Consider the following 42,582-nt stretch of genomic DNA (forward strand, 5'->3'; position numbering starts at 1 on the left):
CTTCTTCTGGTTTCCGATCTTTTAAAAGTTTTTCAAATTTACTAATTTTATGATTTGTTACGGTTGTAGAAGACTCCGCAAGAATTCTAAACAAGCTTTGCTGAAAACGTTGATTGTTGTTTCGGTCAGACATTGAGAGTACTTGTTCTTGGTAAAGTAAATTAATCAACCGATGAAATGATTCTGGATTCGTTTTACATTCATCTAAAAAATCAAAAAAAGAATCTCTGGCAGCATTTCTTACTTCATTAGAGATCTCTTTCTCTAATATCAAACTATTATAAGTATTAGCAAATATCATTGATGTGAATTTACCATCTCCAGCTTGCCAAAGGGAGGCTAAGATAACTATTGGGTAATTGACCCCCGGGGCATCTATCAATACCTCCGTTAATGTTTGGACACCAACTATTCCCTTACTTAACAATGCTCTACATGCCAAATGTGGGATAGTGTGCTTTTCATATGGATCACCTTCCCTAACTAAAAGGTAACCTTTTAGCTTTTCGATAGACTCTGTTGAGTCGTTATTTGCTAACTCCTCAAATTCCTTTATAAGCTCTTGCATAATATTTGTACTCAATGATGCCTAACATTTTAATATCGTGCGAGCACGAATCTATCCGCTTAACATATCAAGATTGTTGCTTATAACCAGCTGAATTTTATGTCTGTAACATAAAATTGTTCTATGGTTCAAATGAGCAACCTTGCAAGCACACATTACTGCCTAGGTGGGGCACGTATTCACTCTGAAATGGCTTTTGAATTAGCGATTAATCAACGCCTTAAAAGCGGTTGTTCGTGCTTACACATTGTTAAGACCCTGTCTTTTTCTCTTTACGCTGCGAGTGCAAAAAAGCCAAAGCGAATTGCTTTGGCCTGAGTGTTTTAATGTGCATAGCAACGTTTGCTGTGTTTTAGCGACGCTGGGTTTAACTCGGAAGTGGAACCGATGTTAGGTCTTGGCTTTTCGGGATTTGAGTCATTGCATGAGCGATCTCCTCTGCCTCTGTGCCAATAATAACCTGAAGGTTGTTAGCCCCAATCTTTACCACGCCCATTGCGCCAATCGCTTTCAGTGTCGCTTCATCAACAATGCTGATGTCTTTAAGTGTTAAACGCAGTCTTGTGATGCATGAATCAATACTGGTTAGGTTGGCATGCCCCCCTAGCGCTTTTAAGTATTGCGCCGCTTTCTCATTCGATGAAGCTTGGTTCACTTCTGCAACGTCCACATCTTCACGTCCCGGTGTTTTGAGATCGAATTTTAAGATAGCGAAGCGGAATATTGAGTAGTAAATCGAGGCAAAGAACAGGCCTTGAAGTATCAACATGTAAGGTTTTACTGCGAGCGGAAGATTGTAAGACAACACGAAGTCAATTAACCCACCACTGAAGGTAAATCCGGCGATCCACTGCATACTAGCAGCAATGTATAGCGACATAGCGGCAAGAAGCGCGTGGATAACATAAAGCACAGGTGCCACAAACATGAAGGCAAACTCAATCGGTTCTGTTACGCCGGTTAAGATAGCGGTTAATGCTGAAGCACCTAGAATACCGCCGACTTTCTTTTTGTTTTCTGGTTTAGCACAGTGGTACATCGCTAAACATGCCGCTGGTAAGCCATAACCCATAACAGGGAAGAAGCCACCTTGATAAATACCCGTTACACCGAGTTCACCGGTGCCCGACCAGAATTTAGAAATGTCATTGATGCCCACTAAATCGAATAGGAAAACTTGGTTAAGTGCGTGGTGCAAGCCAACAGGAATAAGTAAGCGATTAAAGAAACCATAGAGGCCAGCGCCTGTCGCGCCCATTTCAGAAATAGAAATGCCGAACTCAACCAGTGCTCCGTAGACGACAGGCCACACATAAACCATGACTAAGCTGATACTAATCGCGGCTAGAGAAGTGATGATTGGAACGAAGCGCTTGCCACCAAAGAATCCGAGAGCCGCAGGCAGTTTTATGGTGTGGAATCGGTTATAAAGAGTGGCGGCGACAATACCTATCATGATGCCAGTGAATGCACTCACTGCTGCATTAGAAGCGATAAGTTCAGATGCGCCCATTTGATCAACAGGGACACCGGTGATCTGTGAGATAACATTCACGTTACCCACGATCATTTCCACGATGAGCAGACCTAATAGGCCAGATAGAGCAGCAGCGCCGTTATTGTCTTTTGCTAAACCATAAGCGACACCAACCGCGAATAACCACGCTTGGTTATCCATAATGCCTTTACCACCGTATACGAGTATGGTGGCTAAGGCGCTGTTAGCTCCCCAACCTGATGGGTCAAGAGCATAGCCCAACCCTAGCATCAAACCACCGGCAGGCAGTACGGCGATCGGCACCATCAGTGCTTTGCCGATTTTTTGTAAGTAACCAAGTATGTTCACGTTTTTTCTCTCTCTATTTTTATTGATAGGGAGAGCTTACTTGCATAAGGATTAAGGATCGGTTGTGCTTAGATTAACGATTATTAATGTAGGGCGATGTCGTTGTAAAACTGAGAACTATTGAAGGTTTTATGGATAAGTTGATTGTTCTAAAAATGCTAAATTCAAAGCTTCCTTACGGACAACGTAAACCGTTCTCGTTAAGATAGCTTGACCACATGGACGTGATTGGAGAGATAAAAATGAAACAGGTCGGAGATACGGTTATCAAACCTTTTCACAAGGCAGCCTGCCATTGTGGTGCGGTTGAATTAGAGCTCAGCCTACCTAACGGAATAGAAAAGCCGCGCCGTTGTGATTGTTCTATCTGTCGTCGTAGAGGCGCGATTGTGGGCTCTGTTGCGTTGGATGGTATCAAGATCCTGAAAGGTGCGGAGCATCTTAAGCTTTATCAATTCAATACCAATACCGCGAAGCATTACTTCTGTTCAAACTGCGGTATCTATACCCATCATCAACGCCGTTCAAGCCCAAATGAATACGGTTTTAACATTGGTTGTTTGGAAGGGGTGAACCCTTTTGATATTGGTGATGTGGTGACCAACGACGGTGTCAATCACCCTGCTGATCGCTAAATAACTCGTCGTTTGAGAACCAATTATTTGATAACTAATGGATAGAGGAAGGGATTATGTCTGAATATAGTGCGGTGATTCGTTGGGCTCGTGGTGACGATGAAGCCTTTAATGACAACCAATACAGTCGCGGTCATACGTGGGAGTTCGATGGTGGTGTCACTGTGCCTGCCTCATCGTCACCTCATGTTGTGCCACTGCCGTTTTCAGTTGAGGCCAACGTTGATCCAGAAGAAGCCTTTATTGCGGCACTGTCTAGCTGCCATATGCTGACGTTTTTGGGCATTGCTGCAAAGCAGAAGTATGTAATCGACTCTTATGTGGATGATGCTGTTGGTGTGCTTGAGGAAGATGAATCAGGCCGCTCATCGGTCACTAGGGTGACTCTGCGACCTGACATTGTGTTCTCCGGGTCTAAGATACCAACCGCCAAACAACTCGACAAACTGCATCATTTGGCGCACAAAAACTGCTTTATCGCGAACTCGGTCAAGACTGAAATTGTGGTCGAGATGCGAGATTAATTTAAATTAGTCACAAGATTTCTCTGGAAGCTTCGTCTTTTGAGCCTTGTCATCGTCTTAAGGGTATTCAGGCAATCCAGTTGATTGCAAAAGAACCAAACACACTATTTGAGGAACCCTCCATGACAGCGTTTAACAGTGCATCGAATTACGGTGAACATGCGTTTATCAAAAGCAAACCAGAGATGCTAGAGAGCATTTACAACACCACCGATGTATTCCCATATTGGGTTGCCGATATGGACTTTAAGGTAGCGGAACCGATCACTCAAGAGCTTAATCGCTTGGTTGAGCGTGGTGTGTATTCGTATGAATTTCATGAACAGGCGGTGTTTGAGGCGCTATCTCTATGGTATTCAAAGCGTCATGGTTTAAATCTGTCTTCAGACAAATTCGTTCAGGTTCCGGGAGTATTACCAGGCATCGCGTTGTTACTGCGCCAGTTTAGCAACGAGGGTGATGGTGTACTTATTCATACGCCGGCTTATCATCAGTTCGCTAATTTGGTGAATAAAGCAGGTCGTCAGGTCGTGAATAGCCTGTTGATTAATGACGGACAGAGTTATCAGATTGATTTTGCTGGCATGGAGCAACAGATCATCGACCAAAAAGTGAAGTCGATGATTTTCTGCAATCCGCACAACCCAACGGGTCGAGTGTGGACACCTCAAGAAATTGAACAAGTCATCGAGATCGCTAAGCGCCACGATGTGCTGATCATCAGCGACGAAGTTCATTCCGACATTACCTTTGAAGGTCACGCTTTTACGAGCTTAACCAGCTTTGATTACGACAAGGTCATTGCTTTGATTGGCTCTCCGGCGAAAACCTTCGGCATGCACAGCATCTCAAATGGTTATGTGTACACCAACAATCATGAGTTATTTGAAGCGTTCAAAACCAATGTGGTAGCGATGTATCTCGACCATGGTAATGCGTTCAGCACATTTGCAACCGTGGCTGCCTTTGAGAAAGGTGAAGAGTGGTTAGACGGCATGCTGGTGTATCTGCAAGACACAGTTAAGTGGATTACCGAATTTTCTGAGCAGCGAATTCCTCAGCTAAAAGTCTTCCAACCGCAAGGGACTTACCAAGTGTGGTTTGATTTCTCAGGCTTGGATTTTTCGGAAGAAGAGCTAAAAAATGTGGTGTTTGAGCAGGCTAAAATGGGCTTAACCCCAGGAGGTTGGTTTGGTGCGCAAAGCCCTAACTTCATGCGAATGAACATCGCGACGTCACGCGATAATATCGAGCAATCATTTACGGCTTTAGCGGACGCGATTGATGGCTTTGAGAGAGGAAGCCAGACTTCTTCAACTTGTTGTGATAGCGGCGCTTCAAAAAGCTGCTGCTGATATCGAGCGTTAGGCTCTAAAGAACAAAAAAACCGCGAGGCTGCTTAGTGCATCACTGGCGGTTTTTTTATGTCTGTGTAATCCTACGTACGGTTTTATTGAGTGACAGTTAGAAAGTACTGAGAGATAGGTAGCGATCTCTTGAATGATTGGTAGAGATTGGTTGGCAGAGAGTTATGTTTAGCGTCCCACTGAATAGTTTTGTACATCGTGTGAGTGATAAAAGCCAAGTGATGGCGAATGCCACTGAGTGTGGATGCCAGTTGAAGCGAGTTCGACGTTCACGCAACTGGCTGTTGGTGGCTCAAGATCATCAACTCATTGAATTTAAAACCATGTTAACTCATGAAAAAGACGATTGGATAGCAACTGCAATAGACAAAGTACTGCCTAAGCCTGTGGTGTGTTTGGCATCGTTGTTAGCCGCTACGCCCTCGATGACGGTCGCGCAGTTAGTGATGGAATCAGGATGTTCAATGGTAGAAGCAAGGCGTGCGATTGATGAGCATGAAGGGTTGTAAGCGCAAACTATAAGTGAGTCGGTCGTGTTGTGAAAAGAGAATCGCGAGCAGCAAAAAGCCCGTAACGATATTACGTTTTTCAGCGCAATATCGTTACGGGCTTTATCATCTGTGCTTGTGCTGCTTAAGCTAAGCCATGTGGCTTATAAAGCGTTTACTCGATTAAGAGTTAGCGACTTTTACACGAATCGTGTTTTTGCCAAGCTTTGACAAGTTCAGCTTGTTTAGTGCTGCTTTAGCTTCTTCGTGCTCTGGCATTTCAACAAAAGCAAAGCCTTTAGATTCGCCAGTTTCTTGGTCTAAAACTAGGCTGCACTCTTTTACTGAGCCGAACTCAGAAAATAGAACACGGATGTCTTGCTCTGCAGTAGAGCGCGATAGGTTACGAACTAGAAGTTTCATAATAAACCTTGAATATGAATTTACGCCGAGCATTGTCGCACACTTTCGTGCTCACCCTCACAAATAATTACTCTAATCATTTCTTTGGTAACGCGTCGCTCTATTTACCGATTAAGCGAGCTGTTTACCTGCTAGCCGCGGTTTATCGTGATATCTGATACGAATCCATGCTCTGTGCTGGTCAATGCCTGTTGCAGCATTTGAGCGGCTTCTTGTGCGGTCATAAAGCTCGAGGTATCCATGTCTTTACCGCTTGTATTCCAAAACTCGGTCGCCATTCCTCCAGGATAAACCGCCACGATTTTCATCGGGTGACCTTTTAGCTCCAACCTTACCGATTCGATAAAGCCTTTCACTGCCCATTTTGCCGCGCAGTAGGTGGACTCTTCCGCTTTAGCACCTTGTGCCGCCGTCGACATCACCACAGCAATGGTGACCGATTGATCTTTGTAGCGCTGCACAAGCTCGCGAATCAAAAAGATCGAAGACTCGATATTGTTTTTCAGCATGTCACTGATCGCTGCTGGGGCTTGCTGTTCTATCTTACCGAAGTATCCACTGCCAGCGCTGTGAACTACCAGTTTTGGTGTTTCTGGCAAGGCATCAAGCAGTTCGCTTACGGAGTGCGGGTCACATAGATCACAGGTTTGGCTAACGGTATCTGCTGGCAGGTTTTTCGCTAATTCAGCTAAACGTTGTGAGCTGCGGCCAGTGATCATTAAGCGTTGACGGCTGTTTGATGCGTTCGCATATTGCTTAGCTAAAGCTGCGCCTAAACCGCTGCTTGATCCGGTGATTAAAATCATGGGGACTCGGGATTGTTGAATGGAATCGAGATAGTAAGGCTTTGAAACTTTGTTTTCTGAGATCTAAGACCAAGATGCTGAGGCTCATGACTAAGATTGCTCGATAGAATTGAGGTTTAAGAAAGTAATGTAAGCCAGGAAGGAAAAAAGAAAGAGAGTTAAAAAGTAAAAACGCCGGCATAGGGCCAGCGCTTTTGAAAATCAGATTATTCGTCGTCGAACTGTTTAGTCGTGAACGCGTCTTCGATTCGGTTAAGCTCTTCTTGTTCTTTTACTCGCTTCTCTTCTTGAAGAGTTGCTCTTGTTTCGTTGAAACGTTTTTTCTCTGACTTAGTCAGGAATTTTACAGCTTTTTTGTTGGTCAGTGCGTAAGCAACTACGTCTTCGCCTTTTTCTCTGCGGTCGTTTACACGTTGTGAGAAACGTTCATTGTCGCGAGCTTTACGCTCCGCTGAGGTCAACTTGCTCATGCTTTAAAGCCTTTTCAATTATTCATGGTAGGGAATCTACGCTTAGCGAAACCAATGGGGAAGTGCTCATAATTGGTGGAACTATGTACCATGTTCGCTCAACTGAGTTTAGCCCATTTGTATGCTGGTGGCGCATCTTAGCACAAAGGCTTGAGCATGCAGGTATGCTATTCGAGGGATTAAACAGGACAACCCACAATTTTCTGTTGTGGGTTGAGATTGCATTGTGGGCTGAGATTGCATTGTGGGCTGAGATTGTTTGCGGGCTGAGATTATAAGGTGGGCTGAGATTGTCTTTTGGGGGAAAGGTTATCGCTGATGGATCTGAGAATCAGAAACGACAGTTTTTTAAAGTTTCTCGATATACAAAATCACTTCACCGACTTTAAAGCCGAACTTAGACATCTCGGTTTTGTTGAACAGGCGTTTGTCGTCCATCAAGAACATCCAATCATCAAGCACCACTTCATAGGTGCTACCGTCTACTTCGATTTCTAAATCGTATTTCCAATAAAGCGCTGAACCTTGGGTCTCTCCATATGCCGTGCCAACGACATCGTTGGCGGAGCCTGTGTAGGTGTTGTCACCGGTTTTTATTAGGTTCCAAACGCGAGTTGAACGCTCACCATCAGCAAAGGAGAACCACTCTTTGATTTCTCCGTTGTCTCCGTCCCAAGTAGCGATGAGCTTGGCATCAAAGCGGCGCAATAAGTTACCAGAGCGGTCAAGCACGATGCCATAGGCCTTCAGTTCACCATTAAAAAAGGTTTCAAGCTTGAGCTCTGGAGTCGTGTCTGCGTGGTGCTCTAAACTTGCAGAGCCACAACCTGTTAGCCAAGCGATCGACAAAATTGTCAGGGCGAGTTTGATCATTTTTGTTTTTGGACTCATTTGTTTAAACCTAAAAGTTGTTTGCGTAGACCGGGCTCAGAGGTGTTTTCAGATAACCAAATCGCTAAGAAAGCGTCACCAAACTGCTTGTCCTGGATGATACCGATAGGCTGTTCATCAAAGTAAAAACGACTCACGTTGTCTTCGGTTACGCGGATAGTGAGTGTGCTTCCTGCTTCTACGTTGGGCCACATCTCGTACAAAGGCTTCAACCAACGTTGGATATTGTTGTTGGAGTAACCAAGTTTGCTCCATTGATCTTGGGTAGCATCAACGAGGTCTTTGCTGTCAATCGCACGGTAATATTCGAGCTTTAAAGCGCGTTCAGAATTGGTTGGGGTCGCGTAGAATTCAGCTGAGTAGAGTGTCCAAAACAGATAGCTCATCTCACCTTGGCCGCGTTTGCTTAGATTATCTACAGCGGAAGCTTTAGCGCTTTCGGTGAATAGGAGTGACGCACAAATGAGAGTTAAGGTGACTAAGCTAAATAGTCGATTTCTTGATTGCTCGCTTGTTTGAGTGCGAACGCGACTATTATCGCTCTCAGATTTGAGTGCTTGCGTAGGGTTGCGTGGAAAAGCCATAAGTCACCTCGTTGTTGCCATTTTTGGTTGTACTAAGTTGGAGTAAGCGGCCACCAGTAAGGGCAACAAAATCCCCCAACTTATTGCAAGGGCAGCGAGCACCGATGCATCTGGCCAAGTAGTAAGAAGGGCGCCTGCTTTGATGCCTCCCCAATAACTACTAGTACCTGCTACGAACCCTATGACAAACAAGATCACTTTTGAGCATTTTAAAAGCCAATTCAGGCTGTGATTGAAACTGATTAAGAACATGATCCACAGGCAAATGAGCCAAACTGGAAACCAAGATTGATTAGCAATTTCAGAGTCGACGGCAAAAATACCGAAGTGGAGCATGAGGCTATCAAGCAATAGCCCCAATGGTAATAAGACGAGTATTTTCAAGTCGCGACTGCGAGTTGGAGAGAGAAGGAAATGAACCACCACGATCAATGGCGTAACGAACGGGGCTTGCGCGGTAAAGAAGGCGCTGCAAACCCAGGTCGCTTGAAACAGAACGAGATTAATAATCCAAAACCGTTTCATCTTTTGCTCCAAAGTAACGAGGTTTTCTTGCGACAAGGTGATGAGTACTGATCACGCGCTCTAGGAATGCCCCTTCGCAGTAACAGAAGTAGAAGACCCAAAGGCGTTTAAACTCTTCTGAATAGCCTAGTGACTCGAGCTCTTCCCAGCTGTTTTCAAAGGCGACGTTCCAGTCGTTGAGTGTTCGAGCGTAGTGAAGGCCAATGTCATCGATTTCTTGGACGACAAGGTCGGTGCTGGTCGCAAGATGTTGAGTCATCACGGCAACCGAAGGTAAACAACCTCCGGGGAAGATGTACTTCTGAATAAAGTCGACGCCTTTACGGTATTTATCATAACGACTGTCGGCAATGGTGATCGCTTGAATCAGCATTTTCCCTGAAGGCTTCAACAGAGAAGAGCACTTTTCAAAGAAGGTTTGTAGATATTCATGTCCGACCGCTTCTATCATCTCGATAGAGACCAACTTGTCATACTCACCAGTGAGGTTGCGATAATCCTCTTTCAGTAGGGTGATTTTGTCGGTTAAGCCGAGTGCTTTGACGCGCTGTTCTGCCAGCTCGTGCTGAGCGTCTGAAATGGTAGTGGTCGTAACGTGGCAGCCGTAGTGCTGAGCCATAAATATCGCCAATCCGCCCCAGCCAGTGCCTATCTCAACCACGTTATCTGATTCAGACAGTTCTAAACGCTCACAGATGGTTTTCATTTTGTTCTGTTGTGCTTTCGACAGGGTTAACGCATCTTCGCTGTAGATAGCAGAAGAGTATTGCATTGAACTGTCTAGGAAGCGCTCATATAGCTCATTACCAATGTCGTAGTGGGCGAGAATATTACGTTTGGAGCCTTGCTCAGTGTTGGCGTTCTTACGGCGTAGCAGTAAATTCTTGATTCGTGAAATCCATTGCGTCTTGTCATCAAGCTCGTCTAACTGTGCTTGATTTCGAGCCATGATTTGAATCACTTTGGTAAGATCTGGGCTGGTCCATTTTCCGTCAATGTAGGCCTCAGATGCACCAATACTGCCGCTCATCACAACATCTCGATAAAAGCTCGCGTCATGGATAACGATTTGAGCGCTTAAGGTCGCTTCTCTGTCTCCAAACACCGAGTGTTGGTCTCGTTCTATCACTTCGAGTTTTGCGAATTGCAGACGTTCTAGAACCTTGAAAATCAGAGCTCGATATTTGCAGTTGCTTGAAACAGCAACGGCTTTAGCTTGTTGTTCTACGTTGTTGTTTTGTTTGGCAAGCTGTTCCATGGAAACCTCGCTGAGAAATTGTTTTAAATTTAGTTTTACTGACTTGGGGCTAGAACTGTTTGTTTCGTTAAGCCTACCCAAGCCTTCAATTTTGACATCTTTAAGGCGATTTAGACGCTGAATCTGGATGCGCCACAAACGGTACTTTTTTCAGAAATAATTTGAGAGCCTGAAAATAGATACCCATTACAACCTTGATTGTCATTGCTGGGATCCGCAGTACCGTTTTCCTAATGTTTGCTTTTGTTACCGACAGCTTTGAGAGTGCTAGTGTGGCATCAAAAATCTTGTCGCTACGATGACTCTCGATGTGTACTAACGTCCGTTTCGTTGGTGGCTTTATTTTCCACAAATAGTTCATGTCTAAATCCATGAACGGTGAAACGTGAAACTCTTTTTTTACTTTCAACTCTTTGTGCATGTCGATGAGATAATAGTGTCTTTCTCGCCAAGGCGTATTGCTCACTTCGGCCAACATGTAACGACAATCACCAGTCTCGTCGTAACAGAAAAAACAGTTTATTGGGCTGAAATAAATCCCTAAACAACGACACTGGGCCAACATTGTGACGCGATTTTCTACCGCCCAATCGCCACCAAGTTGTTGTACTTTGGAAGCTATACGTTGCTTCAGTGTTTTAGGTTCATCCGTTGTGACATTTTCTTTTTTTTCAGCGAGATAATCCGATTCGACAAAGCGAATCGGGTTATACCACTGAGTACCGAATAAGCGACTGCGAGTAGTTGTTTGAGGGATTTCATCGAGATCTAATCCCATCATGTACAACTGGTAGCTAAATTCATGAGTAATATCGCCAAAGCGGCGGTGACGTACGTTGCCCCAGTAAATGCCGCTGAGCTCTTCACTCTTTTCGGATGCTATCCCCATGTCGGATGTGATGGTGTGAGTGTTCATCGTACTGAACTCGTGCTCAAATCTAGGCCAAAGCGCTTAGTCACATCGAGTGCACTGTGAACACCGTCTTCATGGAATCCGTTGTACCAATAAGCGCCTGCAAAGTGGGTGTTGTTTTTACCGCAGATCTGCTCGCGCTTATGCTGGGCTTCGACCGTGTTCGAGTTAAGCACCGGATGATGGTAAACAAAGCTGCGAATGATTTTATCAGGCGCTATCGCATCACTTTGGTTTAGGGTTACACAGAAGGTGTCTTGGCTTTCAATGCCCTGCAGAATGTTCATGTTGTAAGTGACACAGGCAGGTCTTTGGCTGTTGCCATCGAGCATGTAGTTCCAGCTAGCCCAAGCCAGTTTACGGTCGGGTAATAGGTTGGTATCTGTGTGCAGAACCACTTCATTGCGGCTGTATGGGATCTCGCCTAGAACCTGTTTCTCTTGCTCGGTCGCATCGCCGAGCAAACGTAACGCTTGGTCTGAGTGGCAAGCAAATATCACTTCGTCGAAGTCTTGTGTAGCGCCATCTTCAAATTCAATCGTGACGCCCGCTTCATTGCGAGTGACTTGTTTGATCGATGTGTTCAAAGCGACGGATTTGTTCAAGCGTGAAAGGATGATTTCAACGTAAGAGCGCGACCCTTTAGGAATTACATACCATTGTGGACGGTTCGCGATGTCGAGTAGCCCGTGGTTGTAGAAGAATTGAATGAAGAATTTAAGCTCAAATTCTTCCATTTCCTCTAAGCTTGTCGACCAAATTGCTGCGCCCATCGGAAGGATATAGTGCTGGCTGAAAAAATCGGAAAATTGATTATCGCGTAGGAAACTGCCAAGGGTAACGTCTGGTGTGAATTCATTGCTTTCAAACTGAGCCTTACACAGTTTGTTGAACTTGAGAATGTCAGAGACTAATGACCAGAACTGAGGTTTGAAAATATTCCTCCTCTGAGCGAATAACGAATTGATGCTATGGCCGTTGTATTCGAATTTAGTTGTGGTGTTGTGCACGCTGAAGCTCATTTCGGTCGGTTGCCTTTCGACACCGAGTTGCTCAAGCAGTTGGTTGAAGTTTGGGTAGGTTCTGTCGTTGAATACGATGAAGCCAGTATCAATTGAAAACGCCTTGCCTCGGTGTTCAATATCAACCGTAGCAGTGTGCCCGCCGACGTAGTCATTTTTCTCGAATACCGTAACGTCGTGCTGCTTATCTAATACATGTGCGCAAGTCAGTCCAGAGATACCTGAACCTATAATGGCGATTTTTTTCATTGTTATACCATCCTTGAAGCGAGTTTTTTCCAAACTGGAGTCGGTAGCATTCTTAGTAATTTCATTATTAATATGAATCGTCTTGGGAAGTCGATCTCGCTCTTTCCTTGAGCAATACCATTTACGATTCGTTGAGTGGCTGCCTCGCTACTAATAATCATAGGCATAGCGAAGGAGTTTCGCTCGGTTAATGGTGTTTCAACAAAGCCTGGGTGCACAATTGAGACATGAATATTGTACTCGGCCAGATCAACTGAGAGCGTTCTACCTAAGTAGGTGAGAGCGGCCTTTGAGGCGCCATAAGCCTCGGCTCTTGGCAAAGGTAAAAAGCTGGCGCTGGAACTTACTAAAACCAAACGGCCGCCCGGCTTAATGTTTTTTAACCAGGCTTTAAGGGCGTAGCCAATTGAAATCAGGTTTATGTTGATGACGCGCTCGAAAAGCTCGGCATCAAAATTCACGGGGTCGTTGATGTATTCACAATCACCCGCATTTAAAATCAGCAGATCGAGCGGCTTGTCTTGGTCGAGCTCTGGGAAATTGTGGTAATCGGTCAAATCAAAACAGAGTGGGTCAATTGACGAGTGCGATAAGTCTGTCTCGTGAGAATCAACTAAAGCTTGCAGTTTGTCTTGATTACGGCCGCAAGCAATCACCTGATGCCCTTGTTGAGCATAATCTATAGCGAGTGATTGGCCGATACCTGAGGTCGCGCCTGTGATCATAATACGCATTATCGGCTCGCTCTTTTTTTGATGGATTTGATCGCGCAACCTAATACTGGGATGTGCTCGTACAGCATAGAACCCACATCCAGATAATCGCGATGATAAACCACTTGGTTGTCCAACATTTTAATATGGCTGTGCCCTTGAACTTCAATCGGCTTTTGCCCATTGAGTTGTTTGTGAGCGAATTGCATTGTCCAATAAACGGATGCTTCATCTTTCACTTCAAAGGTGTGTTCGATGTGGAAGTAACAGCTAGTGACTTGTGTGTAAAGGTTCTCGAAGTAATGCGTTAACGCGACAATCCCACTGACATGATGCAGTGGGTCTTGGAATTCGATATCAGGGTGATAAACCGTCTTTAGCACGTCGAAATTGTCTGTTCCGAGTTCTCGATACATGTTGAGAAAGTTATCAAGCCATAGAGAGTTATCCATAATATTCACTCTAATTATTTGAAAAAGGCTAAGGCTCTCAATCGTGCTTCTTTGTGTTCAACGATGGGTTGCCAGTATTCGCTGTTAATTCCATTTTTTGCAATGTAATCATGTGGAAAATGCACATGCTTGTCAGGAATATTTTGCAGCTCTGGAATGTACTTACGAATAAAAATTCCTTTCGGATCAAACTTTTCGCTCTGGGTGATCGGATTGAAAATTCGAAAGTAGGGTTGAGCATCACAGCCAGTACTTGAAGCCCATTGCCAACCGCCATTATTGGCGCTGAAATCACCATCGATAAGGTGCGACATAAAGAAGCGTTCGCCCCAGCGCCAGTCAATCAGCAGGTGTTTGGTTAGGAAGCTTGCCACCACCATTCTTAGCCTGTTGTGCATCCAGCCTGTCTCAACCAATTGACGCATCGCTGCATCAACTAATGGGTAGCCTGTCTTACCCTCACACCAAGCTTTAAAACTAGGGTTGTCGTGATACCAATCTAAGCCGTTGTATTTCTGCTGAAAGTTCGCACCTTTAACCAGTTTAGGATGGTGGAACATCAAATGCTTATAAAAATCTCGCCAAATCAATTCATTAAGCCAAGAAAAGGCTGGCAACTGAGTATCAAATAACAAGTCAGGCTGTTGTTGAATCAATTGAATCGCTAACCAACGAGGGCTGACTGCACCAATAGCCAAGTAAGGAGATAAGCCCGATGTCCCCTTTACTGATGGAATATCTCTAAGGCGAGAATAGTCATTAACTTTATTGGCTAAAAAATTGGGAATCACATTCTCAAGGACGTTTTGGCTTAGTGGCCAACGCTCCGAATCGGTACGCGGAAAGTCGAAATCGTACTCGCCAGAAAAACCACTTAACGATTGTTTCAGTTGTGATAGGTTCTGAAGCGAATCCGTTTCAGATGAATCTGCTTGCGCTGATCCTGTTGAATGCACTGGAGTTGGGCTGCAAATAATGCCTTTCGCTTGCACTTCTTTTAACCATGCGTTTTTGAAAGGTGTGAAAACCTTGAACATCTCACCTTGTTTATTCAGTACGCTACCTAATGGCAGAATCGTATCGCAGTCGGTTATTTTCAGTTTGATGCCGCTTGCGATTAAGTGTTTGTCTCTTAACTGCTCATCCACTTCCGGCTCTGAATTGGCATACACACATGTCGCATCGACCTGTTTGCACAAGTTGATGAGTTGAATAGCTTGATCGTTAAAGTCTGTGGCTTTGAGGTGCAGCAGAGTGATACCGAATTCAGCGAGTTGTGACTCGAACTGTTTCAGGTGGCGATAAATGAAGTCCGCTTTTATCGGTGCCAGGTGATGTTGTTGCCATTGCTGCGGGGTTGAAATAAAAACGGCGATAGAGACGCCGTTTTCAACTGCAGAGACGAGCGCTGGGTTATCGTGAATCCTCAGGTCTCGTCTTATCCATAGAATGTCGCTCAATATCCGTATCTCAGCTTAAGTTCTTGTGGGTGCGGGTTTAGATAAACTTGTGATTCTAGGTACTCGTTTGGGTATTCCATCAGATAGTGATTAATCAGCGTCAGTGGAACTAACAGAGGAACCAGCCCTTCTCTGAATGATGAAATCTGATTGGTGAGCTCTTGTTTGTGAGCGCTACTCAGTTGTTTCTTAAAGTAACCTTGCAAGTGATGCAGAGTATTAGCATGACTGCCGCGATTTGCATGATGCGTTAGCGCCGTCATCAGACCTTCGATGTACTTTTCAGCCAACTCATCGATCTCTAAATCGTTACTCGCTAAAAGTTTGCCTAGGCTCTTGTAGCCTTCAATGTGGTGGCACATCACTAGATATTTGTGAGCGCTGTGAAATTGAATCAGCTTATGTTTGGTTACGCCTTCATCGACAAGATCGAGCCACTTTTGATATGTGAAAACACGAGTCATAAAGTTTTCACGCAGAATTGGATCGTTGAGGCGACCATTCTCTTCTACTGGAAGGAGGGGATTGCCTTGCATAACCTGTTGAGTAAACAAGCCAACACCTGTCGACTCAGAACCACGCCCGTGGTGGTGGTAAACCTTTACTCGCTCCATGCCACAGGTTGGGCTTTTCTGACACACAATGAACCCTGCGATGTGTTGATTGTTCTTTGAATAGTTTTGCCCAAACTCGATCAGTTCATCGGTGACATCGCCAGAACCATCAGGTCGAGAAACATGAATAATGTCGTCTAACATTCTTGTTTGACGGATCGTAGGACGAGGCGTTGGAAGTCCAACCCCCATCTCTGGACAAACTGGCTCAAGCTCTACGTAGTCTGCAAGATCGTCTGTGCAAAAACGAGAACGCTTATGGCCAGTATCGAACCGAACTTTATGACCGGCGACACATGCACTAATGCCTATTTTTATTTTTTTATCCATTGGTCAATTCCTTACACTCATTGCTCGTTGTTATTCTTATATTGTGTGTTTTGTTGCTTATTAAACATTACTTTAGTTCGGTTTTTACTTTGCTTACTAGCCAACTCTATGAATCTTGTGAGGTACCCGGTAAATCTTTTCAATCTAATAAATGTATTTACCCAGTGGGTTGAATAACTGGCTCACACCTTTTGTGAAGTAAAGCGCATCACTTGAAACAGTTAAACACACACAACCTTCTTTGGTGGCTGGTTGGTGGGTGTGGTCACCATCTAACCAGATGAAGTCGCCTTTGTTGTAGACACCCATTTCGTCTTCGAAACTGCCTTCTAAAAGAAGCGTAATCTCAAAGCCTTTGTGGGTGTGGCAAGGAACTTGTCCATCTTTGTCGATGTGCAGCAAGCTGGTGTGATGAGCTTCGTCATCAAAATCGAGTCGCGCTCGCGAAATTTTGCCTAAGTTCATCCAGTCTTTTCTTGCGACTGAATTGAGTGAGCGAGGAATCGTGAATGTTGTGTTGGATACAGTCTCTTGTTGCGCTTCAACAACAACTTCGACAGCCTGAGACAAATCAGCTGTGATCTGGTCAATAGCATCAAAATCGAACTCCCCATCGTCAGTTAGAAACGCATCCATTTCACTGTCAGACAATTTTAGCCCTGCTGTGTCGTTTTCAAAGGCAGATGTATCGCTTTCAAAGACTGAGTCAGCAGCTTGCGCCGTCAACATGCTTACTTGTTTTTGACAGTGTTCGCAAAGCTCAACATGGCTAGAAACGATCAAAGAAACCGAATCCGCTAGATTGCCATCGACAAAATCTTTCAAGATTGCCGCATTTGGGTGATGTTTAATCATGGTCTTGTTCCCCCATGTGAACTTTTAGTTTGGCGAGTGCGAGTCTTAGACGTGATTTAACAGTTCCAAGCGGGACATCGAGTTGTTGGGCGAGCTGCTCTTGCGATAACTCTTGAAAGTAGACACCTTTCACAATGGTTTTTTGAGCGAGAGGCAGCTTTTCAATTTGAGTCATGACGTGGCGGCTCATTAGATGATCGCCAAACTGAAGCTGATCACTTTGTGATTCGGCTACCATAGCGTCAATCGGCCAAATATCGTCAGCGATCGTTTGTTCTGCTTTCGCCTTTACCTTTCTTAACATATCAAAGGCGGCGTTTCGCATAACGGTATAAACCCAAGTGGTCGCTGCGCCTTTCTCTTCATTGTAGAGATGCGCTTTCTTCCAAACGTTAGTCATTGTGTCTTGGACTAGCTCTTTGGCAGCGGCTTCACCGCCCAACTTACTGATGCCAAAACGCTTGATTTTGGGAGCAAAGAATTTAAACAAACACGTAAATGCTTGCTTATCTCTGTCTGAGCCAACCAAAATCAGCCAGCTTGAGAGCTCTGTAGGTACCTTACTTTCGGTAGGTAGTTTGTTGTCGGGGATAATGACATGCTCCTTGCCGTTCCCTGTTCTTCTGCTTTCCACTTGCATAGTAATTAACCATCATGCGAATTTGATAGACACTACGTGAAGAGTGAGAGTAGGGATCACTTTATTTTAAATTAATTTCTACTATACAAAATTATAGTGAATAAAAGTGCTTATTGCCCTGTAATGATTTGATTCAAAAAGGGAACTAAAGACGGAAAACTAGCGGGTTCTGTGAATTTGGTTTTCTTTTCCAATGGGATAGGCATCATTTCGAGGAGTCGAGCACAGATCCATTGAGGGCTTTCAAAGTCAGGAGTGGGGTAAAGTGCTCTGATTGAATCGTGTTCTCGAAACAACTCGATAAGAAACGCAGTCACCACATTCGGCACCTTATAGCTGAGTTGTGGCCAGTGAGGTAAAGGGCGGAAATCACTTTTTATTAAATCATCTGTGTCGCGAAAGGAGGAGTGAAGTTGCACCAACTGTTCGCCTTCAACATCGATTTCCAGAATTTGGTCATCGGACATATTGAAATCGACAATAGACACTTTTGTCCCCCAAGAACTCAGACGTTCGGAGTTGGTGTTGTCCTGAGTCGCAATGATGAAGCCGTCTCCCTGTGCAGCATGAGCGACCATTTTCAAATACTTGGGTTCGAAAATACGCAGTCTTTGTCTGCCCCTTGGCAAAATGAATAACGGGAGAGGAAACACCGCAAGCTCTTGAGAAGTCTCTACGGGTGTTTCTGATTCGGTTTCTATCCGTGTGATCTTCTCAGCTGAATTCGGCACATAGCACTCCTTAGTTCATACATGATTGAGTCTGTACGGATTTGATTCGTACGTAATTCAGAGATGTATACGCGTACTCGTTGAAGTTCGATCAATGTGGGGTGATGTATTGAACAGGAAGTTAGGGAGAGGGAGACATGGTTTTTTGTCGCGTTTATTCGCAATTTAATCGGTTTAACCTTTTTTAACTTACGGCATTAGGTAATATGGGTTAAGAATTAGTCAATGTGTAGATAGCAAGTGACACGCTTGTCTTACGTTGTTTATCTCTTAGTTCTTCTTTACCTGACATCACATCAAAGGAATGGTCATGATCGTTATTTATGGTATCAAAGAGTGCTTAAATCCGATTAAGTTACAGCTTTCTAATGTCTTACAACAATGTTTGAACAGTGAGATGGGGTTACCTGATGACAAACGAGCGCATCGGTTTGTACCTTTAGACAGAGATGATTTCTTTTATCCCGAAGGGCGAACAGAAGCTTACACCGTCATAGAAATTAATATGATGGAAGGACGAGCGGTGAACACCAAAAAGCGCCTAATTAAGAAGATATTTTCTGAAATAGAAAAGCAGCTGGCCATCTCTCCCATTGATATCGAGATCACCATCAAGGAGCAGCCATCGCATTGCTGGGGCTTTCGAGGCATGACTGGTGATGAAGCCCAAGATCTTAAGTATAAAGTAAAGGTCTAGGGTTTAAGCTCCTAACTCCTAACTCCTAACACGTAAGACAGAAGACTTAAGCTAACCTATCTAGTTGTAGCTTTGATGTTTGATGCCAAAGCCGTTAGATGGGCTTAGTTTGGACATATGAATTATAGGTAAATGATTCATGGACAAAGCCCTAAAGGGACTAGTTTCTTTGTTTTCCGCTGTATGTCACTACAGTTCGTTTGCGACAGTGGCAAGTTTGTTTTAGAGTGCAACTCTTCTCAGCATTTTTAGATTAGTTATGGTTAGAATCAACACGAATTTAATTCAAAAGATACTCATTACACTGCCTTTGTTTTGGATTGTTACCGTTCAGGTGTGGCTAGGTCAGGGGAGTAAGCCACTTGTGGGTATCACTTTATTGATAGCGGCCTGTTGTGCTCTTTTGTACCGAAAAAACAAGGAGAAACATGACTGGTTTGAAGATGGCTGGGTGTGGATACTGCTCTTGCTCTCTATTTTTTCTACTATATCTTACGAGTTGCATGGCTTCAGTAGTCAAGAACTAAGGGCAACTTTGATTGCTCTGGTATTTTTCCTTTTTTATCGAAATGGCTTTGTTAAGTTATCAGATATACAGAACTTATGCTTCACTTCTGTTGTCAGTACAACTGTCCTCGTTGCTTATTATATCTTTTTTCTCTCCGGGGATCGGGGGACCTTGCCGTCTAATGCTCTTGTTATAGCTTCAATTCAAGGTTTCTCTGTCATTTTATTGCTCGCACTTGGCTGTGTTTCGTATGAAGGAAAAAAAACCAAAGCAATAGCTATCTTAGCATTTATAGGCTTTCTATCAATGTTTTTGGTGGGGTCAAGAGGACCTCTACTAGCCGTTATTTTTATTGGTTTAGTTGTCCTATTCAAAATGATGATGCAGCATCGTCAGTACAAGGCGCTGCTTGGTATTAGTGCCATGGTCGTTTTTTCTGTGTTTTTGATGTCGAAATATGACGTGGTAAGTGAACGTATTGACTATAGCTTGCATGAGTACCATGAGATATCACAAGGCAACATGGATACTTCCATAGGCTTAAGATTACAAATGTATCAAGCAGGGTTCGACTTCTTTGTGGATAGCCCCTTGCTCGGCATTGGAGGCGATAAAGAAGCGCAATTAGATAAACTCTCATTTACTCCAACAAATTCGGGAAAGAGGTTTATCGTTAATGCACACCTGCATAACAATTATATTGATAAAGCAGCGTCATCTGGCTTGGTAGGCATTGCCCTTCTCATGCTTAGTTTGATGTACCCTTTGTTTAATTCTAGATACAAGCTATCGCCTATTGTATTGTTACCGGTTGTTTATTTTTCTTTCATGTGTCTATTCGATTCACCTTTCAGGAATGGTGATTTAGCTGTGATGTACTTTGTGTTTATTGGAGTACTACTAAAACTACAAGTGAGAACAGAAGCGTAATGAAACCGGTATATTACGCCAATTTCATTGTGGGTAGTTTTAGGCCGTTTATTGATTTAAGGTTATAACGAATAAATAATGAATAAAAATTTCAGGTATGACATCAATGCATTACGTGCATTAGCTGTCTCAATCGTCGTCATTTTCCATTTTTTCCCGGGTTTTATCACTGGCGGCTTTTTAGGTGTGGATGTGTTTTTTGTCATTTCAGGCTTCCTGATGACAAAGATTATCATGTCGAGTTTGGAAACTAATACCTTCTCATTAAAGGGCTTTTACTTAGCGAGGGCAAAACGCATTATTCCTGCTTTAGCGGTCATGTGCCTTGTTGTGTTACTCGTTGGCATTATTTACCTAGACCCTTGGGCGTTAAGAAAACTAGGTAAGCATATTCTCACCAGTGTCGGGTTTGTTTCTAACCATACCTATTTAAAAGAGTCGGGATACTTTGATGTGGCCGCGCAAAGCAAGTGGTTGCTTCACACTTGGTCTTTATCCGTAGAATGGCAATTCTATGTATTATATCCTCTCGTTTTAATGGCGACCTACAAGTTATTCGGAGCTAAAGGTGCAGCCGTTGCTATTGGAACGACTCTAATAGGAAGTCTAGCTTATAACTATGCGTATTTGGGGAGTTCGGCTTCTTATTACACATTACCGTCTCGTGCATGGGAACTGCTCGCAGGTTCGGTAGTTGCTTTGAAAAGAGAGCGCATTGAATTCAAAAAATCCAATGTTCAGTTATTGCTGTTAGTTGCTATTGCCTCGCTGTTTATATCTCCTTTCATGATCGACAGCGGCACACTTTGGCCTAGTCATGTGACGCTTATTCCGGTCATTGCTACCGCGATAATTCTGCTTTTGAATTTGGACCTCAATTTTACCTTTCATAAATCACGGCTGATACAAGGGGTTGGGTTATGTTCCTACTCAATTTATCTCTGGCATTGGCCTATTAATGTTTTCATTAAGAATCTCACGAGCAACACTATTACTCACAATATAGTTGGAGTAATGGTATCGGTATTGATGGGGATCCTTTCATTTAAGTTCATTGAAAGTTACCGACCTAAGGAGACACGCAAAGGCGGTAAGTTCTTTTTGAACTATTACCCTCTCATTCTTGCTTCCTTTATTGCCTTGATAGGGCAGGTTATTTATGAAAGTGAAGGATTACTTTGGCGCCTGGATAAAACACAGCTCGTCATTGCACAAAGTGTCTATGACCGGAACCCACGAAGCGGAGAGTGCCACGTCGAATTCGGACCCTCTCCTGAGTGTCACTATGGATCAGGACCCGTATCCGCGATTGTTTTAGGCGATAGTCATGGCGCATCGATAGTGAGAAGTGTTGAAGCGTCAGCACCTAACGATACATCGGTCATCGACTGGACGAGAAGCGCATGTCCGACGATTTCAGGTATCAAAAGAGTGCTTTCAAGTGGTGAGTTATCAGAAGAGTGTGGGGATTTTGTCTCAGCATCGTTAATTAAAGCTAAAACTAATTACCCTAACGTTCCTGTTGTTGTCATTAACAGAATGGGTGGCTATCTTTATGGTTCGAATGAAGATGGGTGGCAAAGTGAGAACGAAAAGATCAGTTTAATCGCAGGAGATAAAAGGTTTCAGACCAGATCGGAAGAGTACCTGAACTCAATCTTATCCAGTTTTGAAAAGACCATGTGCGAGCTTAGTCAATCTAACCCTGTTTATTTGGTCAAGCCAATCCCTGAGCTTAAGAAAGATGTACCTAAAACTATGTATAAGTATTCGATTTTAAATCAATCTGATATTTCGGTTTCTATTCCTCTTGAAGAGTACCGACAAAGAACCGCATTGATTACGAAATCTTATGAAAAAATCAGCCAAAACTGTCGAGTTACTCTTATAGACCCTGAACCGATATTTTGTGATGATCAGCAGTGCCTAGGGGATATCAACAATCACCCAACATACGTTGATGACGATCACCTGAATGAATTTGGTGCTGGCCAACTTATTCCTCAATTTCGCGAAAAAATATGGGGTCAATCAGCTCCGTAGGAAATGCTCATTCGCCCTTATTGTTTACACGAAAGAATAAGGGCGTTTCTGTGTTTGGAGCTATTGTGTTGGTCTTAAATGATTCGTTTAGGTAGCGATGTTTAAGATAAATTTCGGTTCAAGTGAACCCTTGTGCTATACTCCGCGCCCCAATCCGAATTGGCTTGTTAAATCTTAGGAAATTATTATGAGTGTTAAAAACGAACTTCAACAAATTAACAACCGTCTAGACAAGTGTCGCAACAAGTTAGCGGCTGCTAAAACTCGTAATGATCGTCCTGTTGTTCGTCAATTTGAAGATGAGATTAAGAAGCTAACCAAGAAAATCGCTCAGCTGAAACATAAAGAAAGCTACGATGTGAACCAAGAGCGTAAGTCTCTGGTTGATATGCCATTTAAGCGTGAGATTACTAAGGCTGAACAAGCGGATATGGGTAAACTTAAAAAGTCTGTTAAAGGATTAGTAATTGTTCACCCAATGACCAAGATCGGTAAAGAGCTTCGCATTGAGGTTATGACTGGTTACGCACCGAAAAAATTCTAATTGCCAGTGATGGTGATGAAAAAGGAGCTAGCAATAGCTCCTTTTTGCTTTTTTAGGTATTAAAAAAGCAGAGTCAGCGGTAATAATACTCACGCCGTTTTCAACTTTTTAGAGGTGATTGTTGTCACAAATCCTTTTATCTCCTATAAAAGTTAACGTGCTACTAACATGGCACCAAGTGAACGCAGTAATGTGTTCGCTTTTCGAATCTACAATTTCTCTCCAGTTTGTATAAATATAGGTAGAGCAGCACAGATAATTACAGATAAAATTAGACTCGTTAAGGAAGATGAGAACGTAAAAAAATAGAGGTTATATGAATCAATTAATTTCAATTGGACCACTAGAATCCTTCCTAATCGCGATTAGTGTTTTGTTTCTAGGTCATTTCGTCAATGCAAAGCTTCCTGTTCTCAAAAAGTACAATATCCCAGAGCCCATTGTCGGCGGCTTGATTGTCGCTTTTGCTATTACAGCCCTGCACTTTAACGGCCTTGATCTTGAGTTTTCTTTGCCCTTGCAGAACACATTTATGTTGATGTTCTTTGCAACGGTCGGCCTTGCGGCTAACTACACGCAGCTGATAAAAGGTGGTGCTAAGGTATTCCTATTCTTAGGGGTGGCTTCGGTTTACATCATTATCCAAAACGGTGTAGGCGTAACACTTGCGACGGCACTAGGCCTTGAACCCTTAATGGGTTTGATTGCTGGATCTATCACGCTTTCGGGTGGTCACGGCACGGGCGCAGCTTGGTCTCAAACTTTTTCAGACACGTTTGGCATTGCCAATACTCTAGAAATCGCGATGGCTTCAGCGACGTTTGGTTTGATTATCGGTGGTATTATCGGTAGCCCAGTAGCACAAAAGCTGATTGATAAAAACCAGCTTGAATCTGAGTATGGCACTGGCACACAAACCCACGAGCGTTTTCCTGAGCTTGTTACTTACAACGAGTATGAAGAAGACAAAGTAACAGCGAAGAAGGTGATTGAAGTATTGTTCATTCTTCTTATCTGTATCTCGGGGGCGAAATACCTAGAAGAGTGGGTGGCGACTTTTGAAATTTCTTGGTTGATGATTCCTGACTTCGTTTATGCGTTGTTTATCGGTGTGTTCATCACTAACGTTTTTGAAGTGACTAAACTGCATAAGACTGACAGCGAAACGGTCGATATTCTTGGTACGGTGTCATTGTCACTGTTCCTAGCCATGGCACTAATGAGCCTTAAGCTTTGGAACATCTTTGACCTTGCGATTCCGTTCTTGGTTATCCTTGCGGTTCAGGCGGTGGTGTTAGGTATCTTCTCTTACTTTGTGACGTTTAAAGTAATGGGTTCTAACTACGACGCAGCGGTTATGGCAGGTGGTCACTGTGGTTTCGGCCTAGGTGCAACACCAACAGCGGTAATGAACATGGGTTCTTTGGTGAACCGATTCGGTCCGTCGCCACAAGCCTTCATGGTTGTACCAATCGTGGGTGCCTTCTTCATTGATATTGTGAACTTGATTATCCTGCAAGGTTACATCTCGTTTATTGGCTAGTGCGAACGCGCCAATAACGAAGTATGCAGATACAAGAAAGCCAGTCGATTGACTGGCTTTTTTTGTTTTAGCGAACACCGCTTATTTTATTCAACGTATATTATTGAGCGTATGTCATTGAGCTTATGCGGGTGAGCTTGCTTGTAACTCTTTAAGCAGAGGGAACGCCGCTTTGGTGTGTTCTCCAGTGACAATGAATCCAACCAACTGATCATCTTCATTGAAGCCCTTAGCGACAATGCCTTTCGGAGCGAATCGAGTTTCCCAACTCTGAGCGGTTTGAATATCGCGCCCTGCGAGTTGAATCGGGTAACTCGGTGTTTTCACCTTAGTGATGATGTGAGGCAAGCTGAGCTTTCCTTCGCCCACCTTGATTTCTCCTTTACCCATAGCCAGCTGCTTAGCCAACACGTTTGCAGACAAAATTGCGGGCTGAAGATAAGCCATCACACGCCCCTCTATTTCGGCGCAGTCACCAATCGCATACACATTCTCGACACTGGTTCTCATGATGGTATCGACCACAATCCCTTTGTTTACTTCTATTCCCGCTTGTGTGGCTAACTGCGTGTTTGGTCTTAGCCCTGCTGCGGCAATCACGATATCGGTTCGTATCAATCGAGAAGACGTGGTTTGCAACCTCACTCCATCAGGGAGATAAGTTGCGCGACACACTGAAGAATCGGTTTCGACGGTAACCCCTGCTTTTGTCAGCTCCCTTTCCAACTCAAGCGAAACGAAAGGTGGCACTAGGCTATTCAATAGATAACTTGCAGGTTCGATAATCGTGACATCTTTGCCCGCAGTTTGAAGATCGAACGCGAGCTCGACCCCAATCAAGCCTCCACCCATCACGGTGATGCGTTGAGCGCCATCGATCTGAGCTTTGTGTTTATCGAACTCTTCCAAACTATTTAACGTAATGGTTGCGCCGCGTTTAAGCCCTTCAGCTGGTGGTATAAAAGGCGTCGCACCCGTCGCTAATACCAACTTTGAATAGTGGATAGATTGGCCATCAACATGAACACACTGCTGCTCAGTATCTATCTCGCTCACAAGTGCTTTGGTTTTGATGACCACGTTGTACTGCTCTGCCAATTGTTGAGCGTTATGTACTGCCAGTGTTTCCGGCGTTTGTTCTTGACTGAACGCGTGCGAAAGATTCGGCTTACTGTACTCAACCCCGGCATCGGCGGTGATCATAGTAATCGTGATATCTTGGTCAAGCTTGCGTACCATCTTGATGGTTTGTAGGGCAGCGAAACCGCCACCCACAATAACAATGTTCGACATGCTACTTCTCCACAAACACTTCTTTGCCTAAATGGCATTCAGGGCAAAGGAAACCATCAGGTACTTGCGCCCAAGGAGTTCCAGGTTCGACGCCTTGGTAGGGTTCGCCCAATTGTGGGTCGTACACCCATTCACACACTGTGCAACGCCAGCAAGTGCAGTCTGCATTGTGTATTGGCTTATCTTGAGCGACTTCTGGCTTCAGCTCTGTTGTGTCCTTGAGCTCGGCAGTGGTGTTTGCCGGTGCTGATGTGGCTTCAAGCGGTGTTACATTACGTGAGACTTGTTTCGGTGTGCTCACTTCATCTGCTTCTACACGCCAAACCTCGGCCAGTGTCATGCCGTAATCGATACACTGGCGAAGCGCGTCTGTGTCTGGTTTCCAGTGGATGTGTTGTGGCGCACTGACTTCAAAGTTGGCTTCACGTAAGCGAGCGTCGATACGTTTTACCGCGCCGCCTGTCCAACCTGAAGAGCCAAATGCTGCGGCTCTTTTACCAGCAAAGCGAAGTCCGTGGATCTCTTCTAGTAGTGCTGCGATTTGCGGCATCATCACATTGTTCATGGTCGATGAGCCGACTAGAACCCCTTTTGAACGGAAGATATTGGCAAGGATGTCATTCTTATCGTGCTTAGAGATATTGAAGACCTTGATTGCCGTTTCTGGGCTGCCTTTACGGATACCTTTTGCGATTGCGTCAGCCATCATGCGAGTGTTATTCGACATGGTGTCGTAAACAATGGTGATACGATCTTCTTTGTAGGCTTTAGACCACTCGTAGTATTGCTCAACAATTTGCGTCGCGTTGTCGCGCCAAATACAGCCATGAGAGGTTGCGATAACATCGATAGGCACACCTAAGCTCAATACTTCTTCTATCTTCGCTTTCACCAAAGGTGCGAAAGGTGTGAGGATGTTCGAGAAGTAACGCAGACATTGATCATGAAGCTCGACCTGGTCTAGTTGGTCATTGAATAGGTTCTCGTCGCAGTAGTGTTGGCCGAAAGCATCGTTACTAAACAGGATTTCATCACCGGTTAGGTAAGTCGCCATTGAGTCTGGCCAGTGCAGCATTTTCATCTCTACGAAAATCAGTTGTTTTCCGTTACCGACGTCAAGAGTGTCACCGGTTTTGACGGTTCTGAAGTTCCAATCAGGCTGATGGTGATGGCCAACAATAGAGTTAACGCCAGCTTCTGTGCAGTAGACGGGCGTGTTCGGAATTTTAGCCAGTAGCGCAGAGAGGGCGCCTGAGTGATCTTCTTCTGCATGCTGACAAATGATGTAGTCGATCTCGTTGATATCGATTTCCATCTCTAGGTTTGCAAGGAATTGTTCAGTAAAGCGATGATCGACAGTATCGACAAGCACTGTCTTCTCTTCACGGATCAGATACGAGTTATAGCTGGTACCTTTGTTCATGTGGTATTCCTTACCGTGGAAGTGCTCGGTTTCCCAATCGTGGACGCCGACCCAATGAACATTTGATTTAACGTGAATAGTCATAATGATAATACCTTATTGAAATATCTAAGGCTCTCATTGCACTAGTCGTGCCATGTTTTTAAGTATTTGTTTTTAATGTGTTTGCTTAGGTTTTTGTTGTTTTGTTGAGTTATTTTGACTCGTTGAGTTTTATGGTTAAAATGAATCTTAGATGTCTTTATGACTTTGTGAGATTATAGCGGTTTGGCAAGAAAATTAATGATGTTTGCTCAGAAAGAGCAGGGTGAGGAACATGTTTAAACAAAGGGGATTATAGTGTAACTCCTGTGCTTCGCGAATTAGAACACGTGGATTGATCAAGTATTGGTGGTCTAAAAAGCGGCTGGAATGGCTAAAGCTGAGATAGAAAGGATGGATGCGAAATACAGACATGAAAAAGGCCAGACGAGTGTCTGGCCAAAATAAGGCAGTGTAATTTTACAGTCTGAAGTGCTGTTGAAACTATATTTTGTAAAACGAAAAAGCGTTTTAAAAATTAAAGCGTTGTAGCAGTTAAGCGTTGTAACTGTTTAACGTGTTATAGCTGTTGATTCATTTGTCATCTTAATTCACGCGTTAAAGCGTCGTCACGATTTCATCAAGAGCCAGACGCGCTTTTGGTTTACCGTGGTTGTAGTCTTCGCCGTCTTTGTGGAAGCCGATAGCCAGTGCTACATCAACAACGTGACCTTCCAGTTCGTCAGCAAACTCTTCGCCGATCATAGCGGCATCTACGCCTTCCATCGGTGTTGATGCAATACCAAGACGAGCCAGTGTGTGCATTGTGTTACCTAGTGCGATGTACACTTGAGACTTAGTCCAGTTACCGTTGAAACCCGTTTCGTCTGTGTTCATTTCTGCGAATGCGTAAGCACCTAAGAATTGCTCGTACATTTCAGCAGGTAGGTGACCAGAACTTACTTCTGTATCAGCACGCTTCGCGAATTTCTCTTTAGTGTATTTAGGATCGTGAGCAAACAGGATCGTGTGTGACGCTTCTTTCGCATGTGGTTGGTTAAACTGGAACATGTTCTCGAAAGTATTGTGGAAACGTTGTTTTGCTGCGTCGCTCTCAATGATGATGAATTTCCAAGGCTGAGAGTTGATAGAAGAAGCTGATAAACGAAGTGCTTCTTTGATTACTTCCATGTCTTCCGCAGAGATGCGTTTGTCGGCATCGTATTTTTTAGCTGTGTAACGAGTGTTTAGATCAGTAATGATTGGATGAGTCATGTTGAATCCTAATATCTATCAATAATAAATGTTGTAGGGTTTTATGTTCGGTAACGTCAACAATAAACGGATAACGCATTTAGGCAGTATCTCTATCAAAATCGTTGCTAGAACCGTCAATTTCTAAAAGACCTAACGCTTAAATGGCTATCGAACATGCCCCCATAAATCGAGTATCTGCGGTAGCTCAAGTCGATGGGTGTAAGATAATAGAAGAATGGCTTGGGAAAAATAGCGAACACATCAAATCACTATGGTTTATAATGTCCATAATGATTTAATTAGTGTGATCTGGATGTGTGTTGGTTTTCGACAATCAGCCAGTTAGTACGCTTTGATTCCATATTGGCGTAATAAAGAGGGAAGTACGCTGTCGAGGTTTGGGATATCTTCAGGGTTAAGTTCAATCAAGCTAAAACCGTGCTCTTGGTAAATTTTCTTGGTCGCATTTCGTTTGTCTTCTTCTATAGGGCCTGAATCTGTTCCCCAGAACTGAATGTATACCTTGCCGCTTGGCAGGTAGAAATCGCTCATTACTTCTTTTGAGATCGGCAGCGGACGTTCGTACGCATGAACCACTCCTGCCATATAAAGCCAGTTATCGATGATCAGCTCTCCCTTTGAACGAACATAATGCCCATCTAAGCTTCGATGCTTGGCTTCGAATTTCTGACGAAAACTGGAAAATGACACATCAGTAGAGTGGCTTTCAGCATCATGCCCTAGGAATTCAACAACAGACTGCTTCAAACGTTTATTGCGAACCAGTGAGTCGTGCCATACCACGAATAAGTTTTGAGTGGCTTTGTCTTCCCTTTGTTCACCACCGGCTTTTAAGCCTGTAGAGGTGACATGCCAACCATCTTCTTCACGTGTTATCCAACCAAGCTCGCTGAGCAACAGGTTAATTTTTTTTGCGCTAAGTTGAAAGGCACTGCCTAGTTGAGTTGCCGTTAGCGTTTTTCCAGAGAAAGAATCTAGGTCGATGAGTAGTTTTTCTGGCCAGACAATAAAGACACCAAACTTCTTGTGTTCGACATACTCCCCACCAAAGCTTTCGCCTCGTTCTGTGAGTACCCAACGCTCCTGTGAACGCACGATATAGCCAGCTGTTTTCAAATCACTGAATAGAGCCTTTGCTTCTATCCCTTTTTGTTTGGCTAGTACTGATGTGGAAATCTTGTCTGGCATAGTCTGTTTCTCAATTAGCAGTAGAACTGCTGATTAATGTTGAGGAGCTGTTGTATAGAATAGGGAAATACAATAACACAACTGTTGATACTAACTGCAGTTCACTGGTCTATGTTTTTAGTGAGTATTCGCTCTCATTTTGAATGTTAAGCAAAATGCGGTCTAACTTGTAATTAAATTACAGCTTTAGGTTTTTTTCTCATCTTGGTGCATATTTATCATTCGTAATACGATGTTCTTTTATACGGTCTATATAGATCTTAGATGCTATATTTTGTTAAGTGTGATTCGTGTCACTATTTATTTTTAAGTATTACAAAATAAAGCGTGATCTAGATCTTGTGTTAATGATATTTATTCTCATCAATTTGGCTTTGTAATTTAAATTCATGGTGTTTTTGTGATCTAAAGTGCTCTTGTTAACCCTAATGTGTTTTTTGTATGTGATTGCTGTCACGAAAGTTGGGCTAAGGTGCATTTTGGAAATGTTGTGATACATTTTAATCGACTTTTGAGTACACACTTTCGGTCATTTGACCAACCAATACATTACGGGGTTCTACCTATGTTATCACCAGAAGCAAAGATTAAGGTTCAAAACTTTGGTCGTTTCTTATCCAATATGGTAATGCCAAACATCGGCGCATTTATTGCGTGGGGTTTCATTACTGCACTATTCATCCCAACCGGTTGGTGGCCTAACGAAACGTTAGCATCAATGGTTGGCCCTATGATTACATACCTATTGCCACTATTGATTGGTTACACCGGTGGTAAAATGGTTGGTGGTGACCGCGGTGCGGTAGTGGGTGCCATCACGACAATGGGTGTTATCGTTGGTACTGATATCCCAATGTTCATGGGTGCAATGATTGTGGGTCCACTAGGTGGTATCGCAATTAAGAAATTCGATGAAGCTGTTCACGGTAAAGTGAAGAGTGGTTTCGAAATGCTAGTGAACAACTTCTCTGCGGGTATCATCGGCATGATCTGTGCGATCATCGCGTTCATCGTGATCGGTCCTGCGGTTAAGATTCTATCTGGCGGACTTGCTGCTGGCGTAAACGCAATGGTAGAAGCAGGTGCATTACCTCTAGCATCTATCTTTGTTGAACCTGCGAAAATTCTATTCCTAAATAACGCAATCAACCACGGTATCTTCTCTCCACTAGGTATCCAGCAATCTGAAGAGGTTGGTCGTTCAATCTTCTTCTTAATCGAAGCAAACCCAGGTCCGGGTCTTGGTCTTCTACTTGCTTACATGGTATTTGGTAAAGGTAGCGCGAAACAGTCTGCTGCTGGTGCATCTATCATTCACTTCCTAGGTGGTATCCACGAAATTTACTTCCCTTACGTTCTAATGAACCCACGTCTAATCCTTGCGGTAATCGCAGGTGGTATGGCGGGTGTATTCACTAACGTAGTGTTCGATTCTGGCCTTATCTCTCCAGCATCTCCAGGTTCTATCTTCGCAGTCTTACTGATGACGCCAAAAGGCTCTTACATCGGCGTGATTCTATCGGTTATCGCAGCAACGGCAGTATCGTTTGTTGTAGCGTCAATCCTTCTTAAAACATCAGCGCAAGAGGATGAGGAAGATTCACTAGAGAAAGCTTCAGCACAAATGAAAGACATGAAAGCGTCTTCTAAAGGTGCAGCAACGGGGGCAGATATCAACCTAGCTGACGTGAAAGCAGTATACGTAGCGTGTGATGCGGGTATGGGTTCAAGTGCAATGGGTGCAGGTCTACTTCGTAAGAAAGTTGAGGCAGCGGGCCTAAATATCACGGTAACTAACTACGCAATCAACAACTTACCGGCTGATTCACAAATTGTTATTACGCATAAAGATTTAACAGACCGTGCACGTAAAACCATTCCTGGTGCAATGCACATGTCTCTGAACAACTTTTTAGATGGCGCAGTATACGACAACCTAGTAGCAGAACTTGTTGAAGCACAAAGTGGTGAAGCGAAAGTAGAAGCTCCGGCTCCTGCAGCAGCACCAGCTCAAGAAGGCAACAAGCTTGCACTGACTAATGACAGCATCTTCCTTGGCCTTAAAGCGACTCAGAAAGAAGACGCAATTAAGTTTGCTGGCGAACAATTAGTAAAACTTGGCAACGTATCACCAGAATATGTAGATGGCATGTTTGCTCGTGAAGAGCTTGTGTCTACTTACCTAGGTGAGTCTATCGCTGTACCACACGGCACAATCGAAGCGAAACAGTACGTACAAAAAACCGGCATTGTTTTCTGTCAGTACCCCGAAGGTATTCAATGGGGCGAAGATGAAGATGATATCGCGAAGATGGTTATCGGTATTGCCGCACAAGGCGATGAGCACAACATGGTGCTGATGGCTATTACCAATTCACTCGACGATGAAGAAGCTGTGGAATGCCTACAGAACACAACAAACCCTGCTGATGTTCTACGTATTCTCAACGGAAACTAACAAGCTCTAGTCAAGCTCCTGAGTGAAGGAGGCCAGTATCCCCCTACTGGCCTCATTTCCGGTCTCAATCTTTATCTGTAGATAAAGGTTCGGTCTGAATAGGTCACTGCTTAATGCCTAGGACGTGATTGAAAGCGGCATGTGTTTGAGTGGTTAGCTATTTAGATTCAAATATTTATAAGGTCAAAATTATGAAAGCGTTACATTTTGGTGCAGGTAATATCGGTCGTGGTTTCATTGGTAAGCTTCTTTCTGATGCTGGTATGAAGGTTACGTTTGCTGACGTAAATGAAACGGTTGTAAATGCGTTAATTGAACGCCAAGAATACCCAGTTAAGATTGTTGGCGAAGAGTGTGTTGTCGAAGTTGTTAAGAACGTGTCAGCAGTAAACTCAGCGACAAGCGCAGTAGTAGATTGCATTTCTGAGTCTGATCTTGTGACGACAGCAGTGGGCCCTACGGTTCTTAAAATCATCTCTAAGTCTATCGCTCAAGGCATTGAAAAGCGTGCAGCTGCAAACAACACTGCACCAATGAACATCATCGCGGCAGAGAACATGGTTCGCGGTACTAGCCAATTAAAAGCAGCCGTGTTAGAGCACCTTTCTGATGAAATGAAAGCGTTCACTGAAGAGCACATTGGCTTTGTTGATTCAGCGGTTGACCGTATTGTTCCACCGGCAGAAGCGGGCGAAACAGACCCTCTAGCGGTAACGGTTGAAACGTTCAGCGAGTGGATCGTAGACCAAACACAATTCAAAGGTGAGATTCCAAATATCCCAGGTATGGAATGCACTGACAACCTAATGGCTTTCGTTGAGCGTAAACTGTTTACGCTAAACACAGGTCACTTAGTAACGGCATACCTTGGTGTGCTTGCCGGTCATGAGACTATTAAAGATTCTATCGAAGATGACGTAATCCGTGCTGAAGTAACAGCGACGATGGAAGAGAGTGGTGCGGTTCTGATTAAGCGTTACGGCTTTGATCCAGAAGCTCACGCTGCCTACATCCAAAAGATTCTCGGTCGTTTTGCTAACCCGTTCCTACGTGATGAAGTGGATCGCGTTGGTCGTCAACCTATTCGTAAGCTGAGCCCACAAGATCGCCTAGTTAAGCCTCTAAACGGTACATTAGAGTACGGCCTACCGAATGCTCACCTAGTAAAAGCAATCGCTGCTGCGTTCCATTACAAGAACGAAGACGACCCTCAAGCGGTTGAACTTCAAGCAATGTTCGCAGAAAAAGGCTTTGCTGAGACATTAGCGCATTATTCTGAGCTGAATAGTGACTCAGAAGTTGTTAAACTAGCGGAAGAAGCTTATCTAGCATTGAAATGATAAACCATCAAAGTGCCACACCAGTGGCACTTTATTCTTTTAGAGCAACCATGCCCATACATACAACACACGAATCAGAGTTACTTGAAGAACTAGCCGAATCAGCTGATGCTGCGGAGTGCCTGTTGTGCGCCTACGATGTCTTAGAAGACATGCTGGACGCTTTGTTGAAAAGTATCTTCTATAAAGATGACTACGCAGTAAAATTTGTTGTTGACCCTCTCCTCACCACCGATGGCCCTTTAGGGGAAATTCTGGTTCGAACAAAATTATTGTTAGGGTTAGGCGTGATCAGTAAAGAGGTGTATGACGATATTGAAGTTTTCGTTACTCTAAAAGAGTGGGTAAATATTCAAGAAGGTCAGGTGAATTTCTGGGACCAAGATGTCGTTTTTGAACTTAATCGTATCAATGCTATTCAAAAAATGATGCCAATCGACTACGCCCCGGAGTTGGTCGAAGGCATGTCTGATGATATGAAGCGGATGTTTTTAGAGCGCCATTTTCAAAAAGTGCGCTCTACGATAGTGCTAGCGGTTAATGATATACATCAGCAGTTAGCGAAAGAGAATGTGCTGACCTCTTAAGCTATCTCTAGGTAGTGAAAGTAAGCTCGGTGCTATTTATGATCTACTTTTGTCAACCACAGATCACACTGATCGATGAGCTCTTGCAAAAATTGTGTTGGGTTCGCAAGTTTCTCATTTCCTTTTACACTTGTTGTCGTTACCTGCCAAAAACTCAGTGAGACTAGGTTTCTTTTGTATAGGAACTCATTTAACTCTGCTGATGAAAGCGCAAGGGTCTCCCCAAACACATCATATAACTGTTGTATAACTAGCTTTAGCTCTGTGATAGTGCCTTTCAGAAACTGCTCTGAAGTCAGGTTTTCAATGGCTTGGGTATCACTAGAACTGTTTTGTTTACAAAGTGCTCTAATCGACTGGTAGAGTGAGTTTTCCAATCTTTGTACTGAAAGCAGAGCTTTTCCAAGTAGAGATAGTTGTTCATTGCTTAGGTTAGTTGTGTCTGTCATTTAAGTCAGTTCCTAATAAATTGAAGTCTGTTTTACCTGAATTTTGAGCTAGCTTGTTCGGGCGTATAGGTGTCTGCATTGAAAATAATATAGTCACCGCTTATCAATTTTTCACATTGAATTTGTCCTTTAAAGCCAATGCTGCACAGTTTTTTTAGCAAGTGTGGCTTGGCGTTATCGTAGACAATATTCAAAAAAGGAAGGTGGTTAGAGTGAACTACGTTATGTAGATTAAACTCTTCTAATGCCTCTGAGAGGTAATCACTGTCAGTCAGTTCGATGACCTCGACAATTTCATTCAACAACATGTCTATTTCCATATTTTTTAGTTGATAGCGATTGTGACATAAAAAAAAAACCACTTCCGATAGAAGAAGTGGTTTTAATTCTACAATCAAGATCTACATCAAATTATAGGTCTTGAATGTTCTCAGCTTCTAGCTCTTGGAAGTAGCGAAGAGTCTTAACTTTTAGCTCTTGTTGAGCTGGCTCATCAGCAACGATGATAGCTTTACGGTGCATCTGTAGAGCGGTAACAGTCCACATGTGGTTTACAGAACCTTCGATAGCCATTTGAAGCGCTTGCGCTTTGTTGTGGCCTAGAGAAAGGATCATTACTTCTTCAGAATCTAGAAGAGTAGCAACACCGATAGTTAGTGCGTATTTAGGAACTTGGTTGATGTCGCCATCGAAGAAACGAGAGTTCGCGATACGAGTGTCTTCAGTCAACGTTTTGATACGAGTGCGTGAAGATAGAGAAGAACCTGGCTCATTGAATGCGATGTGACCGTCGATGCCTACGCCGCCCATGAACAGGTTGATTTTGCCGTATGAACGGATTTTCTCTTCGTATGCTGCACAGTGAGCATCGATGTCTTCAGCTTTGCCGTCTAGCAGGTTGATGTTTTCTGCTTGGATATCAACGTGGTTGAAAAAGTTCTCGTGCATGAATGTGCGGTAAGACTCTGGGTGGTTAGGGTCGATACCAACGTACTCATCCATGTTGAATGTTACAACGTGCTTGAAGCTTACTTCGCCAGCTTTGTAAAGTTCAATTAGCTCAGCGTAAGTAGTTAGAGGTGTGCTACCAGTAGGAAGACCTAGTACAAATGGACGCTCAGCAGTTGGAGCGAATTTGTTGATCGAATCTGCGATATGACGAGCAGCCCATTTACCTACTTTTGCTTTGTTGCTTAATGGAATAAGTCTCATTGATTTTGCCCCTAGAAATTAAATATTATAGTGTTCTGAAACATTAATTCGCATTATAAAATAAGTTATCAGATTCCGCTATTGTTTTAGGTCAAGTTTTTGCCTTTTTGATCATATCTGTGATTGGAATTCTCAAAATTGCACAATTATTGTATGGATATTTGGTGGCGTTAAACAAGATTAATACGTTTGTCATATATCGTCGGATGGATTTGATTCAGGGGCTGAAGGATCAACAAACTTTATTGGATGAAGAGTAAGGGGGCAATGAAAATGCGATCAAAGTATGGTGGCTATGTGGCACTGCCGTACAAAAAATAAGGAAGTTTCGCCGACAGGCGTGAATTATCATTGGGTATATTTAAGAATAGTGATTATTCAAAGGTATCGCTATGAATTTTATATAAATATTGGTAAAACTGGACAGGTTGGCTAAACTTATTAATTACGAAGAAGATGCGAGTTTATTTTAAGTTCCCGCTAATCCGAGATGAACCCAAAAAAAGCTCAAAGTGATGAGGTATCACTTTGAGCTGTTTTACTAATCTTCTAACACTAACTCTCTTTCGTATTCTTCCCGAGAAACTTCGCTGCGTTTGCAGCCGTTTAGGGTATGAAAGCGACGGCGTCCACGAGCCAGTTGAATGTACTTCAACCAAACACGCTCTAACTTGGACTTCGCCTTATGAGGGTGAGACAACACTTTGATGAAATGTTTTTCTTCTGAGTTGCTTGGCGAAAGTTCGCCAGTCTCAAGTGCAAGCATAGTGTCACCAAACAAGGTTAGGATTTCCTCTTCTGAAAGAGTAAAATCACCCGACTTAGCAAACCCTCGTGGGAATTTAATGGTGTCATAAAAACGTTTTTTTCCGTGTCGGAATTCGGTCTCAGACATATCAGCCTCAGTAATGTGGTTAGATAGAAATTAGTGTTTATTGCTCACGCGAAAATATTGTTAAAAGGCTAAAATAGGAAACAAAACGTTTTTGCCTTTACGATAAACAATCCTAGATCGGCTAGTTAGCAGATTTATTACAGAGATGTATTTTTGATGGATGTGAAAGTATTTAGAACCTTTCTTGAGGTTGCAAGGGTGCGCCACTTTGGGCGTGCAGCTGAAAACTTGTATTTAACACAAGCAGCGGTGAGTGCGCGGATTAAACAGCTTGAAGGCTATTTTGATACTCAGCTCTTCATTCGTGACCGCAATAACATCAAGCTGACCTCTTCTGGTGAGCGTTTGATTGGTTATGCTGAAGTGATGGTATCCACCTTACAACAAGCCAAATTTGAGCTGTCGTTAGAGAGTGGAAAAGCGTTGCAGTTAACACTGGGTGGCACACCGAATATCTGGGATGCGTATCTACAAAACTGCTTAAGTGTGGTGACCGACTCTTTCGGTGGCTACGGCTTTATGGCCGAGGTGATGGGTCGCGAACAGCTGAACCGTAATTTGCTAGAACGAACCTTAGACATGGCTTTTGCTTTCGATCAGATCAAAGCGGAAGAGCTGAACTGTAAAAAAGTCGCTGACTTGGTTTTGGTGTTGGTATCAACGGAGCAAGATGATCTGGAATCTGTATTCCAACATAAATACGTTTATGTCGACTGGGGAACGCGTTTTGGTTCTGAACACGCCGAGCGTCACCCCAAAGTGCCTGCGCCGTATCTACGTACCTCAACAGCTCGTATCGCTTTAGATTTTATCTTAGAGAAAGGTGGCAGTGCGTATTTACCTGTTTCTATGGTTGAACCTTTTATCGAGTCGGGTCAATTGCACAAGGTCAAAGGGGTTGAAGACTGGTATCGTCCAATTTACCTGAGCTACCGTAAAAGCAGTACTTCGGTTGATGCGATCATTCAGGTTGAGAAGTTGGTTAATGAAATTGACCCATCGACTGCCTACACGTTGCAACAAGCCGCTGAACAAACACCAGAGTAACAGCTGTTTCTGTAACCAATATGCTTTGTTGACTAAATAAAAATTGCTCCTAACTAGTTATATAGTTGGGAGCCATTTTTGTTTTTAAACCAGAGATGATTTTCTTTTCCAAATCAGAGATAACCCTAACTCGGATAAAACCGTTTAAGCCTGGTATGCGTAACCTTTTTTAAAAGCCCTATCACTTCAAAGCACTATTCTTCGAAAATTCTAGAGATTCATTAGATTCTCGATAGACTCTTCAAGAGAGTGTGACATGTAAGAATGGATTTGATTGCCATCCGTTGCGTCAATCTCAATCTTAGAAATCCCCTTATCCGCTTCGTCTTCAAGAAAGCTTAGAGACTGTTCGACTGATTGACTGGTGAGAACCTGTTGGTTTGATAAAACAATACGACATGTGTGAAGAACCATAGCCTTTTCCTTATTATTCGATAGGTCTCTGCATCTTAATGTGCTGAGTACCGTTCGTTGACGTTGTGAGAATAATCCTTTCTCAAGGTTAAATTTAGTCGAATTGAGCGAAAAGAAAACCCTTTTTTGTGATTTATCTAACCTTCAGTTCCGAAAATGGCTAGCGACAATAACAGTTCACGGTAAACTTTTAGTTATTGGAGCACAGTATGGCTAATGAGAAGGACAGAGTATGTCTAAGAATATTCATCACAACAGCGCGTTAACGAGTGAGCAGTGCCATTTGGCTCGATATGCGCGAGATGTTCGCTTTGATGGGATGTTTTTCACAGCGGTGAAAACCACCGGGATTTTTTGTCGCCCTATTTGCCCTGCAAGCCCACCCAAAGAAGAAAATGTCGAATACTTTTCTCATCAAGCTCAGGCTTTGAAAGCGGGTTATCGCCCATGCTTACGTTGCCGACCAGACAGCGCGCCTTTTTCTCCGGCTTGGAAAGGTGTTGAAACTACCTTTCTGCGAGCTATGCAATTAATCGACAACGGTGCGCTGAATTCGGGGTCGATTGTCGACCTTGCCACTCGACTAGGCATCTCAGATCGTTATTTACGAACCTTGTTCGACAATTACATCGGGGTGTCACCGAAGCAATATAGCCTTTATAGCCAGTTGATGTTTGCCAAGCAGTTACTGCATACCAGCAGCATGAGCATTACCGATGTCGGCTTTGCGAGTGGTTTTAACAGCACGCGCCGCTTCAATGATGCCTTTCAAAAAGAGCTTCAGCTTTCGCCAAGTCAAATACGAAGAGCTAAGCCAAGTAACAATCTAAGTAATCATATCCAACTCAGTTTCCATGGCCCGTTGGACTGGGATCATTTGCTGGGCTTTTATCGACGACGAATGATCGAAGGCTTAGAAGAGGTGGGCGACGGTTATTACCAACGCACAGTGAACGTGAACGGCTCGAAGGGCTGGTTCAAGGCCACTTTAGCCAAAGAGAGCAGTTTGGATATTGAGTTTGAGTTGGATGATATGAGCCAATTAAGAAGTTTGATCGCCAATATTCGACGTATGTTCGACCTTGATGTTGATATCAGCAAAGTTGAAGATTTCTTTAGCACCATTGATCCCAACTTGGTGGCTAAGAGTGGTATTCGTATCCCTGGTGTGTGGAGTGCTTGGGAAGCCGGAGTAAGAGCGATTCTCGGGCAGCAAGTCTCGGTAACAGCGGCCATTGGTCAGCTCAACTTGTTGGTGCGAAAGCTCTCAGGTTCATATCAGGTGTTTGATTCACAAGAGCAAGCTAATTCACAAGAGTGCTCTGACTTACAACAAATTGCTGATTCATCAGAGAAAGCGTATTTCCCTACACCTAAACAAATAGCTGATGCTGATGTGAGCTTTCTAAGGATGCCGGGAAGTCGTAAGGAAACCTTAAAGCGTTTTGCCCAATACATGGTCGATAACGAAGCTGAGCATCCTTCTAAGTGGATTGATCTCAAAGGTATTGGTCCTTGGACGATTCAATATGCGCTGCTGCGCGGGCTCAGTGAACCTAACCACTTGCTAGTAGGCGATTTGGTGGTGAAGAAATTCATCGAGCATCGCCCTACCATTAATACAGAGAGTGTTTCGCCTTGGGGAAGTTACGCCACGTTCCATTGTTGGAATCAGTCTTAAACGATGTTTCAAGTGGAATAGAGATACCTCTCTGATATAGAAGCAATGAATAAACATCGGAATTACCAAGCTAGGAGAGATTATGACTAACCGTTTTACTTATTATCAAAGTCCACTAGGAACCGTGACGTTACAGGCGAACGATGAAGGGCTGCTCGGCCTTTGGTTTGAAACTCACACTACCAAGCCTGAACAGTTAGGTGTTCAAGATGATAGCTTTCCGATCTTTGCGTTGGCTATCAAACAGCTCGATCGTTATTTTGCTGGTGAAGCTATCCAGTTTTCTGTGCCTATCGCAGCCAAGGGCACTCCGTTTCAGCAGTCGGTTTGGCAAGCGCTGATGACCATTCCTTATGGAGAAACATGGAGCTATGCACAATTGGCCGATGCGATTGGTAACCCAAAAGCGGTGCGTGCAGTGGGTTTGGCGAATGGCAAAAATCCGGTGTCTGTGATTGTGCCGTGTCATCGTGTGATAGGTAAAAATGGAAAGCTGACGGGTTATGCGGGTGGCGTAGAACGTAAACAACGCTTGTTAGTGATTGAGGGAAGAAAACAAACTTAGAAAGCTACTTAGCTAGCGACTTGAAACTCTGTTCTGTCGGTTAAGGTTGAAGGTTTGTACGACTGAGGAGGAATATTAAGAGGCCTCAAGCGTGACTCTGCAATAAAAACGTGACTTTGCAATAAATTCGCCACTTTCTGGAAAATAATGATTTGGTTGCATATTATTTAGCCATGTTTTTTAGGCAAGGATGCCCAAATGAATAACCATCATTTTCTGATAATAGCTTTCACTAGTGTGTTATTGCTGACCGGTTGTTTAACTGATACTAGTCGCCCCTTTGAAGTACCGCAGCTTGTTTTGTTCAAAGGGATGTATGAGAACGCGGACGATAACAGCTATCTACTTTTTGAGTCAGGACAAATGACCTATCAAACAATCGGTAACACGGTCACTAGAACTTATCGTATTGAAAATGATTTGATTAACATCGAGTTGAATTCAGGAAATAGCCGAGTGGATTCTGGGCTGATGATGCGTATTCAACAAGAAGGAGCAGTGTTAACCTGCAACCAGTGTCCAGCAGTGCAGTTAAGCAACGTCTGGACACGTGTTGAAAAGCCTTTAGTTGATTCCCCTTTAGACTAGAACATATCACCGTTCAGCCATAGGTGAGCGGCGATACTGACCCCATAACCAATCATGATTACTGGCATCCATTTTAAGTGGCCAAAAAAGGTGTACTTACCATGTGCAGCCCCCATTAATGCCACACCAGCGGCACTACCAATAGACAATAAGCTGCCGCCAACGCCCGCGGTTAGGGTGATCAGTAGCCAGTTGCCCATCGACATTTGGGGTTCCATGGATAACACGGCAAACATCACCGGAATGTTATCGACAATAGCCGATAAGATCCCCACCATGACGTTGGCCCAAATTGGATCCCACTGGCTATACATCACGCCCGAAGCTAATTCCAAGTAACCAAGTAGACTCAAGCCACCGACACACATTACCACGCCGTAGAAGAACAAAAGCGTGTCCCATTCGGCATGAGAAACTCTTCGAAATACATCGAATGGCACAACAGAACCGAGTCGTTTCAGGGCGCCTTCATCGTTATTGGCGATCGCTACCGCCTTTTTCTTGGCGAGTGAGTTGGGCAAAGTCTTGCGTAAGTAATAGCCAAAGAACTGCAGATAGGCGAGCCCCATCATCATGCCCATTACTGGAGGGAAGTGGAGTACGGCATGGAAAGCAACAGCGGTCGCTATTGTCATGATGAACAAGAATACGATGCGCCTCGCACCACGTTTTAATTCAACGTGTTGATGGACTGTGTCGGGCTGAGTGGTGGGTACAAAGTAAGACATGATCAACGCAGGGACGAGGTAATTCATCACCGAAGGAATAAACAAAGGAATAAACTCACTAAAACTCACATAGCCAGCCTGCCACACCATGAGCGTTGTGATGTCTCCGAATGGACTGAATGCACCGCCAGCATTGGCGGCTATCACGATATTCACGCAGGCTAGGTTGACGAATTTAGGGTTAGAACCTGCCACTTTAAGAACCACAGCGCACATCAGTAGAGCTGTCGTGAGGTTGTCGGCGATAGGTGAGATAAAGAAGGCCAGAATACCGGTTATCCAGAACAAAGAGCGAAAGTTAAAGCCTTTGCCTACCATCCACGCTTGCAACGCATCAAACAGTCTTCTCTCTTCCATGGCGCTAATGTATGTCATGGCGACGAGTAGAAAGAGTAATAGTTCGGCGTATTCGAGTAAGTTGTGTTCGAGCGCTTGTTTGGCGACTTCAACAAGGTTGTGTTCTTGGTAGGTAAAACCAATGATTATCCAGATCAGGCCCGCTGCAAGTAGAACTGGCTTGGATTTTCGGAGTTTTAGGTATTCTTCCATCATCACCACGATGTAGGCGACAACGAAAATGGTCAGCGATAGGTAGCCAGCAAATGAACTGGTTAGTTTGAGCGGCTCTCCCAACTGAGAAGTGGCAGCGCCTGCTACCGTAGAAAAAAATAATAAAGAGAGAACAGCAGAAAGCTGGATACCTAACATGGATTACGCTCCGAAGTTAATCAGTTATTAACACGGGTAAAAGCGTAGACCTAAATAACCCTGTTCAGTGTGATAGAT

44 protein-coding genes are annotated in these 42,582 nt (G+C 43.7%); 16 read left to right on the forward strand and 28 right to left on the reverse strand.

Annotation, left to right across the window (positions count from 1 at the left end; translation table 11 throughout):
* The coding region (locus AB4232_RS05390) for a hypothetical protein (RefSeq protein WP_372086498.1) at nucleotides 1-568 on the reverse strand (568 nt) is incomplete at its 3' end.
* A 367-nt stretch (nucleotides 569-935) separates the two neighbouring features.
* Nucleotides 936-2,414, reverse strand: coding sequence for an N-acetylglucosamine-specific PTS transporter subunit IIBC (gene nagE / locus AB4232_RS05395; protein WP_122046521.1), 1,479 nt, complete (start codon nucleotides 2,412-2,414; stop codon nucleotides 936-938).
* 242 nt (nucleotides 2,415-2,656) lie between these two features.
* Between nagE and AB4232_RS05400 the strand changes: the two genes are divergently transcribed.
* From AB4232_RS05400 to AB4232_RS05415, 4 genes are all read left to right on the forward strand, one after another.
* Nucleotides 2,657-3,049: a GFA family protein gene (locus AB4232_RS05400; RefSeq protein ID WP_135381908.1), complete on the forward strand. Its 393-nt coding sequence runs from the start codon at nucleotides 2,657-2,659 to the stop codon at nucleotides 3,047-3,049.
* 56 nt (nucleotides 3,050-3,105) lie between these two features.
* Nucleotides 3,106-3,573, forward strand: a complete 468-nt coding sequence (locus AB4232_RS05405) for an OsmC family protein (protein WP_372086500.1) — start codon at nucleotides 3,106-3,108, stop codon at nucleotides 3,571-3,573.
* Between the two features lie 122 nt (nucleotides 3,574-3,695).
* Nucleotides 3,696-4,928: a MalY/PatB family protein gene (locus AB4232_RS05410; protein ID WP_372086502.1), complete on the forward strand. Its 1,233-nt coding sequence runs from the start codon at nucleotides 3,696-3,698 to the stop codon at nucleotides 4,926-4,928.
* Nucleotides 4,929-5,104: 176 nt separating this feature from the next.
* On the forward strand, nucleotides 5,105-5,449 hold the full coding sequence (locus tag AB4232_RS05415) for a ribosome recycling factor family protein (protein WP_372086504.1): 345 nt from the start codon (nucleotides 5,105-5,107) through the stop codon (nucleotides 5,447-5,449).
* A 162-nt stretch (nucleotides 5,450-5,611) separates the two neighbouring features.
* Here AB4232_RS05415 and AB4232_RS05420 read toward each other — a convergent pair whose 3' ends face one another.
* The 16 genes from AB4232_RS05420 to AB4232_RS05495 form a co-directional block, all read right to left on the reverse strand.
* On the reverse strand, nucleotides 5,612-5,851 hold the full coding sequence (locus AB4232_RS05420; protein WP_004732698.1) for an RNA-binding protein: 240 nt from the start codon (nucleotides 5,849-5,851) through the stop codon (nucleotides 5,612-5,614).
* Nucleotides 5,852-5,982: 131 nt separating this feature from the next.
* Complete coding sequence (locus tag AB4232_RS05425; RefSeq protein ID WP_372086506.1) at nucleotides 5,983-6,657, reverse strand: SDR family NAD(P)-dependent oxidoreductase; 675 nt, start codon at nucleotides 6,655-6,657, stop codon at nucleotides 5,983-5,985.
* A gap of 206 nt (nucleotides 6,658-6,863) precedes the next feature.
* On the reverse strand, nucleotides 6,864-7,127 hold the full coding sequence (locus AB4232_RS05430) for a DNA polymerase III subunit epsilon (protein ID WP_086051435.1): 264 nt from the start codon (nucleotides 7,125-7,127) through the stop codon (nucleotides 6,864-6,866).
* 348 nt (nucleotides 7,128-7,475) lie between these two features.
* Nucleotides 7,476-8,018 carry a DUF3833 domain-containing protein gene (locus tag AB4232_RS05435; RefSeq protein ID WP_372086508.1) on the reverse strand — a complete coding sequence of 181 codons (543 nt, stop codon included), beginning with the start codon at nucleotides 8,016-8,018 and terminating at the stop codon, nucleotides 7,476-7,478.
* Complete coding sequence (locus tag AB4232_RS05440) at nucleotides 8,015-8,602, reverse strand: chalcone isomerase family protein (RefSeq protein ID WP_372086510.1); 588 nt, start codon at nucleotides 8,600-8,602, stop codon at nucleotides 8,015-8,017. The genes AB4232_RS05435 and AB4232_RS05440 overlap by 4 nt, the downstream gene beginning before the upstream one ends.
* 3 nt (nucleotides 8,603-8,605) lie before the next feature.
* Nucleotides 8,606-9,127, reverse strand: a complete 522-nt coding sequence (locus AB4232_RS05445) for a DUF2878 domain-containing protein (protein ID WP_372086512.1) — start codon at nucleotides 9,125-9,127, stop codon at nucleotides 8,606-8,608.
* Nucleotides 9,105-10,385: a cyclopropane-fatty-acyl-phospholipid synthase family protein gene (locus tag AB4232_RS05450; RefSeq protein WP_076667373.1), complete on the reverse strand. Its 1,281-nt coding sequence runs from the start codon at nucleotides 10,383-10,385 to the stop codon at nucleotides 9,105-9,107. Before AB4232_RS05450 ends, AB4232_RS05445 begins: the two co-directional genes overlap by 23 nt.
* A 100-nt stretch (nucleotides 10,386-10,485) precedes the next feature.
* Nucleotides 10,486-11,301 (reverse strand): DUF1365 domain-containing protein, encoded by an 816-nt coding sequence (locus AB4232_RS05455; RefSeq protein WP_372086514.1) that lies wholly within the window; start codon nucleotides 11,299-11,301, stop codon nucleotides 10,486-10,488.
* A complete protein-coding gene (locus tag AB4232_RS05460) occupies nucleotides 11,298-12,569 on the reverse strand; it encodes an NAD(P)/FAD-dependent oxidoreductase (protein WP_372086516.1) in 1,272 nt (423 codons plus the stop codon). The genes AB4232_RS05455 and AB4232_RS05460 overlap by 4 nt, the downstream gene beginning before the upstream one ends.
* A gap of 2 nt (nucleotides 12,570-12,571) precedes the next feature.
* Nucleotides 12,572-13,303, reverse strand: a complete 732-nt coding sequence (locus AB4232_RS05465) for an SDR family NAD(P)-dependent oxidoreductase (RefSeq protein WP_372086518.1) — start codon at nucleotides 13,301-13,303, stop codon at nucleotides 12,572-12,574.
* Nucleotides 13,303-13,734: a nuclear transport factor 2 family protein gene (locus AB4232_RS05470; protein WP_017085002.1), complete on the reverse strand. Its 432-nt coding sequence runs from the start codon at nucleotides 13,732-13,734 to the stop codon at nucleotides 13,303-13,305. Before AB4232_RS05470 ends, AB4232_RS05465 begins: the two co-directional genes overlap by 1 nt.
* A gap of 14 nt (nucleotides 13,735-13,748) precedes the next feature.
* Nucleotides 13,749-15,194, reverse strand: a complete 1,446-nt coding sequence (gene phrB / locus AB4232_RS05475) for a deoxyribodipyrimidine photo-lyase (RefSeq protein ID WP_017100711.1) — start codon at nucleotides 15,192-15,194, stop codon at nucleotides 13,749-13,751.
* Complete coding sequence (locus tag AB4232_RS05480) at nucleotides 15,191-16,138, reverse strand: DUF523 and DUF1722 domain-containing protein (RefSeq protein ID WP_017100712.1); 948 nt, start codon at nucleotides 16,136-16,138, stop codon at nucleotides 15,191-15,193. The genes phrB and AB4232_RS05480 overlap by 4 nt, the downstream gene beginning before the upstream one ends.
* Nucleotides 16,139-16,282: 144 nt before the next feature.
* Nucleotides 16,283-16,993 (reverse strand): ChrR family anti-sigma-E factor, encoded by a 711-nt coding sequence (locus AB4232_RS05485; protein WP_372086521.1) that lies wholly within the window; start codon nucleotides 16,991-16,993, stop codon nucleotides 16,283-16,285.
* Nucleotides 16,986-17,633: a sigma-70 family RNA polymerase sigma factor gene (locus AB4232_RS05490; RefSeq protein WP_372086523.1), complete on the reverse strand. Its 648-nt coding sequence runs from the start codon at nucleotides 17,631-17,633 to the stop codon at nucleotides 16,986-16,988. Before AB4232_RS05490 ends, AB4232_RS05485 begins: the two co-directional genes overlap by 8 nt.
* Before the next feature lie 110 nt (nucleotides 17,634-17,743).
* Nucleotides 17,744-18,364, reverse strand: a complete 621-nt coding sequence (locus AB4232_RS05495) for an LON peptidase substrate-binding domain-containing protein (RefSeq protein WP_372086525.1) — start codon at nucleotides 18,362-18,364, stop codon at nucleotides 17,744-17,746.
* 310 nt (nucleotides 18,365-18,674) lie between these two features.
* Here AB4232_RS05495 and AB4232_RS05500 point away from each other — a divergent pair, with 310 nt between their 5' ends.
* The 5 genes from AB4232_RS05500 (at nucleotide 18,675) to gltS (ending at nucleotide 24,629) form a co-directional block, all read left to right on the forward strand.
* Entirely contained in the window at nucleotides 18,675-19,061 is a 387-nt protein-coding gene (locus AB4232_RS05500; protein ID WP_269335384.1) for a tautomerase family protein, read from the forward strand.
* A gap of 259 nt (nucleotides 19,062-19,320) precedes the next feature.
* Nucleotides 19,321-20,499 (forward strand): O-antigen ligase, encoded by a 1,179-nt coding sequence (locus AB4232_RS05505; protein ID WP_009846093.1) that lies wholly within the window; start codon nucleotides 19,321-19,323, stop codon nucleotides 20,497-20,499.
* Nucleotides 20,500-20,577: 78 nt separating this feature from the next.
* Nucleotides 20,578-22,542 (forward strand): acyltransferase family protein, encoded by a 1,965-nt coding sequence (locus tag AB4232_RS05510; RefSeq protein WP_372086527.1) that lies wholly within the window; start codon nucleotides 20,578-20,580, stop codon nucleotides 22,540-22,542.
* A gap of 187 nt (nucleotides 22,543-22,729) precedes the next feature.
* Nucleotides 22,730-23,086, forward strand: coding sequence for a YibL family ribosome-associated protein (locus AB4232_RS05515; RefSeq protein ID WP_009846095.1), 357 nt, complete (start codon nucleotides 22,730-22,732; stop codon nucleotides 23,084-23,086).
* Nucleotides 23,087-23,402: 316 nt separating this feature from the next.
* Nucleotides 23,403-24,629, forward strand: a complete 1,227-nt coding sequence (gene gltS / locus AB4232_RS05520) for a sodium/glutamate symporter (protein ID WP_004732723.1) — start codon at nucleotides 23,403-23,405, stop codon at nucleotides 24,627-24,629.
* Nucleotides 24,630-24,752: 123 nt separating this feature from the next.
* On the opposite strand, the gene norW is transcribed toward gltS, so the two are convergent.
* From norW to AB4232_RS05540, 4 genes are all read right to left on the reverse strand, one after another.
* Nucleotides 24,753-25,922 (reverse strand): NADH:flavorubredoxin reductase NorW, encoded by a 1,170-nt coding sequence (gene norW, locus AB4232_RS05525; RefSeq protein ID WP_372086529.1) that lies wholly within the window; start codon nucleotides 25,920-25,922, stop codon nucleotides 24,753-24,755.
* A gap of 1 nt (nucleotide 25,923) precedes the next feature.
* Nucleotides 25,924-27,429, reverse strand: coding sequence for an anaerobic nitric oxide reductase flavorubredoxin (gene norV / locus AB4232_RS05530; protein WP_372086531.1), 1,506 nt, complete (start codon nucleotides 27,427-27,429; stop codon nucleotides 25,924-25,926).
* 555 nt (nucleotides 27,430-27,984) lie between these two features.
* On the reverse strand, nucleotides 27,985-28,641 hold the full coding sequence (locus tag AB4232_RS05535; RefSeq protein WP_372086533.1) for an NAD(P)H-dependent oxidoreductase: 657 nt from the start codon (nucleotides 28,639-28,641) through the stop codon (nucleotides 27,985-27,987).
* Nucleotides 28,642-28,965: 324 nt separating this feature from the next.
* Nucleotides 28,966-29,832: a glycerol kinase gene (locus tag AB4232_RS05540; RefSeq protein ID WP_372086535.1), complete on the reverse strand. Its 867-nt coding sequence runs from the start codon at nucleotides 29,830-29,832 to the stop codon at nucleotides 28,966-28,968.
* Nucleotides 29,833-30,397: 565 nt separating this feature from the next.
* Here AB4232_RS05540 and AB4232_RS05545 point away from each other — a divergent pair.
* From AB4232_RS05545 to AB4232_RS05555, 3 genes are all read left to right on the forward strand, one after another.
* A complete protein-coding gene (locus AB4232_RS05545) occupies nucleotides 30,398-32,290 on the forward strand; it encodes a PTS mannitol transporter subunit IICBA (RefSeq protein WP_372086537.1) in 1,893 nt (630 codons plus the stop codon).
* Between the two features lie 191 nt (nucleotides 32,291-32,481).
* Entirely contained in the window at nucleotides 32,482-33,630 is a 1,149-nt protein-coding gene (locus tag AB4232_RS05550) for a mannitol-1-phosphate 5-dehydrogenase (protein WP_372086539.1), read from the forward strand.
* A gap of 50 nt (nucleotides 33,631-33,680) precedes the next feature.
* The gene (locus AB4232_RS05555; RefSeq protein WP_083784018.1) at nucleotides 33,681-34,217 is read left to right on the forward strand and encodes an MltR family transcriptional regulator; all 537 of its coding nucleotides are present in this window, start codon (nucleotides 33,681-33,683) and stop codon (nucleotides 34,215-34,217) included.
* A gap of 32 nt (nucleotides 34,218-34,249) precedes the next feature.
* Here the strand turns inward: AB4232_RS05555 and AB4232_RS05560 are convergent, their stop codons facing one another.
* The 4 genes from AB4232_RS05560 to AB4232_RS05575 form a co-directional block, all read right to left on the reverse strand.
* Nucleotides 34,250-34,666, reverse strand: a complete 417-nt coding sequence (locus tag AB4232_RS05560) for a glucosamine-6-phosphate deaminase (RefSeq protein ID WP_372086541.1) — start codon at nucleotides 34,664-34,666, stop codon at nucleotides 34,250-34,252.
* A 32-nt stretch (nucleotides 34,667-34,698) separates the two neighbouring features.
* Nucleotides 34,699-34,974, reverse strand: coding sequence for a hypothetical protein (locus AB4232_RS05565; protein WP_017097796.1), 276 nt, complete (start codon nucleotides 34,972-34,974; stop codon nucleotides 34,699-34,701).
* A 103-nt stretch (nucleotides 34,975-35,077) separates the two neighbouring features.
* Entirely contained in the window at nucleotides 35,078-35,878 is an 801-nt protein-coding gene (nagB, locus tag AB4232_RS05570) for a glucosamine-6-phosphate deaminase (protein ID WP_009846106.1), read from the reverse strand.
* A 541-nt stretch (nucleotides 35,879-36,419) separates the two neighbouring features.
* Nucleotides 36,420-36,773, reverse strand: coding sequence for a DUF413 domain-containing protein (locus tag AB4232_RS05575; protein WP_017097795.1), 354 nt, complete (start codon nucleotides 36,771-36,773; stop codon nucleotides 36,420-36,422).
* A 156-nt stretch (nucleotides 36,774-36,929) separates the two neighbouring features.
* On the opposite strand from AB4232_RS05575, the gene AB4232_RS05580 reads away from it, so the two are divergent.
* Complete coding sequence (locus tag AB4232_RS05580; RefSeq protein WP_029222811.1) at nucleotides 36,930-37,820, forward strand: LysR family transcriptional regulator; 891 nt, start codon at nucleotides 36,930-36,932, stop codon at nucleotides 37,818-37,820.
* Between the two features lie 210 nt (nucleotides 37,821-38,030).
* Here AB4232_RS05580 and AB4232_RS05585 read toward each other — a convergent pair whose 3' ends face one another.
* Nucleotides 38,031-38,234 (reverse strand): hypothetical protein, encoded by a 204-nt coding sequence (locus tag AB4232_RS05585; RefSeq protein WP_012601212.1) that lies wholly within the window; start codon nucleotides 38,232-38,234, stop codon nucleotides 38,031-38,033.
* A 232-nt stretch (nucleotides 38,235-38,466) separates the two neighbouring features.
* On the opposite strand from AB4232_RS05585, the gene AB4232_RS05590 reads away from it, so the two are divergent.
* The 3 genes from AB4232_RS05590 (at nucleotide 38,467) to AB4232_RS05600 (ending at nucleotide 41,068) form a co-directional block, all read left to right on the forward strand.
* Entirely contained in the window at nucleotides 38,467-39,915 is a 1,449-nt protein-coding gene (locus tag AB4232_RS05590; protein WP_017097793.1) for an AlkA N-terminal domain-containing protein, read from the forward strand.
* 82 nt (nucleotides 39,916-39,997) lie between these two features.
* Entirely contained in the window at nucleotides 39,998-40,480 is a 483-nt protein-coding gene (locus AB4232_RS05595; protein ID WP_017097792.1) for a methylated-DNA--[protein]-cysteine S-methyltransferase, read from the forward strand.
* Nucleotides 40,481-40,678: 198 nt separating this feature from the next.
* A complete protein-coding gene (locus tag AB4232_RS05600) occupies nucleotides 40,679-41,068 on the forward strand; it encodes a hypothetical protein (protein ID WP_102248811.1) in 390 nt (129 codons plus the stop codon).
* On the opposite strand, the gene nhaD is transcribed toward AB4232_RS05600, so the two are convergent.
* Nucleotides 41,065-42,504: a sodium:proton antiporter NhaD gene (gene nhaD / locus AB4232_RS05605; protein ID WP_012601208.1), complete on the reverse strand. Its 1,440-nt coding sequence runs from the start codon at nucleotides 42,502-42,504 to the stop codon at nucleotides 41,065-41,067. The two genes, AB4232_RS05600 and nhaD, sit on opposite strands and share 4 nt — an antisense overlap.
* Nucleotides 42,505-42,582: the final 78 nt, after the last annotated feature.

Source organism: Vibrio sp. 10N.286.46.A8 (assembly GCF_041470165.1).
In the GTDB taxonomy this organism is placed as follows: domain Bacteria; phylum Pseudomonadota; class Gammaproteobacteria; order Enterobacterales; family Vibrionaceae; genus Vibrio; species Vibrio tasmaniensis_A.

Excerpts from the sequence above, each read along its gene's own strand:
- AB4232_RS05580 (WP_029222811.1), top strand. The coding sequence starts at position 36,930 with ATGGATGTGAAAGTATTTAGAACCTTTCTTGAGGTTGCAAGGGTGCGC.
- AB4232_RS05550 (WP_372086539.1), top strand. The coding sequence starts at position 32,482 with ATGAAAGCGTTACATTTTGGTGCAGGTAATATCGGTCGTGGTTTCATT.
- AB4232_RS05440 (WP_372086510.1), bottom strand. The coding sequence starts at position 8,602 with ATGGCTTTTCCACGCAACCCTACGCAAGCACTCAAATCTGAGAGCGAT.
- norW (WP_372086529.1), bottom strand. The coding sequence starts at position 25,922 with ATGTCGAACATTGTTATTGTGGGTGGCGGTTTCGCTGCCCTACAAACC.
- AB4232_RS05535 (WP_372086533.1), bottom strand. The coding sequence starts at position 28,641 with ATGACTCATCCAATCATTACTGATCTAAACACTCGTTACACAGCTAAA.
- AB4232_RS05420 (WP_004732698.1), bottom strand. The coding sequence starts at position 5,851 with ATGAAACTTCTAGTTCGTAACCTATCGCGCTCTACTGCAGAGCAAGAC.
- AB4232_RS05445 (WP_372086512.1), bottom strand. The coding sequence starts at position 9,127 with ATGAAACGGTTTTGGATTATTAATCTCGTTCTGTTTCAAGCGACCTGG.
- AB4232_RS05465 (WP_372086518.1), bottom strand. The coding sequence starts at position 13,303 with ATGCGTATTATGATCACAGGCGCGACCTCAGGTATCGGCCAATCACTC.
- AB4232_RS05540 (WP_372086535.1), bottom strand. The coding sequence starts at position 29,832 with ATGCCAGACAAGATTTCCACATCAGTACTAGCCAAACAAAAAGGGATA.
- AB4232_RS05405 (WP_372086500.1), top strand. The coding sequence starts at position 3,106 with ATGTCTGAATATAGTGCGGTGATTCGTTGGGCTCGTGGTGACGATGAA.
- AB4232_RS05425 (WP_372086506.1), bottom strand. The coding sequence starts at position 6,657 with ATGATTTTAATCACCGGATCAAGCAGCGGTTTAGGCGCAGCTTTAGCT.
- AB4232_RS05400 (WP_135381908.1), top strand. The coding sequence starts at position 2,657 with ATGAAACAGGTCGGAGATACGGTTATCAAACCTTTTCACAAGGCAGCC.
- AB4232_RS05560 (WP_372086541.1), bottom strand. The coding sequence starts at position 34,666 with ATGACAGACACAACTAACCTAAGCAATGAACAACTATCTCTACTTGGA.
- AB4232_RS05480 (WP_017100712.1), bottom strand. The coding sequence starts at position 16,138 with ATGGATAAAAAAATAAAAATAGGCATTAGTGCATGTGTCGCCGGTCAT.
- AB4232_RS05500 (WP_269335384.1), top strand. The coding sequence starts at position 18,675 with ATGATCGTTATTTATGGTATCAAAGAGTGCTTAAATCCGATTAAGTTA.
- AB4232_RS05415 (WP_372086504.1), top strand. The coding sequence starts at position 5,105 with ATGTTTAGCGTCCCACTGAATAGTTTTGTACATCGTGTGAGTGATAAA.
- AB4232_RS05505 (WP_009846093.1), top strand. The coding sequence starts at position 19,321 with ATGGTTAGAATCAACACGAATTTAATTCAAAAGATACTCATTACACTG.
- AB4232_RS05565 (WP_017097796.1), bottom strand. The coding sequence starts at position 34,974 with ATGTTGTTGAATGAAATTGTCGAGGTCATCGAACTGACTGACAGTGAT.
- AB4232_RS05585 (WP_012601212.1), bottom strand. The coding sequence starts at position 38,234 with ATGGTTCTTCACACATGTCGTATTGTTTTATCAAACCAACAGGTTCTC.
- nagB (WP_009846106.1), bottom strand. The coding sequence starts at position 35,878 with ATGAGACTTATTCCATTAAGCAACAAAGCAAAAGTAGGTAAATGGGCT.
- AB4232_RS05435 (WP_372086508.1), bottom strand. The coding sequence starts at position 8,018 with ATGAGTCCAAAAACAAAAATGATCAAACTCGCCCTGACAATTTTGTCG.
- AB4232_RS05450 (WP_076667373.1), bottom strand. The coding sequence starts at position 10,385 with ATGGAACAGCTTGCCAAACAAAACAACAACGTAGAACAACAAGCTAAA.
- gltS (WP_004732723.1), top strand. The coding sequence starts at position 23,403 with ATGAATCAATTAATTTCAATTGGACCACTAGAATCCTTCCTAATCGCG.
- norV (WP_372086531.1), bottom strand. The coding sequence starts at position 27,429 with ATGACTATTCACGTTAAATCAAATGTTCATTGGGTCGGCGTCCACGAT.
- AB4232_RS05515 (WP_009846095.1), top strand. The coding sequence starts at position 22,730 with ATGAGTGTTAAAAACGAACTTCAACAAATTAACAACCGTCTAGACAAG.
- AB4232_RS05430 (WP_086051435.1), bottom strand. The coding sequence starts at position 7,127 with ATGAGCAAGTTGACCTCAGCGGAGCGTAAAGCTCGCGACAATGAACGT.
- AB4232_RS05490 (WP_372086523.1), bottom strand. The coding sequence starts at position 17,633 with ATGCAAGTGGAAAGCAGAAGAACAGGGAACGGCAAGGAGCATGTCATT.
- AB4232_RS05600 (WP_102248811.1), top strand. The coding sequence starts at position 40,679 with ATGAATAACCATCATTTTCTGATAATAGCTTTCACTAGTGTGTTATTG.
- AB4232_RS05510 (WP_372086527.1), top strand. The coding sequence starts at position 20,578 with ATGAATAAAAATTTCAGGTATGACATCAATGCATTACGTGCATTAGCT.
- AB4232_RS05595 (WP_017097792.1), top strand. The coding sequence starts at position 39,998 with ATGACTAACCGTTTTACTTATTATCAAAGTCCACTAGGAACCGTGACG.
- AB4232_RS05455 (WP_372086514.1), bottom strand. The coding sequence starts at position 11,301 with ATGAACACTCACACCATCACATCCGACATGGGGATAGCATCCGAAAAG.
- AB4232_RS05545 (WP_372086537.1), top strand. The coding sequence starts at position 30,398 with ATGTTATCACCAGAAGCAAAGATTAAGGTTCAAAACTTTGGTCGTTTC.
- AB4232_RS05555 (WP_083784018.1), top strand. The coding sequence starts at position 33,681 with ATGCCCATACATACAACACACGAATCAGAGTTACTTGAAGAACTAGCC.
- AB4232_RS05470 (WP_017085002.1), bottom strand. The coding sequence starts at position 13,734 with ATGGATAACTCTCTATGGCTTGATAACTTTCTCAACATGTATCGAGAA.
- AB4232_RS05410 (WP_372086502.1), top strand. The coding sequence starts at position 3,696 with ATGACAGCGTTTAACAGTGCATCGAATTACGGTGAACATGCGTTTATC.
- AB4232_RS05485 (WP_372086521.1), bottom strand. The coding sequence starts at position 16,993 with ATGATTAAACATCACCCAAATGCGGCAATCTTGAAAGATTTTGTCGAT.
- AB4232_RS05575 (WP_017097795.1), bottom strand. The coding sequence starts at position 36,773 with ATGTCTGAGACCGAATTCCGACACGGAAAAAAACGTTTTTATGACACC.
- nhaD (WP_012601208.1), bottom strand. The coding sequence starts at position 42,504 with ATGTTAGGTATCCAGCTTTCTGCTGTTCTCTCTTTATTATTTTTTTCT.
- AB4232_RS05460 (WP_372086516.1), bottom strand. The coding sequence starts at position 12,569 with ATGAAAAAAATCGCCATTATAGGTTCAGGTATCTCTGGACTGACTTGC.
- AB4232_RS05590 (WP_017097793.1), top strand. The coding sequence starts at position 38,467 with ATGTCTAAGAATATTCATCACAACAGCGCGTTAACGAGTGAGCAGTGC.